The following is a 57,671-nucleotide window of genomic DNA, read 5'->3' on the forward strand; positions in this document are numbered from 1 at the left end:
GGGACCGATCCGGTACCGGTGGGTGTCGGGGTAGGAGAAGATCCGGCCGAGCAGCATCTTGTCCGGCGAGACGCTGATCCCGGGCACCAGGTTGGCCGGTTCGAAGGCGGACTGCTCGATGTGGACGAAGTAGTCCTCGGGGTTGCGGTTCAGGGTCATCGTGCCGACCTTGACCAGGGGGTAGTCGCCGTGCGGCCAGACCTTGGTGAGGTCGAAGGGGTTGAACCGGTAACCGGGCGCATCGTCGAACGGCATCACCTGCACGTACAGCGTCCAGGACGGCGGGTTGCCCCCGTCGATCGCCTGCCAGAGGTCCTCGCGGTGCAGGTCCGGGTCGGAGCCGGCCAGCCGGTCGGCATCGGCCTGGGTGAGGAACTCGACGCCCTGGTCGGTCTTGAAGTGGTACTTCACCCAGAACCGCTCGCCACCGGAGTTGATCCACATGTAGGTGTGCGAGCCGTACCCGTTCATGTGCCGGTACGACTTCGGAAGGCCGCGGTCCCCCATCAGCCAGGTGACCATGTGGGCGGACTCCGGCGAGAGCGTCCAGAAGTCCCACTGCATGTCGTGGTCGCGCAGGCCGTTGTCCGTGCGCCGCTTCTGCGAGCGGATGAAGTCCTGGAACTTGATCGTGTCGCGGACGAAGAAGACCGGCGTGTTGTTGCCGACCAGGTCGTAGTTGCCGTCCTCGGTGTAGAACTTCAGCGCGAAGCCGCGCGGGTCGCGCCAGGTGTCCGGGCTGCCCTGCTCACCGGCGACGGTCGAGAACCGGGCCAGCATCTCCGTCCGCTTGCCCGGCTGGAACAACGTCGCCTTCGTGTAGCGGCTGACGTCCTCCGTCGTCTCGAAGACGCCGTACGCCCCGGACCCCTTCGCGTGCACCACCCGCTCCGGCACCCGTTCACGGTTGAACTGGGCCATCTTCTCGATCAGGTAGTGGTCGTGGAGCAGGATCGGGCCGTCCCTCCCCACCGTGAGCGAGTTGTCGTCGCTCGGCACCGGGATCCCGGCGTTGTTGGTGGTGTACGGGACCGCTGACTCGGACATGGTGCCCTCCGTTGCGTGCTGAGGTCCCCCCGGTCGACGCTAACCCCGCCCGGCAGGGCATGCACCCTGGCCACCCCCCGGACGGACAGCGCCAGGTAGGCTGCCCCGGGGCCGAAACCGCAAACCCGGCCGGCGGGCCCCGAGCCACCCCCGCAGATCCACAAGGAGCCCCCCGGTGCCCCAGCAGCCACCCCCGCTCACCGTCGTCGGGATCGGGGCGGACGGCTGGCCCGGCCTCGCCGGCACCGCGCGGGCCTCGCTGCGGACGGCCGAGGTGGTGATCGGCGGCCCCCGGCAGCTCGACCTCCTCCCCGCGGACGAGGTCTCCGCCGAACGGGTGCCGTGGCCGACCCCGCTGCGCCCGGCCGTCCCGGGGCTGCTCGCCCGGTACGCGGACCGCCGCGTCGCCGTCCTGGCCAGCGGCGACCCGATGTTCTACGGCATCGGCCGCACCCTCGCGGAGATCGCCGGCCCCGACCGGCTGCGCGTCCTGCCGCACCCCTCCTCCGTGACGTACGCCTGTGCCCGGCTCGGCTGGCCGCTGGAGTCCACCGAGGTCGTCAGCCTGGTCGGCCGCCCCCTGGACGCCCTGCGCCTCGCCCTCAACCCCGGGCGCCGCCTGCTCGTCCTCAGCGCCGACGCCGACGGGCCCGGTGCCGTCGCCGCGCTGCTCACCGCGAGCGGCTTCGGCGCCGCCCGGCTGCGGGTGCTGGAACAGCTCGGCGGCCCCGCCGAACGGCAGCTCGACGGCCCCGCCGACGGCTGGCCGCACCCGCCCGGCGACCGGCTCAACCTGATCGCGGTCGACCTCGGCGACACCGGCCCCCGCACCCCGGTCGTCCCCGGCCTGCCCGACGGCGCGTACGAGAACGACGGCCAGCTGACCAAACGCCACGTCCGTGCCGCCACCCTGGCCACCCTCGCGCCCGTCCCCGGCGAACTGCTCTGGGACGTCGGCGGCGGCTCCGGGTCGATCGCGATCGAGTGGCTGCGCGCGCACCGCGACAACCGGGCCGTCACCGTCGAACGCGACCCCGTCCGGGCCGGGCGGATCGCCCGCAACGCCGCCGCGCTCGGTGTCCCCCGGCTGCGCGTCGTCACCGGCGCCGCACCCGCCGCGCTCGCCGGGCTGCCCGCCCCCGACGCCGTGTTCGTCGGCGGCGGGCTCACCGCGCCCGGCCTGCTGGACGCCTGCTGGACCGCGCTGGCGCCGGGCGGGCGGCTGGTCGCCAACACCGTGACCCTGGAGTCGGAGGCACTGCTCACCGAGTGGTACCGGCGGCACGGCGGCGAGCTGCTGCGGCTCGCCGTCGCCCACGCCGTCCCGGTCGGCGGCTTCACCGGCTGGCGCCAGGCCATGCCGGTCACCCAGTGGTCCGCCGCCAAGCCTGCCGCCCAGTCCCTCACCCCCCGGGAGAACGCCTCGTGACCGTCCACTTCATCGGGGCCGGCCCCGGCGCCGCCGACCTGATCACCCTGCGCGGCCAGCGGATCCTGGCCCGCGCCGAGGTCTGCCTCTACGCGGGCAGTCTGGTGCCTCGCGAGCTGCTGGACGAGTGCCCGCCGGGCGCCCGCCTGGTCGACACCGCCAACCTCAACCTCGACCAGATCGTCGAGGAGCTGGTCCGCGCCCACCGGGCCGGACAGGACGTGGCCCGCCTGCACTCCGGCGACCCGTCCGTGTTCAGCGCCGTCGCCGAGCAGATGCGCCGGCTCGACGCGGCCGGCGTCCCGTACGAGGTCGTACCCGGCGTGCCGGCCTTCGCCGCCGCGGCCGCCGCCCTCAAGCGCGAGCTGACGGTGCCGACCGTCGGCCAGACCGTCATCCTCACCCGGATCGCCAAGCGCGCCACCCCCATGCCGGAGGGCGAGGACCTCGCCACCCTCGGCCGCAGCGGCGCCCTGCTCGTCCTGCACCTGGCCGCCGGGTACGTCGACGACGTGGTGGAGCAGCTGCTGCCGCACTACGGCGCCGACTGCCCGGCCGCCGTCGTCGCGATGGCCAGCCGGCCGGACGAGCTGGTGCTGCGCGGCACCGTCGGCTCGATCGCCGGACAGCTGAAGGAGACGGGCGTGGTCCGCACCGCGGTGATCATCGTCGGCCGGACCCTCGCCGCCGAGCAGTTCCGCGACAGCCACCTCTACTCGGCGGACCGCGAGCGCCCGCACGAGCCCTGCGGGTCGTAGTGGCGCCCCACCTGCTCGTCCTCGGCGGGACGACCGAGGCGCGGACGCTCGCCGCCGCCCTGGCCGGCTCGCCGCTCAGGGTCACCAGTTCCCTCGCCGGGCGGGTCGCGGACCCGCGGCTGCCCGTCGGCGAGGTCCGGATCGGCGGTTTCGGCGGTCCGGACGGCCTCGCCGCGTGGCTGCGCGCCGAACGGGTGGACGCCGTGGTCGACGCCACCCACCCGTTCGCCGCCGTCATGTCCCGCAACGCCGCCGAGGCCGCCGCCGCGACCGGCGTGCCGCTGCTCGCACTGCGCCGCCCCGGCTGGACGCCGGTGGAGGGCGACCGCTGGCACCCGGCCGCCTCCCTCGCCGCCGCGGCGGAGCTGCTTCCCCCGCTCGGCCGGCGGATCCTGCTCACCACCGGACGGCAGGGCATCGGCGCGTTCGCCCACCTCGACGGTCTGCACTTCACGGCCCGGTCGGTCGATCCGCCCGAGCCGCCGGTGCCCGCCTCGCTCCACGTCCTGCTGGACCGCGGCCCGTTCACGCTGGAGGGCGAACGCGCGCTGCTCCGCGAGCACCGCATCGACGTCGTGGTCACCAAGGACAGCGGCGGCGCGGCCACCGCCCCCAAGCTCACGGCCGCCCGTGAACTGGCCCTGCCCGTGGTGGTCGTGGAGCGTCCGCCGCTCCCGGCCGGCGTCCCGGTCGTGGAGACCGTCGGAGCCGCGCAGGAGTGGATCGCCGGGCTCGACCCGAGGGCCTAGGCCCGCGTCCGCCCCTCGAAAACCCGGTGCCGTGGGCCGACCGCCCTGCGAGCATGATCCGATGGACGCCTACGATCGCGCCGACGCCGCGCGGACCGAACCCCTCCGCACCGCCGACGAGCGTGCCACCCTGGTCACCTTCCTGGACCACCAGCGGGCCACGTTCGTGATGAAGTGCGCCGGACTGACCACCGAACAGCTCCGCGCCCGCCCCCTCGCGCCCTCCGACCTCTCGCTGCTCGGCCTGGCCCGCCACCTCGCCGAGGTCGAGCGCGGCTGGTTCCGCAACGTCCTCGCCGACGAGGCCGTGCCCGGCTACTGGAAGCGCCCCGACGGGAGCTTCAGCGAGTTCGACGTCGAGGACGCCGATCCGGAGGAGGCCTTCGCCGTCTGGCGCGGCGAGTGCGAGCACGCCCGGCAACTCGTCGCCGCCACGGAGTCGTTGGACTTCGTCGGGCACTACCGGGGGAGCGCCGGGGCCGACGGCGACGACGCCTACTCGCTCCGCTGGATCCTCACCCACATGATCGAGGAGTACGCCCGCCACAACGGCCACGCCGACCTCCTCCGCGAACACCTCGACGGCCGCACCGGCGAGTGAACACGCCGGTGCCCGGCCCGGGATCCTCCGATCCCGGGCCGGGCACCGAACCGACGTGCCGACGGACGCGCTCCGTCAGATGTCGCGGAAGGTCTCGATCTGCGCGCCGATGGAGTTGAGGCGCTCGGCGAGGTCCTCGTAGCCGCGGTTGATGACGTAGACGTTGCGCAGCACCGAGGTGCCCTTGGCGGCGAGCATCGCCAGCAGGATGACGACCGCGGGGCGCAGGGCCGGCGGGCAGACCATCTCGGCGGCGCGCCAGCGGGTCGGGCCCTGGACGAGGACGCGGTGCGGGTCGAGCAGCTTGATGTCCGCACCGAGACGGGTGAGTTCGGTGAGGTAGATGGCGCGGTTGTCGTAGACCCAGTCGTGGATCATCGTGGTGCCGTGGGCGGCCGCGGCGATCGCGGCGAAGAACGGCACGTTGTCGATGTTGATGCCGGGGAACGGCATCGGGTGGATGGTGTCGACCGGCGCGGTCAGCTTGGACGGGCGGACGGTGAGGTCGACCAGCCGGGTACGGCCGTTGTGGGCCGGGTACTCGGCGGTGCGGTCGTAGTCGAGGCCCATGCCCTCCAGCACCGCGAGCTCGATCTCCAGGAACTCGATCGGCACCCGGCGGATGGTCAGCTCGGAGCCGGTCACGACGGCGGCGGCCAGCAGGCTCATCGCCTCCACCGGGTCCTCGGCGGGGGTGTAGTCGACGTCGCAGGTGATCTCAGGGACCCCGTGGACGGTGAGGGTGGTGGTGCCGACGCCGTCGATCCTGACGCCCAGCTTCTCCAGGAAGAAGCAGAGGTCCTGGACCATGTAGTTGGGCGAGGCGTTGCGGATGACGCTGACGCCGTCGTGGCGGGCGGCGGCGAGCAGGGCGTTCTCGGTGACCGTGTCCCCGCGCTCGGTCAGCACGATCGGCCGGTCCAGCGGAGTGCCGGGCTGGACGGAGGCGTGGTAGGCGCCGCCGGTGGTGGCGACCTCCAGGCCGAAGCGGCGCAGCGCGGTCAGGTGGGGCTGGACGGTACGGGTGCCGAGGTCGCAGCCGCCGGCGTAGGGGATGGCGAACCGGTCGGCGCGGTGCATCAGCGGTCCGAGGAACATCAGCACGCTGCGGGTGCGGCGGGCGGCCTCGACGTCCATGCCGTCGAGGTCGAGCTCGACGGGCGGGGTGAGTTCGAGGTCGCGGCCGTCGTTGGTCCAGCGGCTCTTGACGCCGATGCTGTTGAGCACTTCGAGGATGCGGTAGACCTCCTCGATGCGGGCGACGCTGCGCAGGGTGGTGCGGCCGGTGGTGAGCAGCGAGGCGCAGAGGATGGCCACGCAGGCGTTCTTGCTGCTGCGGACGTCGATCGCGCCGGAGAGCCGGGTGCCGCCGGCGACCCGCAGGTGCATCGGGCCGGCGTAGCCGAGGGAGACGATCTCGCTGTCGAGCGCTTCGCCGATGCGGGCGATCATCTCAAGGCTGACGTTCTGCTTGCCCTGTTCGATGCGGTTGACCGCGCTCTGGCTGGTGCCGAGGGCCTCGCCGAGCTGAGCCTGGGACCAACCGCGGTGCTGACGCGCGGTGCGGATGAGGGTGCCGATACGGGTGAGATAGTCGCCTGTCACCTGCCAGACCATATCTCATGACTGAGATAGCGCCAGGATCGGGCTCCCATGTGACGCTACATTTGTCCGTTTCCCTCCCCGTATGGGCGTCAGATCTTCACATCACAGCGAAGTTCTTATGACACGACCGAGACAGAAGGAGCCGTCAGCAGACCCGACGGCTCACCGACGGCGGCGCGACCCGGCTCGACCCCGGACCCGCACCGTGGAACCGGACCGCCGCTCCCGCACCGACGCGATCAGCGCGGAATTCGGGAACGCGCGCCGGTCGGTGGCCGCCGCGGGCGGGAAGTGGCCGCCGTCGTCCCGACAGGGCTCCTGCGCGAGCACCGGCAGTGGGAGGAGCGCGAGCTGATGCACCTCGTCGAGGAGCGCCGGGACGAGGGTGATCTCCACCGTCGACGGTGGCCTGCTCCTCGTCCTCGCGGTCAGGGTCGGCCACCGCTCCGAGATCTACCGCGACTGACGGGCACCCCGCCGGAGCGGGGTGCCCGGGGGTCGGACCCCGAGGGGCCGCGGCCGGGAGGTCAGGCCTCGGGGTAGCGGCGGGGGGTCCAGGTGACGTCGGGGTGGGGGGACCGGGTGACGTGCCGGGTCTGGGAGGAGCCGACGAGGAGGACGGTGCGCATGTCGACCTCGGCCGGGTCCAGGTCGGCGAGGCGTACGGTGCGGACGCGCTCGGTGGGGCCGCCGACGTCGCGGGCCATGACCACCGGGGTCTCCGGGGCCCGGTACTCCAGCAGGAGGTCGCGGGCACGGCCGACCTGGGTGGTGCGGGACTGCGAGCCGGGGTTGTAGAGCGCGAGGACGAGATCGGCCTCGGCGGCGGCCCGCAGACGACGGGCGACGACGTCCCAGGGCTTGAGGCGGTCGGAGAGGGAGACCACCGCGTAGTCGTGGCCGAGCGGGGCGCCCGCCCGGGAGGCGGCGGCGTGCGCGGCGGTCATGCCGGGGACGATCCGGACCGGCACCTCGCGGTAGGCCTCCTCGCAGGCGACCTCCAGGACGGCGGTGGCCATCGCGAAGACGCCCGGGTCGCCGGAGGAGACGACCGCGACCCGGTGGCCGCGGCGGGCCAGGTCGAGGGCGAACTCGGCGCGCTCGGACTCCACCTTGTTGTCGGAGCCGTGCCGCGCCTGACCGGGGCGCACCGGCACCCGGTCCAGGTAGGTGGTGTAGCCGACCAGGTCGGTGGCGGCCGACAGGGCGCCGCGCGCCTCGGGGGTGAGCCAGAGCGGGCCCGCCGGGCCGGTGCCGATCACGGTCACACTGCCCGGGCCCTCCAGGGCCGGCGCCGGGGGCTCCAGCGGCGCGACCCTGCTGGGCAGCACGGCGACCGCGAAGTAGGGGACGGTCTCGGCGTCGACCGAGGCCAGCGGGGCGGTCCGCTCGCCCTCCATGAAGGCGCGCTCGACGTACTGGGCGTCGTCGAGGCGGCCGGCCCGCTCCAGGGCGCGGCGCACGGCCGGGAAGGTGCGGCCGAGCTTCATGACGACGGCGGAGTCGGCGGCGGCGATCCGCGCGGTCAGCTCCTCCTCGGGCAGCGTGCCCGGGATGACGGTGAGCGTCTCGTCGGCCTCGGTGAGCGGCATGCCCAGCCGGGCGGCCGCGGCGCTGACCGACGTCACGCCGGGCACCACCTCGGTCGGGTAGCGGTCCGCGAGGCGCTTGTGCATGTGCTGGTAGGAGCCGTAGAAGAACGGGTCCCCCTCGGCCAGCACCACGACGTCGCGGCCGGCGTCCAGGTGGGCGGCCAGCCGGTCGGCGGCCTCCGTGTAGAAGTCGTCCAGGGCACCCCGGTAGCCGCCGGGGTGGTCGGTGGTCTCCACCGTGAGCGGGTAGACCAGCTTCTCCTCGATCTGACCGGCCGTCAGGTACCGCTCGGCGATGGACCGGGCGATCGAACGGCCGTGCCGCGCGCTGTGGTAGGCCACGACGTCGGCCTTGCCGATGAGTTCGGCGGCGCGGACGGTCACCAGCGACGGGTCACCGGGGCCCAGGCCGACCCCGTAGAGCCGGCCGGTCGTCACGCTGTCGTCCTGATGGTTCGTCACTCTTCTTCGCTCGCAATCGCGTTGATCGCAGCGGCGGCCATCGCGCTGCCGCCGCGCCGGCCGCGCACCACCAGGTGCTCCAGGCCGGCGGGGTGCACGGCCAGGGCCTCCTTGGACTCGGCCGCGCCGATGAATCCGACCGGCACACCGATCACCGCCGCCGGGCGCGGGGCGCCGGCCTCGATCATCTCCAGCAGGCGGAAGAGCGAGGTCGGCGCGTTGCCGACGGCGACCACCGCACCCTCCAGCCGGGGCAGCCACAGCTCCATCGCGGCGGCGCTGCGGGTGTTGCCCATCGCCCGTGCCAGCTCGGGCACGGACGGGTCGGTGAGGGTGCAGACCACCTCGTTGTCGGCGGGCAGCCGCTTGCGGGTGACGCCGCTGGCGACCATGTTGACGTCGCAGAGGATCGGCGCGCCGGCGCGCAGGGCGGCACGGGCGGAGGCGACCACGCCGGGCGAGTACACCAGGTCCTCGACCAGGTCGACCATGCCGCAGGCGTGGATCATCCGCACGGCGACCTGGGAGACGTCCGCGGGGAGCGCGGCGAGGTCGGCCTCGGCCCGGATGGTGGCAAAGGACTGGCGGTAGATGGACGCGCCGTCCTTCTCGTACTCGATCACTTGGTGGTCCTCCTGGCCGCGGCGACCGCCACGGCCGTCTCCTCGTTCGTCAGATCGTTCACCGGGTCGTTCACCGGGTCGTTCGTGGGACTGCTCGCAGGGCTGCCCGTCGCGCTGCCCGCGGGACCGCCGGGCGGTTCCGGAGCGGTGCCGGACACCCTCACCCGGTAGCCCCGCCCGGTCGCCAGCACGTCCACCCAGCGTCCCGCCGGGTGGCCGCAGCGCCGCTCGCAGCCGGACCAGTGCACCGGCAGGACGCCGGTACCGGCCGGGGCGGCCGGCGCCACGGGGCCCGCCACCGCGGGGCCCGGCACCACGACGACCGGAGCCGCCGTCGCGTCCAGCGCCCGCGCCGCGTCCGTCCGGACGTCCGCGAGCGACTTGGCGCAGCCCGGCAGCCCGGTGCAGGCCGTGGCCCGGTCCCAGGCCGAGCCCGGTTCGGTACGGTACCCGGCCGCCGTCAGGGCGGGCAGCCGGTCGGCCGGGGCACCCGGCAGGACGGCACCGCGCCACGGGGTGAGCCGGAGCTCCCCCTCGGCGGCGGCGGCCAGGACGCGCCACTGCGCGGCGGTGGCCCGGCCGAACCGGAGTCCGACGGAGAGCCCGCCGGGCAGCGCGCCGAGCGGCACCGGCAGTCCGGGCAGGTCGGGCAGCGGGACGTCGCCGGGCGGCAGCAGGCCGGGGACCTCGCGCAGGTGCCAGGCCCCTGCCCCGGAGACGCGCAGGGCCTCCAGGAAGGAACGGGCGGCGTCCAGCGCCGCCTCCACCGCCCGGGCGGCGGGGACGGCGCGCGCGGTGGCGGCCCTGCCGAGGCGCAGCAGGGCGGTCCCGTCCCGGCCTGCGATCAATGTCACATCGGCGTCCAGCGCGGCGACGTCGCCGCGGCCGTCGTCCAGCGCGAACAGGAACTTGCCGGAGAGGCCGGTCGCCCACGGGCTCGCGCAGAGGCCGGCGTCCAGCGCGCGGGCCCAGGCGTGCACGTCGACGCCGGTGCGACCGCCGTCCGACGGGCCGGGCGAGGCCACGATGTTGCGCACCCGCTCGTGGGTGTCCGAGGGCAACAGGCCGGCGGCGCGCAGCCGTTCGCCGAGTTCGCCGCCGCAGTCCGGAGCCAGTCCGCGCAGCTGGACGTTGCCGCGCGAGGTGGTCTCCAGCGCGCCGTCGCCGAGCGCCTCCGCGGCGTCGGCCAGCGCCACGGCCTGACGGACCGTCAGAAGTCCGCCCGGCAGGCGGACCCTGGCCAGGGCGCCGTCGTCGGCGGTGTGCAGACGAAGCGCCCCCGGACAGACGTCCGCACGCCCCCGGTCGGGCGCGGCGGCGCCCGGCGTGACGGCGTCGGATGTCGGTGGCATGGCGGCGAGCATACCGATGATCCGATCGGATGCCGCCGTACCGAAGGTCACAGCACCGAGCCGGACCCGGTGCCGGAAGAGCGCCTTGCCGAAGGGCACTCCCCCAGGTCAGCCACACCCCGTACGATGCTGGCGGGCGGTCCCCGCAGGCCGCCCACACGCCAGCGACGGCGCAGGGGAGGAAACCGGTGCGAGCCCGGTGCGGTCCCGCCACTGTGACCGCGGTCCACCGGAACGCCGGGAGACCGCGGGAGCCAGGAACTCCTGCCGTCCTCCACCGGCCCGGGGCGCGGACCCCGAGGAAGGCTCGAAAAGCCATGCGCCGCCGCATGCCCGCTCCCGCGGTCCGGTCCACCGTGACTCGGCCGCTCCCCCTCCCTGCCCCAGGCGGGCCGGAGGGATCCGCCGGGCTCCCGGACCCGCCGTTGACGCACGCCCTCCCTGCCCGCCGCCGGGCCGGAGGGGCCCCCGCTCCGGTGTTCCGCCGTCCTTCGCCAGTCGCTCGTCACTCGTCACATTCCACGCCGGCGTGCCCTTCGGCTCGGGGCGCCTCCGAGGCCGGGAGGGCCTTCGCATGATCCTGCTGCTGTCGACGTCCGACACCGACCTGCTCAGCGCCCGCTCCGCCGAAGGACCGGTGCGCTACCGGCTCGGCAACCCGGCCCGGCTCACGCCCGAGGACCTGCCCGCCCTGGTCGACGGCACCGACCTGGTCGTGGTCCGCCTGCTCGGCGGACGCCGTGCCTGGCAGGAGGGCCTGGACGCGCTGCTGGCCGGCCCCCGCCCCGTCGTCGTCCTGACCGGCGAACAGGCGCCCGACGCCCAGCTGATGGAGCTGTCCACCGTGCCGGCCGGCATCGCCGCCAAGGCCCACGCCTACCTGGCGCACGGCGGCGCGGCCAACCTCGCCGAGCTGGCCGCCTTCCTCTCCGACACCGTGCTGCTCACCGGCCACGGCTTCGCGCCGCCCGCCTCCGCCCCCGCCTGGGGACCGCTGGAGCGCACCGCCCGCACCGACGGCGGCCCGGTCATCGCCGTGCTCTACTACCGCGCCCACCACATGAGCGGGAACACCGCCTTCGTCGAGACGCTCTGCCGGGCGATCGAGGACCGGGGCGCGCAGGCCCGGGCGTACTACTGCGCCTCGCTGCGCGGCGCCGAGGACGACCTGCTGGCCGCCCTCGGCGAGGCCGACGCCCTCGTCACCACCGTGCTGGCCGCCGGCGGCACCCGCCCGGCCGACGCGCAGGCCGGCGGCGACGAGGAGGCCTGGGACGCCGGCGCGCTCGCCGCCCTGGACCGGCCGATCCTCCAGGCGCTCTGCCTGACCTGGTCGCGCGCCCAGTGGGAGGCCAGCGACGACGGCCTCTCGCCGCTGGACACCGCCACCCAGATCGCCGTGCCCGAGTTCGACGGCCGCCTGATCACCGTCCCGTTCTCCTTCAAGGAGCTGGACGAGGACGGCCTCACCGTCTACGCCGCCGACCCCGAGCGCGCCGCCCGGGTCGCCGGCATCGCCGTCTCCCACGCCCGCCTGCGGCACATCCCGGCCGCCGAGCGCCGGCTCGCGCTCGTCCTCTCCGCCTACCCGACCAAGCACGCCCGGGTCGGCAACGCGGTCGGCCTGGACACCCCGGCCAGCGCGGTGCGGCTGCTGACCGCGCTGCGCGAGGAGGGCATGGACCTGGGCACCGGCCTGCCCGGGCTCGACGAGTCGGCCGAGGGCCAGCACGAGGGCGACGCCCTCATCCACGCGCTGATCGCCGCCGGCGGTTACGACCAGGACTGGCTCACCGAGGACCAGCTGGCCCGCAACCCCGTCCGTATCCCGGCCGCCGACTACCGCCGCTGGTACGCGGGCCTGCCCGAGGCGCTGCGCACCCGGGTCGAGGAGCACTGGGGCCCGGCCCCCGGCGAGCTGTACGTCGACCGCTCGCAGAACCCGGACGGCGACATCGTGCTCGCCGCCGTCCGCTCCGGCAACCTGCTCGTCCTCATCCAGCCCCCGCGCGGGTTCGGCGAGAACCCGGTCGCGATCTACCACGACCCGGACCTCCCGCCGTCCCACCACTACCTGGCCGCCTACCGCTGGATCGCGGCCGAGCAGGCCGACGGCGGCTTCGGCGCCCACGCGGTGGTCCACCTCGGCAAGCACGGCAACCTGGAGTGGCTGCCCGGCAAGACCGCCGCGCTCTCCGCCGAGTGCGGCCCCGACGCCGCCCTCGGCGACCTGCCGCTGGTCTACCCCTTCCTGGTCAACGACCCGGGCGAGGGCACCCAGGCCAAGCGTCGCGCCCACGCCACCCTGGTCGACCACCTCGTCCCGCCCATGGCCCGCGCCGACTCCTACGGCGACATCGCGCGCCTGGAGCAGCTGCTCGACGAGCACGCCAACATCGCCGCGATGGACCCGGCCAAGCTGCCCGCGATCCGCGCCCAGATCTGGACGCTGATCCAGGCCGCCAAGCTCGACCACGACCTCGGCCTGGACGAGCGCCCCGAGGACGACGGCTTCGACGACTTCCTGCTGCACGTCGACGGCTGGCTCTGCGAGATCAAGGACGCCCAGATCCGGGACGGCCTGCACGTCCTGGGCCAGGCCCCGGCCGGCACCGACCGGGTCAACATCGTGCTCGCCATCCTGCGCGCCCGGCAGATCTGGGGCGGCGTCAACGCCCTGCCCGGCCTGCGCGAGGCGCTCGGCCTGGACGAGTCCGCGCTCACCCTCGGTGCCACCGACGCGGCCGAGGCCGCGGCGCGCGAGCTGGTCGAGGCGATGGAGGCCGAGGACTGGGCCCCGGAGGCGGTCGAGAAGGTCACCGCCGAGCTGCCGGAGCAGGTCCGTACGGCGGTCCGCGAGGTGCTGGACTTCGCGGCCGCCCAGGTGGTGCCGCGGCTGGCCGCCACCACCGGCGAGCTGGACGCCGTGCTGCACGCGCTGCGCGGCGGCTTCGTCCCGGCCGGGCCGTCCGGCTCGCCGCTGCGCGGGCTGGTCAACGTGCTGCCGACCGGCCGCAACTTCTACTCCGTCGACCCGAAGGCCGTACCCAGCAAGCTCGCCTGGGAGACCGGGCAGGCCCTGGCCGCCTCGCTGGTCGAGCGCTACCGGGCCGACAACGACGGCGCCTGCCCGCCGTCGGTCGGGCTCTCGCTCTGGGGCACCAGCGCGATGCGCACCGCCGGCGACGACATCGCCGAGGCCTTCGCGCTCCTCGGCGTCCGCCCCGTCTGGGACGACGCCTCGCGCCGGGTCACCGGCCTGGAGCCGATCTCCCTGGAGGAGCTGGGCCGCCCGCGCATCGACGTCACGCTGCGCATCTCCGGCTTCTTCCGGGACGCCTTCCCGCACGTGGTCGCCCTGCTGGACGACGCCGTCCGGCTCGCCGCCGCCCAGGAGGAGGCGGAGGCCGACAACTACGTCCGCGCGCACGTCCAGGCCGACCTCGCCGTCCACGGCGACGAGCGCAAGGCCACCGTCCGCGTCTTCGGCTCCCGTCCGGGGACGTACGGCGCGGGCCTGCTCCAGCTGATCGACAGCCGCGACTGGCGCACCGACGCCGACCTCGCCGAGGTGTACACGGTCTGGGGCGGCTACGCGTACGGGCGCGGGCTGGACGGGCGGCCGGCCCGCGAGGAGATGGAGACCGCGTACAAGCGGATCACCGTCGCCGCCAAGAACACCGACACCCGCGAGCACGACATCGCCGACTCGGACGACTACTTCCAGTACCACGGCGGCATGGTGGCCACCGTGCGCGCCCTCACCGGCAAGGCGCCGACCGCGTACATCGGCGACTCGACCCGGCCGGAGACGGTCCGCACCCGGACCCTCACCGAGGAGGCGGCCCGGGTGTTCCGCGCCCGGGTGGTCAACCCGCGCTGGATCGAGGCGATGCGCCGCCACGGCTACAAGGGCGCCTTCGAGATGGCGGCCACCGTCGACTACCTGTTCGGGTACGACGCCACGACCGGCGTGGTCGCGGACTGGATGTACGAGAAGCTCACCCAGGAGTACGTGCTGGACCCGGTCAACCGGGAGTTCCTGGCGGACGCCAACCCGTGGGCGCTGCACGGCATCAGCGAGCGCCTGCTGGAGGCGGCGAGCCGCGGGCTCTGGGAGAAGCCGGACCCGGAGCTGATCGAGCAGTTGCAGGCGGCGTTCCTGGAGACCGAGGGTGACCTGGAGGGCGAGGACGGCTGAGCCGCCCCGGGCGGTTCCCGCCCGTCGCCCCACCGTCCGGTGGTGTCCCCCGTGCGCCGCCCGCGATCCCACGCGGGCGGCGCACGGCGGTCGCACGCCCCTCCGGGATCGTGCGGGTCCGTACGGACCCGCACGGCCGTCCCGCGACACGCCGGACCCGTTCGGGTGATCACAGGGCTGGTGACCGGGCCGCGCCGAGCGGACAATACGGGGCATGTCGCGACGCTCCCTGCTCACCGGTCCCGCCGGTCCCGCCGGTCCCGCGGCCGTCGCCGCTCCCGGCCGCCCGGACCGGGCCGCCCGGTACCGGCCACGGCTGGCCGCGCTGGCCGCCGGGGCGGTGCCGGTGTTCGCCTTCCCGGCGCCCGGGCTGGCCACGCTGGCGTGGGTCGCGCTCGTCCCCGGGCTGCTGCTGATGCAGCGGGCACCCGGGATGCGCGAGGCGGCGGTGCGGGGGTGGTGGTTCGGCGCCGGCTTCATCCTCACCGGCATGTACTGGCTGGTGCCGTCCGTCGGGCCCGCGCTGCCGCTGCTCGCCGTGCTGTTCGGCGCGCTCCAGGCCGGGGTCGGCGCGGCGGTGTGGGGGCTGCTGCACCCGCCGCCGACCACCCGGCGGGCGCTGCTCGCACCGGTGGTCGTCGCCGCGGTCTGGCTGACCACCGAGTACGCGCGGTCCTGGCACGCCCTCGGCGGGCCGTGGGCCCTGATCGGCGCCACCCAGTGGCAGCACCCGACCGTCCTCGCGCTGGCCTCGATCGGCGGGATCTGGCTGGTCAGCGCGGCCGTGGTCGCGGTCAACACCGCCGTCCTGGTGGTGCTGACCGCCGCCGAACGGCGGCCCCGGACGGTGGCCGCCCTCGTGGTGGCCGGTCTGCTCGCCGCCGGGCCGCTGCTCTTCGCCCTGCGACCCGCGCCCGAACCGGCCGGGGCGGGCGGGGCCGGGGCGGGCGGGGCCGGTGGCGCGATCACCCTCGCCCTGGTCCAGCCCGGCATCGTCGACGAACCGCAGGCCCGCTTCGAGGCGGGTGTCCGCGCCACCGAGGCCCTCGGCGGACGGCCCGTCGACCTGGTCGTCTGGGGCGAGTCCAGCACCACCGCCGACCTCGACCGTGACCCGGCGGCGCTCGACCGGCTGCGCGGGCTGGCCGCCACGACCGGCGCCCGGGTGCTGGCCGGCGAGGACGCGCGCAAGGCCGACGGACGGATCTCCAAGGACGCGGTGCTGATCTCGCCGGACGGGATCGTCGACCGGTACCGCAAGATCCGGCTGGTGCCGTTCGGCGAGTACGTACCGCTGCGGCCGGTGCTCGGCTGGGTGGCCGGGGTCAGCCGGGCGGCCGGCGAGAACCGGGCCCCCGGCAGCGCCTTCCACCTCCTGCCGGCCGTCGACCGCGCGGGCGGCGCGCTGCCGGTCGGCGCGCTGATCTGCTTCGAGTCGGCGTTCCCCGACCTCTCCCGGACGGCCGCACGGGCGGGTGCACGGGTGCTCGTCTACCAGTCCTCGACCTCGACGTTCCAACGCACCTGGGCGCCCGAGCAGCACGTGTCGCTGGCCGCGATCCGGGCCGCCGAGACCGGCCGGCCGGCCGTCCAGGCCTCGCTCACGGGGGTGTCGGCCGCCTTCGACGCGCAGGGGCGCGAGCTCGCCCGGCTCGGCACGGACGGGACGGGCACGCTGGTCGTCCGGCTGCCGCTGACCGCGCCGTCCGCGCTCACCTGGTACGACCGGGTCGGGGACGTGGTGCCGCCGGCGGCCCTGCTGGTGACGGCGGGCGCCGCGGTCGGCGCCCTGCGCGGACGCGGTACGGGCCGGTCCGCGCAGGGCCGGCCGGCCCCGGCGGCGGACGGTCAGCCCTCGGAGCCCGCCAGGTAGATGCCGAACGCCGCGCCCTGCGGATCGCGCAGGACGGCGATCCGCGGGCCGTCCGGCACCGCGGTCGGGGCCATCAGCACGTCCGCGCCGAGGTTGCCCGCCCGGAACGCCGACACGTCCACGTCGGCGACCGCGAAGTACGGCAGCCAGTGCGGCGGCACCTGCGGGGGGAAGTTCTCGCCCATCACCAGCATGCCGCCGAAGTCGTCGCCGGCCAGGCCCCACTGGGTGTACTGCCCGGACGGGCCGACCGTCCAGCCGAACACCGCCGGGTAGAACGCCGCGGCGCCCTCCCGGTCCCGGGTGAGCAGCTCCACCCAGCCGAGCGCGCCGGGGGCGTTGAGCACCTCGGCGCCGACCAGGCGTCCCGCCTGCCAGAGCCCGAACACCGCACCGGACGGGTCCGCGACGATCGCGAACCGGCCGAAGTCGAGTGCGTCCATCGGCTGGACGACGACACTGCCGCCCGCCCCGGTGATCCGGGCGGCGGCGGCGTCGACGTCGGCCACCAGGAACGAGACGGTCCACGCGGTGGGCTGCCCCTCGCCGTACAGCGGGGAGACGGAGGCGGCGATCGCGCGGTCCAGCCTCATGAAGGTGTACCCGCCGGCCTCGGGCCGCTCGTCCGTCTCGGGCCGCCAGCCGAACAGCTCGCCGTAGAACCGTTGGGCCGCCACGGGGTCGGTGCTGCCGTGCTCCACCCAGCACGGGCCGCCGACCGCTACCTCGTCGATCTTCATCCGCGTTCCTCAGGACTGTTCGGCGGTCCGGGCGGACCGGGGTGGATCGGTGGCCGGGGACGCCGCTCAGGCGACTTCGAGGACGAGCTTCCCGCGCGCGTGGCCCGACTCGACCAGGGCGAGCGCCTCGGCGGCGCGGGCCAGCGGGTAGCGGGCGCTGATCTGCGGGTCCAGCTCGCCTGCGGCCACCAGCCCGGCCAGCGCAGCGAGCGTCTCCGGCGTGGTGGAGCGGGTGACGAACCGGCCGCCGAGTTCGGCCGCGGCGGCCGGGTCGGAGGTGGCGACCAGCCGGGAACGGTCCGCCAGCGTGGTCGCGGCGGCCCGCACGTCGTCGCCGCCGACCAGGTCGAGGATCCCGTCGACCCCGTCCGGGGCCACCGCCCGGATCCGCTCGGCGACCCCGGCGCCGTACCGGACCTGCACCGCCCCCAGGGACTCCACGTAGCCGCGGTTGGCGTCGCTCGCCGTGCCGATGACGCGGATGCCCCGGCTGCGGGCGATCTGGGCGGCCGCGCTGCCCACACCGCCGGAGACACCGAGGATCAGCAGCGTCTGCCCGGCGCCCACCCCGACGTCCCGGACCGCGTCGTCGGCCGTCGCCGCCGCCACCGGCAGGGTGGCGGCCTGGTCGAAGCCGACCTTCGCCGGTTTCGGCGCGCTCATCCGCGCGAGCAGCAGCGTCTGGGCCGCGAACGCCCCGGCCGCCGCGATCCCGAACACCTCGTCGCCGGGCGTGAAGCCGGTCACCCCGGGCCCGACCCGCTCCACCACGCCCGCCGCCTCCTGGCCCATGACGGCCGGCAGCTCCCGGTCCCGGCCGAGCAGACCCCGGCGGACCTTCCAGTCCACGGGGTTCACCCCGGCCGCCCGCACCGCGATCCCGAGCTGTCCCGGTCCCGGCTCCAGCACGGGCCGGTCCAGGAACTCCTGCTTCTCCGGCCCGCCGTAGTCGACGAACCCGAACGCCTCGGCCATCCTCGATCCACTCCTCGCTCGCCGGCCCCCGGCCGCCTCGGTGCTTCCCCGCCCAGCATGCGGGCGGGGCGTCGGGCGGGCCGGTGGTGCTGGGCCGAACGGGCGGAGGGCCGGGCCGGCGGACGGGCGCGGACGGACGGCGCCCGCCGCCCGCTGCCCGGCGGGCACCGTCAGCCGTCGTCCGTCACCGCCCCGCGCGGGCCACCGGGACCCAGATCTCCGCCTCGGCCTGCCCCGCCTCCGCGGGGAAGCGGGTGCGGAGGATGTCCGGGCCGGGCCGCGACTCGTACGGGTTGGACGGGAACCACTGGGTGTAGACGTCCCGCCACATCTCCTGCAACGCCTGCGGGAACGTCCCGGTGTTGGAGAAGACGGCCCAGGTGCCGGCCGGGACCTCGCGCACGTCCAGGTCCTCCGGCACCTCGACCTCCGTGCCGGCCACCACCGCGTGGTAGTAGTCGAGTTCGACGCCCTCCTCCCGGCTGTCCGAGAAGAACTCGGTGACCGAGACGACGCCGTCCGGCTCCTGGTCCGAGAGGGCCGCGATCCGGTCGACGGTCTCCCGGCCGAGCCCCCTGATGAACGAGGCGATGGCCGGGTTGACCCCCACGTGGACCAGCGGGACCCGGGCCCGTCTGCCGACCACCCGGAACGCCGGCTTCTCCACGATGCGGTACCGCATGCTGCTGCTCCCTTCGATGACGAGCCGGAAGGACATCCGGGGCTGCGAGACGAGCACCGCACCGCCGCGCCGCGCCTCCCCCGGGCCGACCCCGTGCATCGCACGGAACGCCCGGGCGAACGCCTCGCCGGAGGTGTAGCCGTACCGGACCGCGACATCGAGCAACGTCCGTTCGCCGGAGAGCACTTCGGCCCCGGCGAGGGTGAGCCGCCGGCGCCGGAGGTACTCCGACAGCGGCATCCCGGCCAGCGCCGAGAACAGCCGCCGGAAGTGGTACTCCGACGTCGTCGCGATCCGCGCCAGCTCCGCCACCTCGACCGGCCCGTCGAGGTGTTCCTCGATGTACTCCATGGCCTGGTTCAGCCGTTCCAGCATCCGCGCCCCGTCCTTCCCTTACTGCGTTCCACCGTAGGCAGCGCCCGCGGGCCGCACCCGACATCCTGTGCCCGCTCCGGTCGGGTCGGCCGCCGCGTCACCGCGGCCCGGGAACGGCGGCACGGCGACACGGCGACACGACGACGAACACCTCCCCGACCGGCCGCGGGGACCGGTCGGGGAGGTGCGGGTACGGCTACGGCGACGCGTCAGATCAGGCCCTGCGCCAGCATCGCGTCCGCCACCAGCTCGAAGCCGGCGATGTTGGCGCCCAGCACGTAGTCGCCGGGTCGGCCGTACGTCTCGGCCGTGGTGTGGCAGGAGTCGTGGATGTGCCGCATGATCCCGGCCAGCTGCTCCTCCGTCCGCGCGAAGGACCAGGAGTCACGCGAGGCGTTCTGCTGCATCTCCAGCGCGCTGGTGGCGACCCCGCCCGCGTTGGCCGCCTTGCCCGGGCCGAAGGCCACCCCGGCGTCCTGGAACACCCGGACCGCCTCGGGCGTGGTCGGCATGTTGGCCCCCTCGGCGACCGCCCGCACCCCGTTGCGGACCAGCGCCAGCGCGTCCGCACCGGTCAGCTCGTTCTGCGTCGCGCACGGCAGTGCCACGTCCACCGGCACGCTCCACACACCGGTGCCCTCGGCGTACCGGACGTGGCTGCCGCGCAGCTCCGCGTACTCGGTGAGCCGGCCGCGGCGGACCTCCTTGACCTCCTTGAGCAGCGCGAGGTCGATGCCCTTCTCGTCCACCACGTAGCCGGCGGAGTCCGAGACCGTGACCACCGTGGCCCCGAGCTGCTGGGCCTTCTCGACCGCGTACACGGCGACGTTCCCGGAGCCGGAGACCGCCACCCGCAGGCCGTCCAGGTCCTCGCCCCGGGCCCGCAGCATCTCGGCGGTGAACAGCACGCACCCGTAGCCGGTCGCCTCCGTGCGCGCCTGCGAACCGCCCCAGCCGATGCCCTTGCCGGTCAGCACGCCCGACTCGTAGCGGTTGGTGATCCGCTTGTACTGCCCGAACAGGTAGCCGATCTCCCGGCCGCCGACGCCGATGTCCCCGGCCGGGACGTCGGTGTGCTCGCCCAGGTGCCGGTACAGCTCGGTCATGAAGGACTGACAGAACCGCATGATCTCCGCGTCGGACCGACCCTTGGGGTCGAAGTCCGAACCGCCCTTGCCGCCGCCGATGCCCAGCCCGGTGAGCGCGTTCTTGAAGATCTGCTCGAAGCCGAGGAACTTGACGATCCCGAGGTTGACCGACGGGTGGAACCGCAGCCCGCCCTTGTACGGCCCGAGCGCGCTGTTGAACTCCACCCGGAACCCGCGGTTGACGTGGATCCGCCCCTGGTCGTCCGTCCACGGCACCCGGAACATCAGCTGCCGCTCCGGCTCCACGATCCGCTCGACGATCCGGGCGTCGACCAGCTCGGGCCTCCGCTCCAGCACCGGTCCGAGGGTCTCGACCACCTCCCGCACCGCCTGGTGGAACTCCGGCTCTCCCGGGTTCCGCCGCAGCACCTCGGCGTAGAGCGACTCGATGACAGGGTTCCCGGCGTCATGCGACGCCACGGACACAGGGGTAGCCGGCATCTCTCAGGACCTTCCGTGGTCGACAGACAGGGCGCTCCCGCTCCGGGGAAGCGCCGGCGGTCCCCCTCGCCATTGAGGGCGTCACGGTGCGACACGCACCGGTGCGGCAAGCTCGGACCGCTCACACGGGGGTCAGTCTCCCACCGTCGGCCGCATTTGTCCGCCGCCTTCCGCATTCCGGGCAACCCGGTCGACCGGTCGCAGACGCACCGGAACCACACGAAGCACCGACCCGTCCGCCCCCACCGCCGCGACCGGGCCTTCGACCGGCGCCCGGGATTCCTCCGAAAGGAATTCACCCGACCCCGGGCCGGGGGCACCGTCACCAGCGCCGACGATGTCCCGCATCGGATTTCCACGGGCACGAACGAAATCGAGTCATATTCCGCACGCACACACAGCGAGAAATGGCCGCGCACATTTCTGGACATGTAACGCCACAGCCGCCCGTGCTGCGTGGACGAACACCTTCGAAGCGCGATCCCCCCGGTTCGGCCCGGTCTTTCCGATCCGGCGCGGTGCCACCGGGCACGTTCCGCGGCGCACCGGATCATTCCGCCGAGCCCCTACGGACAGGGCCGCACCCCCGATCCTCGTTCACGCATTTCCCCATTCGGCGACCAAGGGGTCCGAGGGTCCGCCACCGGCCCGGTACCGCACGGCACCGACCGGGAGAACGGCGCCACCGGAAAGGATTCCGCCCGAGACCGAGGAAGAACTCACGCCCCGGAGGAACCCGCCCCGCTCCCGGCGAGCGGGCACGCCGGCGGCCGTGCGGGCCGGCGTCGCCGGGCGGGGCCGGGCAGGGCCGGGCGGCCGGGAACAGGCGTGGTGGGAGCGGTGTTGCGAGGCTGCGTCGCCGTGCGCCGGAGTACGCGGGGCACCCGAACCATGTTGTTCAAATTGGAACTACCTAGTACGGTCGGGATCCGATCACCACTTCTGTCACGGAGGCCCCCATGCCGCAGCACGTCCCGCCGCAGACCGGTGCCGCCACCGTGCGGTCCCGCGTCCGGATCCCGCTGACGTTCCCGGACGGGTACCGGGCCGACGCGGAGGTGTCCACCTTCCACGGGCTGGCGGACGGCGCGGAGCACCTCGCCCTGGCCCTCGGCGAGGTGCCGGCGGGCGGCACGCCGCTCGTGCGGCTGCACTCGGAGTGCCTCACCGGGGACGTGTTCGGCTCGGACCGCTGCGACTGCGGCCCGCAGTTGCGCGAGTCGGTGGAGCGGATCACGACGGCCGGCGGGTACCTGCTCTACCTGCGGCAGGAGGGCCGGGGCATCGGGCTGTACAACAAGCTCGACGCGTACGCCCTGCAGGATGCCGGCCTGGACACGTACGACGCCAACACCGCGCTCGGTCTGCCCGAGGACGGCCGCGACTACACCGCGGCCGCCCAGATGCTCGGCGCGCTGGGCGTCACCGGGATCGACCTGCTGAGCAACAACCCGGACAAGGCCGCCCAGCTGACCCGCCTGGGCGTCACGGTCCACGACCGGGTGCCCACCGGCGTCCACCTGTCCCCCTCCAACGTCCGCTACCTGCGGGCCAAGGTGGAGCGGACGGGACACTCGATCGAGCTCTCCCGCCTGGTGGGCTGAGGACCACGACGGGGCCTGGCAGCCGGGCGGGGTCGGGCCGCGCACAGTCGGCCGGCCGGGCAGGGCCGGGCCGGGCAGGACGGGACGTCCGCAGCTCGACGCCCGGAGCTGCGCCGGACGCCGCCTCAGGCGGGCGGGACCGGGCGGCCCCGCGGCTCCTCGACGATACGGCGGGCGATCTCGGCGGGGCGGACCGGGCGGCCGAAGTGCCAGCCCTGCGCCCAGTCGCAGCCGATCCGGCGCAGCCGCTCGGCGTCCCGCCGGGTCTCCACGCCCTCGGCGGTGACGGTCAGCCCGAGGGCGTGCGCCATCGAGACCAGACCGCTGACGATCCGCCAGCCGGTCGACTCGTCCTTGGCCGGGTCGTGCAGGTCCCCGACGAAGGAGCCGGCGATCTTCAGGCCGGAGACGGGCAGGTCGCGCAGGTAGGCGAGGTTCGACCAGCCGGTGCCGAAGTCGTCGACGGCGAGCGAGACGCCGAGGCCGACCAGCCCGTGCAGGGTGCGCAGCGCCTCGTCCTCCGGGCCGACCACGGTGGACTCGGTGATCTCCAGCTGGAGCCGGGCCGGGTCGAGGCCGGTGGTGTCGAGGATCCGGCCGAGGTCGGTGACCAGGGCCGCGCTGCGGGCCTGGCGGACCGCCAGGTTGACGTTGAGCTGCGGAGCGGCGTCGCCGAACCGCTTGATCCATTCGGCCGCCTGGCCGCAGGCCTGCTCCAGCACCCAGCGGCCGAGCGGCATGATCAGCCCGGTCTCCTCGGCGGTGGTGACGAACTCGTCCGGGCCGAGCACGCCGAGCTGCGGGTGGCGCCAGCGGACCAGTGCCTCGACGGCGGCCAGCCGGCCGTCGGCCAGCGCGTACAGCGGCTGGTAGTCGATGAAGAACTCGCCCCGGTCGAGGGCCGCGGGCATCCGCACCGAGACCGCGTACCGGGAGACGGCGCGGGCGTTCTCCTTGGGGTCGAAGAGGGTCCAGCGGCCCCGGCCGGCCTCCTTGGCGCGGTAGAGGGTCAGGTCGGCGGCGCGGACGGCGGCGCCGGGGGTGGTGGTGGAGACCCTCCGCTCCAGCACGCCGACGCTGGCGCCGACGGCGAGCTTGTGGTCGCCGATCAGCACCGGCCCGGCGAGCGCCTTGAGCACGGTCTTGGCGGCGGCCACCGCCTCCTGCTCGCCGCGGCTGTTCTCCAGCAGGACGACGAACTCGTCCCCGCCGAGCCGGGCGACCAGGTGGCCGAGCGGGCTGAGGGCGGCCTTCAGCCGGGCCGCGACGGCGGCGAGCAGCTGGTCGCCGGTGTCGTGGCCGAGGCTGTCGTTGACCACCTTGAAGCCGTCGAGGTCGACGTAGCAGAGGCCGAACCGGGCGCCCGGGTCCGGGTCCTCGAAGAGCTTCTCCAGCCGTTCGAAGAAGGCGGCGCGGTTGGGCAGGCCGGTCAGCGGGTCGTGGGTGGCCTGGTGGCGCAGCCGCTCCTGGAGCCGGTAGCGGTCGGTGACGTCCTCCAGCATCGCCACCTGGTACTGCGGGACGCCGTCGTCGTCCCGGATCAGCGAGACGGTCAGGTGGGTCCAGACCACCTCGCCGTCCTGCCGGTAGTACGGCTTGTCGAACTGGAAGTACTCGCGCTTGCCGCTGATCAGGTCCTCGTACGCCTCCCAGACGCCCGGGGCGTCCTCGGGGTGGACGAGGTCGCCGACGCGGCGGCCGGTCATGTCCTCCGGGCCGGCGCCGAACAGCTCCTGGAGCGCCTTGTTGACGGCCAGGATGTTGCCGTCGGTGTCGCCGATGCCGATGCCGATCGCGGCGCTCTCGAACAGCGCCCGGAACCGGGCCTCGGAGGCCCGCAGGGCCCGTTCGGCCTCCTTGCGGGCCACGTCGGCGGCGGTGCGGATGGCCTCCTGCTCGCGCAGCGTGCGCTCGCGCAGGGCGGCGGCCCAGCCGGCCGCGAACGCACCGCTGAGGGCGGGTCCGCGGCCGTCGGGGGTCGGCTGCTGCTGGAGCAGTTCCACCGCCCGGGCCAGCACCACCGGGTCGATGAAGTGCGCCTCGACCAGGTGGGCCCCGGCCTCGGCGGCCAGCTGGGGCTCGAACGGCTCCTCCAGCTGGGCGCGGTGGAGCAGCGCGGCGGTCCGGGAGACGAGCCGGCCGACCAGGCCGGGATGGACCGCCGTGCCGTGGTCACCGGAGAGCAGGCGCGCCCAGTCCGCGTGGAACCGTTCGGCGCTGCTGCTCGGCTCCGGTGCTCCGATCACGGGCGGAACCCCACGCCTGCCACTCCGGTCATCCGCTCGGGGTTGCGGCCGACGGCCTCCGGCTGCTCGGGGCGCCACTGCGGCAGGTAGACCACGCCCGGCTCGACCAGGTCGAAGCCGGTGAACATGGTGGTGATCTGTTCGTGGGTGCGCATGGTGAGCGGAGTGGGCGTCATCTTGTACAGCCGCTGGTGGTCCTCGGCCTGGTCGGGCCGGCCTTCCAGGGAGGCGTGCGAGAGGACGAGGGCGCTGCCCGGCGGGAGGGCGTCGCGGATCACCTCGATCAGCTTCCAGGGGTTGTCCTGGTCCTCGACGAAGTGCATGACCGCGACCAGCAGGACGGCCACCGGTTCCCCCGCCGCCAGCAGGTCGGTCACCTCGGGGCGGGACATCAGGTCGTCGATGTCGCGGACGTCGGCCTGGACGGCCGAGCAGCCCTCGTCGCCCTCCAGGAGCAGGCGGCTGTGCGCGACGGCGACCGGGTCGCGGTCCACGTACACCACCTGGGCCTCGGGGCGGATCGCGCGGGCGATCTCGTGGACCGCGCCGAAGGTGGGGATGCCGGAACCGATGTCCAGGAAGCGGGTGATGCCGCGTTCGGCGGTGAACTGCACGGCGCGGCGCAGGAAGGCGCGGTTGGAGCGCATGATCTGCGGCAGCTCGGGCCAGAGGGCGATCGCCTTGCGGGCCATCTCCCGGTCGACCTCGAAGTTGTGCGAGCCTCCGAGGTAGTAGTCGTAGACCCGCGCGGCGTTCGGTTTGTCCAGGTCCGTGCCTTCCGGTACCCAGTTCGGTCGCCGCATCCTCGGAACTCCTTCGCTTCGTCTTCCGGTGGACCGGCCGCCTGGAGGGGCGGCTGTGACTGATGAGACTACAAGCACAAAAGATCCTCCTCCGCACGCCGAATGCGTGCAAGCGGAGTGCCGTGGTCCTCCCGGTCGAGTTCGCGCCGGACCCGCCGGACCCGGCGAACCTGCCGAACCCGGACCGGGCCGGGACCCGCCCGGACTAGAGTGCGCCCGTGGATCTCAACCACTACCGGTTCCGCGGGACGTGGCGCCTGGCCGCACCGCCGGGCGCCGTGTACGCGGCCCTGGAGGACGTACCGGGCTACCCCCGCTGGTGGCCCGACATCCGTGACGTCCGGCAGACCGGCCCGGACAGCGGGGAGGTGCTGGTCCGCGCCCTGCTCCCGTACCGGCTGGTGATCCGGCTCACGACGACCCGACGGGACCACGGGGCCGGCGTGCTGGAGGCCGCCATGGACGCCGACCTGATCGGCTGGTCGCGCTGGACGGTCACGGCGGACGGCGCCGGCGGCTCCGAGGTCCTCTTCGAGGAGGACGCCCGCCCGGCCAGTGCCCTGCTGCGCCGCCTCGCCGTCCCCGCCCACCTGCTGTTCCGGGCCAACCACGCCGTGATGATGCACCGCGGCCGGCGCGGCCTGGCCGCCCACCTCGGGGCCGGTCCGGCGGACGGGGCCTGACGGCGAGGCACGGCGGCCGAGGTCGGCGGACGGCCGCGCACGGCGGCCGAACGGCGGCGGAACGACTGCCGAACGGCTGCTTCGGGGAGCCGCCGAAGGCCCGGCACCGGGCCTGATTCACCCTCTCGTACCCCTTCTGACCTGCGGTGAATCCTCTGCAGCAGATGTTTGTGGGGCGACTCCGCATGGTCCGTAGCAGACTGGGCAGAGTAGACCGGGCCGCAATCGTGATCCCGAGGATGGTGAGTCCGGTGATACCCGTTCGACCGACCAGCCCGCCCGACCGGCAGAGCGGCGGGCCGTCCGCCGCCGGACCCCCCGGAGGCGCACTCCGCCCCGGTGGGAGCCCCACCACGGTGACACCGCTCACCGAGTCCGAGGCGCGCGGCCACATGGCCGGCGTCTGCTTCAAGATCGGGCCGCCCCGCCTGGTCGGCGTCGAGCTGGAGTGGTTCGTCCACGACGACCGATGTCCGACCCACCCCGTCCTTCCGGAACGACTGCACGCCGCACTGAACGCACTGCCGCTCGGCGGCCCCGACGGGACCTCGCTCCCCTCCGGTTCCCGTCTCACCCTCGAACCCGGCGGCCAGGTAGAGCTCAGCTCCCCGCCCGCCGACAGCCTCACCGGCTGCGTCGCCGACACCCGGCGCGACCTCGCCGCCCTGCGGGCCGCCTTCGCGGCACAGGGCCTGCGGCTCACCGGTACCGGCACCGACCCCCTGGCCCGACCCCGCCAGATGGTGCTGGACCACCCGCGCTACGTGGCGATGGAACGGTTCTTCAATTCGGCCGGTCCCTGGGGCCGCATCATGATGACCGGCACCGCCTCCCTCCAGGTCTGCCTGGACTCCGGCGCGGAGAGCGGCCCGCACTCGCTCGACCGACGATGGCGCCTCGCCCACCGGCTCGGCCCCGTCCTGGTCGCCGCCTTCGCCAACTCTCCGCTGCTGGACGGCCGGCCCACCGGCCACCGGTCCACCCGCCAGACCGTCTGGTCCCGGATGGACCCCAGCCGCACGCTCGCCCCGTCACCGGACCACGGCGACCCGCGCGAGGCCTGGACCCGCTACGTGCTGGACGCCGAGGTCCTCTGCGTCCGCCGTCACGACGGCCTCCCGTGGACCGCGCCGGCCGGGCTGACCTTCCGCGACTGGCTGCGCGGCCGCGGCGAGCGCCCGCCCACCCTGGCCGACCTCGACTACCACCGCACCACGCTCTTCCCGCCGGTCCGCCCGCACGGCTACCTGGAGCTGCGGATGATCGACGCCCAGCCCGGCGACGGCTGGATCGTCCCCGCCGCCCTGGCCACCGCCCTGCTGGACGACCCGGTGGCCGCCGACGCCGCGCTCGCCGCGCTGGAGCCGCTGGAGTGCCCGGACGGACCGCGCCCGCCGCGCAGCGACGTCTGGCGCCGGGCCGCCACCCTGGCCGTGGCCGACCCCGAGCTGCGCCGCGCCACCCTGACCTGCTTCGCCGCCGCCGACGCCGCGCTGGGCCGGATGCCCGGGGCCGAACGGCTGCGCGCCGTCGTCGCCGAGTTCGCCGAGCGCTACCCCGCGCGCGGCCGCTGCCCGGCCGACGACCAGCTGGACGCCCTGCGCTCCGGCAGCCTACGCACTCCCCCGGAGGAGGCCGCACCATGACCGACGACGCCCGCACCGCCGCTGACGCGCACGCGGCACGGACCGTGCGCGACGCCCGCCCGGCCGGCACGCCCGCACCGGGACAGCCGACCGCTCCCTCCCCGACCCCCCTGTCGCCGGGCGCGCTGCCGACGAACGCGCTGCTGTTGGACGCTCTGCCGTTGGACTCGCTGCCGTTGGACTCGCTGCCGTTGGAGACCCTGCGCGAGACGATCGCCTCCGAGTTGCTGGCCGCCCGCGCCCGCACCGCCGCACTGACCGACTGCGTCGGGGAGCACGACCTCACCGCCCAGCACTCCCCCCTGATGTCCCCGCTGGTCTGGGACCTCGCGCACATCGGGAACCAGGAGGAGCTCTGGCTGCTGCGCAACATCGGCGGCCGCGACCCGATGCACCCCGAGATCGACCCGCTCTACGACGCGTTCGAGCACCCGCGGGCCGAGCGGCCCAGGCTGCCGCTGCTCCCGCCCGGGGAGGCCCGCGCGTACGCGCACGACGTCCGCGGCCGGGTGCTCGACCTGCTCGCCGCCAGCCCGCTGGAGGGCGCACCCCTACTGGACGCCGGTTTCGCCTTCGGCATGATCGCCCAGCACGAACAGCAGCACGACGAGACGATGCTGATCACCCATCAGCTCCGCCGGGGCGAGCCCGCCCTGGCCGCTCCCCCGCCGCCGCCCGCCCCGGCGGACGCGGCCGGGCTGCCCGCCGACGTGCTGGTCCCGGCCGGGCCGTTCACCATGGGCACCGACACCGAACCGTGGGCACTGGACAACGAACGCCCCGCCCACCGGGTCGACCTGCCCGCCTTCCGGCTGGACACCACGCCGGTCACCAACGGCGCCTACCTGCGGTTCCTGGCCGACGGCGGCTACGACGAACCGCGCTGGTGGACGCCCGAGGGCTGGGAGCACCGGCAGCAGGCCGGACTCACCGCCCCGCTGTTCTGGCGCCGGGACGGCGACCAGTGGCTGCGCCGGCGCTTCGGCGTGCTGGAGGCCGTACCGCACGACGAGCCGGTGCTGCACGTCAGCTGGTACGAGGCGGACGCCTACGCACGGTGGGCCGGGCGGCGGCTGCCGACCGAGGCCGAGTGGGAGAAGGCCGCACGGCACGACCCGGCCACCGGCCGCTCGCGCCGCCACCCCTGGGGCGACGCGTCACCGGCCCCGCAGCACGCCAACCTCGGCCAGCGGCACCTGCGCCCGGCCCCGGCCGGCAGCTACCCCGCCGGGCAGTCCCCGTACGGGGTGCGGCAGCTGATGGGCGACGTCTGGGAGTGGACGTCCAGCGACTTCCGGCCGTACCCGGGCTTCCGCGCCTGGCCGTACCGGGAGTACTCGGAGGTCTTCTTCGGGCCGGAGCACAAGGTGCTGCGCGGCGGCTGCTTCGCCGTGGCTCCGGTCGCCTGCCGGGGCACCTTCCGCAACTGGGACTACCCGATCCGGCGCCAGATCTTCGCCGGGTTCCGCACCGCCGCCGACGTGGATTCCGGCTGATGTGCCGTCACCTCGCCTACCTGGGAGAGCCGGTGGCGCCCCGGGAGCTGCTGGTGGCACCGCCGTTCGGGCTCTACCGGCAGTCCTGGGCACCGCGCGTCCAGCAGTACGGCACGGTCAACGCGGACGGCTTCGGCCTCGGCTGGTACGCGGAGGGCGACGACGTCCCGGCCCGCTACCGGCGGGCCGGGCCGGTCTGGGCGGACGCCTCCTTCGCCGATCTCGCCCGGGTCCTGCGCACCCGGGCGCTGCTGGCGGCCGTCCGCTCGGCCACCGAGGGCTGCGCGGCGGGCGAGGAGGCCGCCGCGCCGTTCGCCGCCGGACCCTGGCTGTTCAGCCACAACGGCGCCGTGGCCGGCTGGCCGGAGCGGCTGGGCGCGGTGGCGTCGCTGCTGCCGCCCGCCGAGCTGCTGGGGCTGGTGGCGCGGACCGACTCGGCACTGCTCTGGGCACTGACCCTGCACCGGTTGCGCGCGGGCGCGGGCCTGGGCGAGGCGCTGGCGGGCACCGTCGCGGACGTGACCGCCCACACGGACGGGCGGCTCAACCTGCTGCTCACCGACGGGCGGGCCGTCGCCGCGACGGCCTGGGGCGACACCCTGCACCACCGAACGGTGCCCGGCCTCGGCGTGCTGGTGGCCTCCGAGCCCTCCGACGACCACCCGGACTGGACGGCCGTCCCGGACCGGTCGCTGCTGCTGGCCGGCCCGGCCGGGGTCACCGTCACCCCTCTCGCCCGGGCCTCCTGAATCCTTCCCTCCCGAAGCCTTCTCTCCTGAAGATCTCCTCCTTTCTTCACTTCCTGAACAGAGGATCCATCTGCCATGAGCACCTTCGATCTCACCCGACTGCTGCCCGCCGACCACTTCAGCACCGCCCTGCGGTACGACGTGCAGCACGGCCTGACCTCCGAGCCCAAGTCGCTGCCGCCCAAGTGGTTCTACGACGCCCGGGGCAGCGAGCTGTTCGAGGAGATCACCCGGCTGCCCGAGTACTACCCGACCCGTGCCGAGCGGGCCATCCTGACCGCCCGGGCCGGCGAGATCGCCGCCGTCACCCGGGCCCGCACCCTGGTCGAGCTGGGTTCGGGCTCCTCCGAGAAGACCCGGCTGCTGCTGGACGCACTGCGCGACCTGGGCACGCTGGACGCGTACGTGCCGGTGGACGTCAGCGAGAGCGCGCTGGGCGCGGCCGGCGCGGCGCTCGCCACCGAGTACCCGGGGCTGGCGGTGCACGGCGTGCTGGCCGACTTCACCGCCCGGCTCGGCCTGCCGCCGGACGGCGGACCCCGCCTGGTCGCGTTCCTCGGCGGCACCCTCGGCAACCTGCTGCCCGCGGAGCGCGCCGCCTTCCTGCGCGGGCTGCGCGCCGCCCTCGACCCGGGTGACTTCCTGCTGCTCGGCACCGACCTGGTCAAGGACCCGGCGGTCCTGGTCGCCGCCTACGACGACGCGGCCGGGGTGACGGCGGAGTTCAACCGGAACGTGCTGAACGTGCTCAACCGGGAGCTGGCCGCCGACTTCGACCCGGAGGCCTTCGAGCACGTGGCGCTCTGGGACCCGGAGCGGGAGTGGATCGAGATGCGGCTGCGGTCACTGCGGGACCAGACCGTGAAGATCCCGGAGCTGGACCTGCCGGTCCACTTCGACGAGGGCGAGGAGCTGCGCACCGAGGTGTCGGCCAAGTTCCGCCGGGAGCGGGTGGCCGAGGAGCTGGCGGCGGCGGGCATGCGGCTCACCGAGTGGTGGACCGACGACGAGGGCCGGTTCGGGCTCTCGCTGGCCCGGCCCGCCTGATCGGTGGAGCCCTGCCGTCCCCTCCGATTTGATCGTTCACCTTACTAATCCAGGCCGGGGGCTACGGGCATCCCACGTACAACACTTGAACATTGAGGGGTTACGATCTCGGCTACCAAGCTCAGCGTTGAGTACCAGGAGTCAAGATCGTGAGCGTCACCCAGCAGCCCGCGGGGCCCTCGGCGGCCGAGACCGGGCCGTCGTCCGGCCGGCTCGGCTTCGTCGTCTTCATCACCGCCGCCGCGGCCCTCGGCGGCTTCCTGTTCGGCTACGACAGCTCCGTGATCAACGGGGCCGTCTCCGGGATCCAGGAGAAGTTCGGCGTCGGTGACGGCGTGACCGGGCTGATCGTCTCCTCCGCGCTGCTGGGCTCGGCGGTCGGCGCCGCGCTGGCCGGGCGGTTCGCCGACCGGTACGGCCGGATCACCGTGATGAAGGCGGGAGCGCTGCTCTTCGCGGTCAGCGCCGTCGGCTCGATGCTGCCGTTCTCCGCCTGGGACCTCGCCTTCTGGCGGGTCCTGGGCGGAGCGGCCATCGGCATCGCCTCGGTGATCGCCCCGACCTACATCGCCGAGGTCGCGCCGACGAAGTACCGCGGCCGGCTGGCCTCGTTCCAGCAGGCGGCGATCGTCCTCGGCATCGCCGTCTCCCAGCTGGTCAACTGGGTGCTGGCGGACGCGGCCGGCGGTGAGACCCGCGGCCACCTGCTCGGCCTGGAGGCCTGGCAGTGGATGCTCGGGATCTGCGTCGTGCCCGCCGCGGTCTACTTCGTGCTCGCCTCCACCATCCCCGAGTCCCCGCGCTTCCTGATCTCGGCCGGCCGCCTGGACGAGGCCCGCACCGTGCTCGCCGAGGTCGAGGGCAAGGACTCCGACACCGACGCCCGGATCGCCGAGATCCGGGGACTGATCGACACGGACCACCGTCCGCGCTTCCGCGACCTGCTCGGCGGACGGTTCGGTCTGCTGCCGATCGTCTGGGTCGGCATCGGGCTCTCGGTCTTCCAGCAGCTCGTCGGCATCAACGTGATCTTCTACTACTCGTCGATCCTCTGGCAGTCGGTGGGCATCGACCAGACCAACTCGCTGCTGATCAGCTTCATCGGATCGGTCATCAACATCCTCGGCACCGCCGTCGCGATCCTTCTGGTCGACCGGATCGGCCGCAAGCCGCTCGCGCTGATCGGCTCGGCCGGCATGGCCGTCGCACTGGGCGCCTGCGCCTGGGCGTTCTCCTCCGCCACCGGCACCGGCGACGACGTCACGCTGCCCGACCTCCAGGGCACCGTCGCGCTGATCGCCGCCAACGCCTTCGTGCTGTTCTTCGCGCTCTCCTGGGGCGTGGTGGTCTGGGTCATGCTCGGCGAGATGTTCCCCAACCGGATCCGCGCCGCCGCGCTCTCGGTGGCCGCCTCGGCGCAGTGGCTCGCCAACTGGGCCGTCACCGTCTCGTTCCCGGCGCTCTCGCGCTGGAACCTCTCCGCGACGTACCTCGCCTACGCGGTCTTCGCGGCGCTGTCGATCGTCTTCGTGGCGAAGTTCATGAAGGAGACCAAGGGCGTGCGACTGGAGGACATGGGCTGAGCCCCCGCCGAACCTCCCCGGCCCCCGCACCCTAGCGCCAAGAGCCCGGGTGCGGGGGCCGAATCGTTCACTCTCTGCGGCGCACCGGACACCTCCGGTATCCCTGGACGGCAGGAGGGATGTCCTTGATCTTCGACCGGCTTCGCACCCGCAGCGCCCGCAGACCCACCGCCGCGAACGGCGGGACCTGCCCGTACTCGCACGCCCACGTCCACGGCCACCTGGTGCCCGAGGAGGCGGCGGCTCCCGGCGGGGCGCCCCCGTCGGCCGACGCCGAGGGCCCGGAAGGACCTGAAGGCCCCGACGCCGCCTGGTCCGCGGACCAGGCGGACCCGGCCGACCCCGCGGACCCGGCCGACCCCGCGAGCCAGGCCGACCCCGCGAGCCCGGCGGACCTCGCGGACCACTTCACCGACCCCCGGCAGGCCGCCGACTTCGTCCGGCAGTTCCACCGCGAGCAGCCCGCCGCCGGGGACCCGGAGCCGCGCGTCCGCGCCGTCCTCGACGAGATCGACCGGACCGGCACCTACGAGCACACGCCCGCCGAGCTGGCCCACGGCGCCCGGCTCGCCTGGCGCAACGCCGCCCGCTGCATCGGCCGGCTGTACTGGCGCAGCCTCGTGGTCCGCGACCTGCGGCACCTGAGCTCCGCCGACGACATCGCCGCCGAGTCCTTCGAGCACCTGCGCACCGCCACCAACGGCGGGCGGATCCGCCCGGTGGTCTCGGTGTTCGCCCCCGACCGGCCCGGCCGTCCGGCGGCCCGCATCCTCAACCAGCAGCTCGTCCGGTACGCCGGCCACCCGACGGCGGACGGCGGGTGGACGGGCGACCCGGCCGGGGCCCGGCTCGCCGCCCGGGCCCGGGACCTCGGGTGGAAGTGCGGCGAGGATCGGTTCGAGGTGCTGCCGCTGCTGGTGCAGGAGCGGCCCGGCGAGCGGCCCGAGTGGTACGAACTGCCGGACGACACCACGCTCGAGGTCGACCTCGTCCACCCCGACCACGCGTGGTTCGCCGAGCTGGGCCTGCGCTGGTACGCCGTCCCGGCGATCAGTGACATGACGCTGGAGATCGGTGGTGTCCGCTACCCCACCGCCCCGTTCAACGGCTGGTACATGGGCACCGAGATCGGCGCCCGCAACCTGGCCGACGCCGACCGCTACGACATGCTCGCCACTGTCGCCGGGCGGCTCGGGCTGGACACCTCCCACGACCGCACCCTGTGGCGGGACCGCGCGCTGGTGGAGCTCAACGTGGCGGTGCTGCACTCGTTCCAGGAGGCCGGGGTGGCCATCGCCGACCACCACACCGAATCGGAGCGGTTCCTCCGGCACGTCGCGCAGGAGCGACGGCTCGGCCGGCCCACCCCGGCCGACTGGAGCTGGATCGTGCCACCGGTCTCGGGCGGGCTGACCCCCGTCTACCACCGGTACTACGACCCGGTGGACTCCTCGTTGCGGCCCGCGTTCGTGACCCGCGCGGCCTGGTGAGCACGGTCGGGTGCGGCGGAACCACCCGGACCGTCGGAACCGTCGGAACCGGCCCGGCCGTCGGAGGCGTCCGGGCGACCGGCCGCACCCGGTCCGCCCGCGGCGCCCGCAGCGCCCGCGGCGGCCACGGCGGCCGGACCACGCTCGTAGCGCAGGGCGAGCCCGTCGAGCAGCGCCTCCAGGCCGGTCTCGAAGGCGCCCTCGTCGATCGCCGTCCGGTGCTCGGCCAGCCGGTGGGCCTCGCCGAGGTGCGGGTAGTCGGCGGCGTCGTACAGCCCGGCGTCCTCGGGGAACCCGGCCGCGAACGAGGCCAGCGCCGAGCCGGTGACGAAGTACCGCATCAGCGCGCCGATCCGGGTCGCCTGCCCGCGCGGCCAGCCCGCCTCGACCAGGCACCCGAAGACGGCGTCGGCCAGTCGCAGCGCGTTCGGCCGGCGCCCGGGGCCCTGGGCGAGCACGGGGACGATGTGGGGGTGGGCGGCCAGCGCGGCGCGGTAGGAGCGGGCCCAGTCGCGCAGCGCCTCCGGCCAGGGCGCACCCGCGCCGAACATCGACAGGTCGACCTCGCCGATGACCCCGTCCACCACCGCGTCCAGCAACTCGTCCTTGGTGGCGAAGTGGTTGTAGAGGGACGGCCCGCTCACGGACAGCTCGGTGGCCAGGCGGCGGGTCGAGAGGGCGGCCAGCCCCTCCTCGTCGACCAGCCGCAGAGCGGCGGCGACGATGCGCTCGCGGCTGAGCAGCGGGGTTCGGGGGCGGGCCATCGGCGCGGTTCCTCCGGTCGGGTGGGTGTGGGGACCGATTCTGGCAGGTGCCCCTTCCCAGCGCGCCCGGTCGGGGCTACAGTCCCCTCGTAAAACTTGCAGCGCTAGTTTATCGGGGTCGCCATGAACCTGGAGCTCACCGAGGAGCAGGCCGCCGTCCGCGACCTCGCGGCCTCCTTCACCGACCGCGAGATCGCGCCGCACGCCGCCGCGTGGGACCGCGCCGAGTCCGTCGACCGCGCGATCATCGCCAGACTCGGCGCGCTCGGCTTCCTCGGCCTGACCCTCCCGGAGGAGTACGGGGGCAGCGGCGGCGACCACCTCGCCTACTGCCTGGTCCTGGAGGAACTGGGCCGCGGCGACTCCGCCGTACGCGGCATCGTCTCGGTCTCGCTCGGCCTGGTCGGCAAGTCGATCAACTCCTTCGGAACCGAGGAACAGAAGCGGCACTGGCTGCCCCGGCTCACCGCCGGCGAGGCGCTCGGCTGCTTCGCCCTCACCGAACCCGGCACCGGCTCGGACGCCGCCAACCTCACCACCCGTGCCGTCCGCGACGGCGACGACTGGCTGATCAGCGGCGCCAAGATGTTCATCACCAACGGAACCTGGGCCGACGTCGCCCTCGTCTTCGCCCGCACCGGCGGCGACGACCCCGACCGGCGGGGACACCGGGGCATCACCGCCTTCCTCGTCCCCACCGACCTGCCCGGCTTCACCCGCACCGAGATCCACGGCAAGCTCGGCCTGCGCGGCCAGACCACCGCGGAACTGGCCTTCGACGCCGTCCGGGTGCCCGACAGCGCCCGGCTCGGCGAGACCGGCAAGGGCTTCACCGTCGCCATGGCCGCGCTCGCCAAGGGACGCATGTCGGTCGCCGCCGGCTGCGTCGGCATCGCCCGGGCCTGCCTGGACGCCGCCGTCCGGTACGCGGGCGAACGCGAGCAGTTCGGTGCGCCGATCGCCTCCCACCAGCTGGTGCAGCAGTTGCTCGCCGGCATCGCCGTGGACGTCGAGGCCGCCAGGCTGCTCACCTGGAAGGTCGCCGACCACATCGACCGCGGACTGCCGTTCGCCACCGAGTCCTCCGTCGCCAAGCTCTTCGCCAGTGAGGCCGCCGTCCGGGCCGCCAACAACGCGCTCCAGGTCTTCGGGGGCTACGGGTTCATCGACGAGTACCCCGTCGGCAAGTACCTGCGCGACGCCCGGGTGATGACCCTCTACGAGGGCACCAGTCAGATCCACCAACTGCTCATCGGCCGCGCGCTCACCGGCGTCAACGCCTTCTGACCGCCCCTCCGGCCCGATCCCTCCGACCCGATCCCTCCGACCACACCTCCCGGCCTGACGACCACTCCGGCCGGCTGCCCCCTCCCTCCCGACAAGGAGCCCGACGTCGTGCGTCCTGTCTACTTCGCCGCCGCCCGCCGCACCCCCATCGGCCGGCTGCGCGGAGCGCTCGCCACGGTCCGCCCCGACGACCTCTCGGCGACCGTGCTGCGCGCCCTGCTCGCCGATCTGCCCGCCCTCGACCCGGCCCGGATCGACGACGTCTACTGGGGCGCCGCCAACCAGGCCGGCGAGGACAACCGGAACGCCGCCCGGATGGCCGTGCTGCTCGCCGGCCTGCCGGACAGCGTCCCCGGCGCCACCGTCAACCGGCTCTGCGCCTCCGGCCTGGAGGCGGTCACCATGGCCGCCCGGGCGATCGGCTCCGGCGAGGCGGACGTCGTGCTGGCCGGCGGCTGCGAGTCGATGACCCGGGCACCGTTCGTCCTCCCCCGCCCCGACGAGGCGCTGCCGCACCGGATCGAGACCTACGACACCCGGCTCGGCTGGCGGCTCACCAACCCGCGGATGCCCGAACTGCACGGTGTGCTGTCGATGGGCGAGACCGCCGAGGAGGTCGCCACCCGCTACGGCATCAGCCGTGAGCGCCAGGACGCCTTCGCGCTCCGCAGCCACCGACGAGCCGCCGCCGCCCGTAAGGACGGGCACTTCGACGCCGAGCTGATCCCGGTCGAGCGGCCGAACGGGGTGATCGTCGATGCGGACGAGTCGATCCGCGAGGACACCGGTCCGGAGAAGCTCGCCCGGCTCAAGCCCGCCTTCCGCCCCGAGGGCACGGTGACGGCGGGCAACGCCTCGCCGATGAACGACGGCGCGGCCGGGCTCGTCCTGGTCAGCGAGGAGGCGCTGCACGAGTTCGGCCTCCGGCCGCTCGGCCGGTACGTGGCCGGCGCCTCGGCCGGCGTGCACCCGGACGTCATGGGCATCGGCCCCGTGCCCGCCACCCGCAAGGCACTCGCCCGGGCCGGCTGGTCGCTCGGCGAGATCGAGGAGGCCGAGCTGAACGAGGCCTTCGCGGCCCAGGTCCTGGCCTCGGTCGACCAGTTGGGCCTCGACCCGGAGCTGGTCAACCCGACCGGCGGCGCCATCGCGCTCGGCCATCCGCTCGGCGGCTCCGGCGCCCGCATCCTCACCACCCTGCTGCACCGGATGCGCCGCACCGGCGGGCGCCGCGGGCTCGCGGCCATGTGCGTGGGCGTCGGCCAGGGGACGGCGGTCCTCGTCGAGTCGGCCTGACGGCCTGCCGCGCGGACTCGGACGACACCTGGCGCCTGACGACAGGCGGCAGACGACAGACGACGGGAAGCTGTCGGCAGCCCGTCCGCCGGCTTCCCGACCCCCTCCCGAAGAGCTACCGAAGGAACCGTTGTGACTCGTTTTGCAGGCAAGGTCGCCGTCGTCACCGGCGCGGCGCAGGGCATCGGAGCGGCCACCGCCCGGCTGCTGGCCGCGGAGGGCGCGGCGGTCGCCGTGGTCGACCTCGACGCCGGGCGGACGGCCGGCACGGTCGAGGAGATCACCGCCAAGGGCGGCACCGCCCGGGCGTACGGCTGCGACGTGGCCGACTACGACGCCGTCGAGGCGGTCTTCGCGCAGGTGGCGCAGGATCTCGGCGGCCTGCACATCCTGGTGAACAACGCCGGGATCACCCGGGACAACCTCTTCTTCAAGATGCCCAGGGCCGACTGGGACGCGGTGCTGACGGTCAACCTCACGAGTGCCTACAACTGCAGCCACGTCGCCCAGAAGTACATGGTGGCGCAGAAGTACGGCAAGATCGTCTCGCTCAGTTCGCGCTCCGCCCTCGGCAACCGCGGCCAGGCCAACTACGCCGCCGCCAAGGCCGGGATCCAGGGCCTGACCGCGACCCTGGCGATCGAGCTGGGCCCGTTCAACATCAACGTCAACGCCGTCGCCCCCGGCTACATCGCGACCCCGATGACCGCCGCCACCGCCGAGCGGGTCGGCGCCACGGCGGAGGACCACCGGACGGAGGTGGCCGCCCGGACGCCGCTCCGGCGGGTCGGGCAGCCCGAGGAGGTCGCCTCGGTGGTCGCGTTCCTGGCGAGCGAGGACGCCTCCTACGTCAGCGGGCAGACCCTGTACGTCAACGGCGGAGCGCGCTGACGGGCGCGCCCGGGCTCCGGCCCTGCGGCGGACGGCCGTCCCGGGTGGGCGCTCCCCTCACCCGGGACGGCCACGGCGTTCCCGACCGCCGCCCCCTGCGGCGTGACCGGGCGCTCAGGCGTGACCGGCGACGGCCTCTGCCAGCGGGGAGAAGAGCAGGGCCCAGTTGCCGGGCAGGTCCCTCAGCGCCGACGTGAGGACGCCGCGCACGACCGCCCACTCGTCGGGCCGGCCGCCCGCGCCGTCCTCCAGGACGGCCCGCAGACATGCGTCCAGCGCCTCGGCGACGTCGTCCTCGTCGAACCCCAGCCGTGCGCAGGCCCGCTGGACCTCCGGCGACGTGGACGCGTCGTCCCACTCGCCCGTCGCGCCCAGCAGACAGAGCAGGTGACTCCCCGGGTCGGGCAGGCCGGCGCGCAGACCCGCCGTGGTGAACTCCCGGTCCGTGTCCTCCGGCACCAGGGCCGACGTCTCGACCGCGTGGGCGACGAGCTCCGCCCAGAAGGCCTCGTCGTGCCGGCCGTCGGTCTGCCTCATGTGCTCGGCCGCGAAGGCCGCCATCGTGCCCGGGTCGTCGACCAGCGGCGAGACGACCAGGTCGCTCCGGTGGTCGAAGCCGAAGTAGTAGCGGTGGCCGTCCAGCGTGAGCGACTCGACGCCGGCCACGTGGCCGACCCGGTCGGGCAGCGGGTCCACGCGCTCGGCACGTTCCTGTTCCATGGGCAGGACCGTAGCGGTGGCCTCGGACAACACCGGCGGACGGTCCCGCCCCGGTGGCCTGCCGGCGTGGGGGGCGGCCCCCCCGCCGCGGGGGCGGGGCGCCCCGGGCGCCCCCCCCCCCCCACTCCCGTGCGGGAGGGTGGGGCAGGTGGTCTTCGGGTGCCGCGTGGCGGGGCGGGCCGGTCCGGGCCCCGCCGCGCGGCGGCTTTCGGAGCCCGTGGCACGTCCGGTTCCGAGCGGACGTGCCACGGGCGGTCAGCGGGGAGCCGGCCCGGACGGGGGCCGGCTCCGCGGGGTCCTCCCCCGCTGCCGGGCTACTTCCCCAGCGCGGCGCGCGCGTCGACGAAGGCGGCGACGGCGCGCTCGACGTCCTCGGTGGAGTGCGCGGCCGAGAGCTGCACCCGGATCCGGGCCTGGCCGTGCGGCACGACCGGGTACGAGAACCCGATCACGTACACGCCGCGCTCCAGCAGCAGCTCGGCGAGCCGGCCTGCCTCGGCCGCGTCGCCGATCATCACCGGGGCGATCGGGTGGTCGCCGGGCAGGATCTCGAAGCCGGCCTCGGTCATCTTCGACCGGAACAGCGCGGTGTTGGCCACCAGCCGCTCCCGCAGGTCGGTGGACTGCTCGACCAGGTCGAGCACCTTCAGCGAGGCGGCGGCGATGACCGGCGCGAGCGAGTTGGAGAACAGGTACGGCCGCGAGCGCTGGCGCAGCAGGGCGACGATCTCGCGGCGTGCGGCCACGTAACCGCCCGACGCTCCGCCGAGCGCCTTGCCGAGGGTGCCGGTGATGATGTCGACGCGGTCCATCACGCCGTGCAGCTCGGGGGTGCCGCGCCCGCCCGGGCCGACGAAGCCGACCGCGTGCGAGTCGTCGACCATGACCATCGCGTCGTAGCGGTCGGCCAGGTCGCAGATCTCCCGCAGCGGGGCGACGTAGCCGTCCATCGAGAACACGCCGTCGGTGACGATGAGGCGGCGGCGCGCGCCCTGGGCCTCCTTGAGCTGCTGCTCCAGGTCGGCCAGGTCACGGTTGGCGTAGCGGTGGCGGCGCGCCTTGCAGAGGCGGATGCCGTCGATGATGCTCGCGTGGTTGAGGGCGTCCGAGATGACCGCGTCGCGCTCGTCGAGCAGGGTCTCGAAGACGCCGCCGTTGGCGTCGAAGCAGGAGGAGTAGAGGATGGTGTCCTCCTGGCCGAGGAACGCGGAGAGGCGCTCCTCCAACTCCTTGTGGACGTCCTGGGTGCCGCAGATGAAGCGGACGGACGCCATGCCGTAGCCCCAGCGGTCGAGCGCGTCCTTGGCGGCGGCGATCACGTCCGGGTGGTCGGCGAGACCGAGGTAGTTGTTGGCGCAGAAGTTGAGCACCTCGCCGGGAGTGCCGCCGCCGGTGACGGTGACGGCGGCGCTCTGCGGGCTGCCGATCACCCGCTCCGGCTTGAAGAGGCCCGCCTCGCGGATCTCGTCGAGGGTGGCGGCCAGGTCGTCACGCACGTTGTCGATCACAGCAGACTCCTACACGAGTGAGCGAGGGCGAAGGGGGTCGCGGACGGTCTCGTCCGTTCCCGGGCGGGCTCGTCCGGTGGTCAGACGGTCCAGTCGAGGATGATCTTGCCGCAGCGGCCGCCGGCCGCCTCGTCGAACGCGGCCTCGAAGTCGGCGGCGGGGTACCGGCCGGTGATCACGGGGCTGAGGTCCAGCCCGCCCTCCAGCAGGACGGACATCGCGTACCAGGTCTCGAACATCTCGCGGCCGTAGATGCCCTTGATGGTGATCATCGAGGTCACGACGGAGGCCCAGTCGACCGGGAACTCCTCGGCGGGCAGGCCGAGCACGGCGATCTTCCCGCCGTGCGTCATGTTGGCGATCATCGACTGGAGCGCCTCGGGGCGGCCGGACATCTCCAGGCCGACGTCGAAGCCCTCGCGCAGGCCGAGCTTCTGCTGGCCCTCCTCGATGGTGTGCTCGGCGACGTTGAGCGCCAGCGAGACACCGACCTTGCGGGCGAGGTCGAGCCGGTAGGGCGAGACGTCGGTGATCATCACGTTGCGGGCGCCGGCGTGCTTGGCGACGGCGGCGGCCATGATGCCGATCGGACCGGCTCCGGTGATCAGCACGTCCTCGCCGACCAGCGGGAACGAGAGCGCGGTGTGGACGGCGTTGCCGAACGGGTCGAAGATCGCGGCGACGTCGAGGTCGACCGGCACCCGGTGCACCCAGACGTTGGAGGCGGGCAGCGCCACGTACTCGGCGAAGGCGCCGTCGCGGCCGACGCCCAGGCCCACGGTGTTGCGGCAGAGGTGGCGGCGGCCGGCCAGGCAGTTGCGGCACTTGCCGCAGACCAGGTGGCCCTCGCCGCTGACCAGGTCACCGACGGCGATGTCCGCGACGGCCGAGCCGATCTCGGCGACCTCGCCAACGAACTCGTGGCCGAGCACCAGCGGGGTCCTGATGGTCTGCTGCGCCCAGCCGTCCCACTTGCGGATGTGCAGGTCGGTACCGCAGATGCCGGTGCGCAGCACCTTGATGAGCACCTCACCGGGGCCGATCACCGGGGTGGGGACGTCCACCAGCCAGAGTCCGGGCTCGGCCTTCTGCTTGACGAGTGCCTTCACGGCGGTGGCTCCTGACGCACGGTGGGTGGCGGCCCGGTGTGGGCAGGCCGACGGGGCCCGGCGGGGAGTGGCGGTTCCTTGCAGGCTTCCAGGAGGTCCTGGTGTCCGCATTCCGGGCAGGCAGCAATCTGCCTGGTGAGAGGGGGTGCGGTCCATCGAGGAATTCTTAAGGGCCGCCACAGCTGGGCTAAACGATCGTGCCCGAGCTGGGGTCGGGGGCCCTCGCGGCATGCCGGTGGCCACTCGTACGGCGGAGCGCACGGGGTGGTCCTGCGGGGTCGCGGGGTGTCCCGCCGGGGTCGCGTCGGCCGGCGGTGGCGGTGGCCGGCGGCGTGGGTGCGCGCGGGCCGGGGCCGCGGGGAGGGCGGCGGCCGGCGGGATGGGGAGACGGCGCCCGTCCGCGAGCGGGACTGGGGCGTGCGGCTGAGCCTTGGGTCCGTTCGGGCCAGCGGGACGACCGCCGGCGCGCGGGCCCGCGGCGGCGCGCATACGGTGGCGATCGCTCCCCCCAGGGGCCCGTGGAGCGCTGCTCCGGGTCCGTCCGGCCCAGAGAGGCGCCTCGAAGATGACGACGAATTCCGCGGCGAATCCCCGCCCCCCGCGCCCCGCCCCCCAGCGGCGGCGCACCCGGTCGGCCCCGGCGGTGCTGGCGCTGGCCGGGCTGCTGGGCGCGGCCGGCTGCTCGGGCGGGGCGGCGTCCGATCCGCCCGCCGCGGGGGCGGTGACCGCCGTCCCGGCGGCGCTGAGCCCGTCGGCGACGGCCTCCTCCTCCGGGCCGTCGGCGTCGGCGAGCTCCGGCGGGGCGGTGGTGCCGATCACCTCGGACGTCACGGCGCGGCTGGACACGGCCGTGCAGCGGGTGCTGCGGGAGGCCTCGATCCCCGGTGTGATCGTCAGCGTGTCGTCCCCGGGCGGCAACTACCTCAAGGCCTTCGGCGTCTCCGACAAGGTCGCGGGCACGCCGATGGTGACCGGTCTCAACATGCGGATCGGCAGCGAGACGAAGACCTTCACGGTCACCGGACTGCTCAAGCTGGTCGACCAGGGCAAGGCGGGCCTGGACGACCCGATCGGCACGTACGTGTCGGACGTGCCCAACGGCGACACGATCACGCTGCGCCAGCTCGCGGCCATGCAGAGCGGCCTCTTCTCGTACACCCAGGACGAGGAGTTCGTGCAGACCCTGGAGGCCGACCCGGACCGGGTGTTCACGCCCCAGCAGCTGCTCTCCTACGCGTTCAAGCATCCGGTGAACTTCGCGCCCGGCGCCAAGTTCGAGTACTCCAACACCAATACGGTGCTGCTGGGCCTGGTGATCGAGAAGCTCGGCGGGCAGCCGCTCGGGACGTTCCTGAAGCAGCAGGTGTTCGAACCGGCGGGCCTGGGCCGGACGGTGTTCCCGGTCGGCAGCGAGTTCCCGCAGCCGCACGCCCGCGGCTACACCAACCAGACGCCGAACGGGGCGATCGCGGACGCCACCGACTGGGACCCGTCCTGGGCCTGGGCCGCGGGGGCGATCATCTCGGACCAGGCGGACCTCCAGAAGTGGGCCAAGGTGGTGGCCACCGGAACGCTGCTGACCCCGCAGACGCAGGCGCAGCGGCTGAAGCCGCAGCCCTCGACGGTGCCCGACACCTGGTACGGGCTCGGGATCTTCTACGACCACGGGTGGATCGGGCACAACGGCTCACTGCCGGGCTACCAGAGCGTGGTGGTCTACCTGCCGTCGGCGCAGACCTCGCTGGTGGTACTGCTGAACACCGACGTGTCGTTCCAGGGTCAGGAGCCGTCGACGCTGTTCGCGCAGGCCGTCACCGAGATCATCTCGCCCGCGAACGTCTACACGCTCCCGGCGGCGCCGGCCGGCTCGGGGTCCCCGTCCGCCACGTCGTCGGCGTCGTCGGCGTCCCCCTCCAAGTCCCCCTCGCCCTCGTCGGGGTCCCCGTCGTCGAAGTCGCCCTCGCCGTCCCCGAAGTCGCCCTCGTCGAACGCGAACGCCTGACCGGCGGGTCCTCCGTGCGCGGCGCCGACGGCCCGCACGGCCCCGCCCGAAGCCTGGGAATCCGGCTTCGGGCGGGGCCGTCGAGGTCCGGTCAGATGCCCAGGACCTGCGCGAGGTCGTAGGAGACCGGTTCCTCCAGCTGCTCGTAGGTACAGCTCCCGGGGGTGCGGTCGGGGCGCCAGCGGCGGAACTGGGCGGTGTGCCGGAAGCGGGTGCCCTCCATGTGGTCGTAGCGGACCTCGGCGACGCGCTCCGGGCGCAGCGGCACCCAGGAGAGGTCCTTGCCGCCGGTCCACCGGCTCTGCGCGCCGGGCAGCCGGGCGTCCGCGTGGGCGGCCTCGTCGGCCCAGGCGCCCCAGGGGTGGGCGCCGGTGTCGGCCATCCGCAACGGGGCCAGCTCCTCGACGAGTTCGCGGCGGCGGGCCATCGGGAAGGCCGCACAGACGCCGACGTGCTGGAGGCGGCCGTCGGCGTCGTGCAGACCGAGCAGGAGGGAACCGACGATCGGGCCGCTCTTGTGTTCGCGGTAGCCGGCGACGACGCAGTCCGCGGTTCGCTCGTGCTTGATCTTGTACATGGCGCGCTCGCCCGGCCGGTAGGGCTGGTCGAGGGGCTTGGCGACGACGCCGTCCAGACCGGCGCCCTCGTACCGGGCGAACCAGGTGTCGGCGAGGTCGCGGTCCGTGGAGGCGGGGGCCGTGAAGACGGGGTCGGCGGCGTCGGCGAGGGCCGCCTCCAGGGCGGTGCGGCGCGCGGCGAGGGGCTCGTCGATCAGCGACCGGTCACCGAGGGCGAGCAGGTCGAAGGCGACGAAGGAGGCGGGGGTGCGTTCGGCGAGCAGGGCGACGCGGCTGGCGGCGGGGTGGATGCGTTCGAGGAGCTCCTCGAACCGGAGCCGGCCCTCGCGGGCGATGACCACCTCGCCGTCCAGCACGCAGCGCGGGGGTGTCTCACGGCGCAGCGCCTCGACGAGCTCGGGGAAGTAGCGGGTGAGCGGCTTGCCGGTGCGGCTGCCGAGCTCGATCTCGTCGCCGTCGCGGAAGACAACGGTGCGGAAGCCGTCCCACTTGGCCTCGTACTGCATTCCGGGCGGGATCTTCGCGACCGACTTGGCGAGCATCGGCGCGACCGGCGGCATGACGGGCAGGTCCATGGTCCCGATCCTCGCGCCGAAGGCCCGCCGCCGCGCGGCGGCGGGCCCTGGACGGCGGGGCGGGGCACGCGCCGGGGCCGCCTCGGGGCGCGCCGCGGGCGGGGCGCGCTTAGCGTGAGAGGCATGGGCTCTGCCGTGGAACTGGATGTCGCCGGGCGCAGTGTCCGGCTCTCGAACCCCGACAAGGTGTACTTCCCGGAGCGTGGCTTTACCAAGCTGGACGTCGCCGAGTACTACCTGGCGGTCGCGGACGGGGCGCTGCGCGGGCTGCGGGACCGGCCGACCACGCTCCAGCGGTTCCCGGACGGGGTCGAGGGCGAGTTCTTCTACCAGAAGCGGGCGCCGAAGGGCCTGCCGGACTGGCTGCCGACCGCCCGGATCGCCTTCCCGAGCGGGCGGTCGGCCGACGAGATCTGCCCGACCGAGCCGGCCGCCGTCCTCTGGGCGGCCAATCTGGGCTGTCTGACCTTCCACCCGTGGCCGGTGCGGCGCGGGGACACCGAACACGTCGACGAGCTGCGGATCGACCTGGACCCGCAACCGGGGACGGACTTCCGGGACGCGGCGCGGGTGGCGCACGAACTGCGGGCGGTGCTGGAGGAGCACGGGTTGCGCGGCTGGCCGAAGACCTCGGGCGGGCGCGGGCTTCACGTGTACGTGCCGCTGGTGCCGGAGTGGACGTTCACGGACGGGCGGCACGCGGTGATCGCGCTGGGCCGGGAGCTGGAACGGCGGCTTCCCGGCCGGGTGACGACGGCCTGGTGGAAGGAGGAGCGCGGCGAGCGGATCTTCGTCGACTACAACCAGATGGCGCGGGACCGCACCATCGCCTCCGCCTACTCGCTGCGCGCCCGGCCGCGGGCTACGGCGTCGACACCGCTGCGCTGGGACGAGGTGGACGACGCGCTGCCGGAGGACTTCGACCTGCGGACGGTGCCCGCCCGGTTCGCCGAACTCGGCGACCTGCAGGCGGAGATGGACGAGGAGGCGTTCCGGCTGGAGAGCCTGCTGGAGCTGTACGAGCGGCAGGTGACGGACGAGGGGCTGGGTGAACTGCCGTATCCACCGGACCACCCGAAGGCGGCCGGGGAGCCGACCCGGGTCCAGCCGAGCCGGGCCCGGAAGAAGGCCGACGAGGAGCACCCGGCGTGATCGCGTAGGCTGTCGCGCCACGAAGATCACCCGGCCTCCGGCGGCTGCGCCCGCGGGTGCGGGCCGGGGTGCGGACGGGGCGGAAGGGCGTGGACGGGGTGGGCATGGACGGGGTGGGTGTGCGGGGGCTGCGGCGGATCCTGGCGGACGCGGCGGGCGGGCTGCGCCCGCCGTCGGACGGAACGGTCCCGGTGGCCGACCGGGCACACCCCCGCGTGGTCACGGCCCGTGTCCAGGCGCTCCCGGCGTTCCCGGCGCTCCGGGCCGCCGGCCGACGGCCCGTCGGCGCCGAGGTACTGCCGGTCCCGGGGCGCCCGTGAGCGCGCTCGCGGTGCTCCCGGAGGAGGTGCGGGCCCGGCTGCTCGTCCGGTTCGGACCCGGCGCGGAGGCGTGGTGCGAGGAGCTTCCGGCGCTGGTCGCCGCCCTCGCGGAACGCTGGGGCCTGACGGTGCTGGCGGCCGGCGGGGGCGGCACGGCACGGGTCTTCCGGTGCGGGCGGGCGGCGGACGGCGCCGTCGTCCGGCTCAAGCTGACGCCGGACCCCGAGGTGGCGGCGCAGGAGGCGACGGCGCTGCGGGCCTGGTCGGGCTCGCCGTGGGTGGTGCGGCTGCTGGAGTACGACGCCCCGACGGGGGCGTTGCTGCTCGCGGACGTCGCGCCCGGCACGACGCTGCGCGAGCACGGGTGGCGCCCGGCCGAGGTGGCCGGGCTGCTGGCCGGCCTGCGGTCGGCGCCGGTGGACGGGGTGGCGCTGCCGTCGCTGGCCGAACGGGTGGACTTCCTCGTCGGGCTGACGGAGCGGCGCGCTCCCGGGGTGGTCCCGGCCGGGGCCTGGGAGCCCCTGCGGGAGCTGGCGGCGACCGGCCCCCGGGGCCTGGTGCACGGGGACCTGCACCCCTCCAACGTGCTGCTCGGCCCGGCCGGGCCGGTCGCGATCGACCCTCGTCCCTGCCTGGGCGACCCCGACTTCGACCTGGTCGACTGGGCGCTGGACGGGGTCACCGACGCCGCCGCGCTGTCCTCGCGGATCGGCGAGCTGACCGCACGGATCCCGGGCACCGACCCCGGGCGGGTACTGGCCTGGTGCCGCGCGGCCGCCGTGCTGACCGCGGCCCCCCGGACGGCCGCCGACCGGCGGGACGCCGGGACGGCGTTCCTGCGGGAGCTGGGCGGGCTCTGACGGCACGGGCAACCGGCACCGGGCAACCGGGCAACCGGGCAACCGGCACGGCGGCCGATCCGGTGACCCTCGTGGTGGCGCTCGGCGGGGGACACGGCGGCACGTCCGGCTCCGCACCTCGAAGCCCGGCCCGGACCCGCCCGGCGCCCTCCGCTACCGGCCGACGAGCGCGCCGACGAAGGCCGCGAACGCCCCGACCAGCAGGACGGCCGCGGCGATCCCCAGGCCGACCCGGAGCCGCTGCGAGCGGTCCAGCGGACGCAGCAGCTGATGGACCGCGACGAACCCGGCCACCGGGAGGGCCGCCAGGGCGAGCAGCAGGATGCTCAGCCAGAACAGCACGCCGGCGGCGCCCACGAGCCGGCACTCGCCGTCGCCCGTGCAGGAGACCTCGACGCGTTCACCGGTGGCGATCTTCCAGTCGATCCACGCGTGCTCGTTCGCCTGCCCGCCGCCGTCGGGGAAGAACGTCCCCCGGCAGTCACCGGTCGTGCCCTGGGCGGGCCGGGCGGGATCGGTGCGCAGGCACCGGTCGGCGACCAGCTCGCCGCGCGTCCCGGCGACCGCGGTGGCGTAGGCCAGTCCCTCCCCCGCCGTCACCGCGCCCCAGCCGCCGAGTCCGAGCAGGGCCAGCACCGCCACGACCGGCACCAGCGCTCTGCCCGGCCCGCGTCGGATGTCCGGATCCATTCCCGCCCCCTGCCGTTCGGTCCGGCGAGCCGTTCTCACCGCCCCTCGGCTGGGACGCGGGAACGGCGCGGCCGGTTCGGCCGTGTCAGGCGCTTCCTCTACCGGTCAGCAGGCAGCAGAGGCAGGACAGCCCGAGCATCACGCCGACGCCGACGGAGGCCGGCGTGAAGAGGCGGTCGGCGAGCGGTTCGGCGACGGCCCAGACGATCAGGAAGGCACCTGCGGGCACCGCCGCCAGCCCGCCCAGCAGCACGAAGAGCCACCACGCCGTGGCCCTGAAGCCGGACTCGTGGCACTCCCCCGCTCCGCACCGCACCTGGACGGGGCCCGCGCTGTCCGTCGGGTTCTCGTTCAGGGCGTAGCGGTAGGTGGATTCACCGTCGGCCGGGTCGAACCGCCCGTCGCAGCCGCCCGGCGGGAGGTGCTCCCTCTGGTACTCGGAGAGTTCGGCCTCGGGCAGGCAGACGCCGCGCATGTACCAGCCCCGCTCACCGGTGGCGCCGACCGAGTAGCCGAGGTGCGGGACGGTGGCCGAGGCGGCCAGCCAGGCGAGCCAGAAGAGCCCCATGGCCACCGCGACCAGGGCGAGCCTTCCGAGGAAGCGGCGCGCCCGGTGCCGCGGCCCCTCGGGCCCGGCCGGCACGGCATCCCGGACCTCGGCGCTCTTCGGCTCCGCCTCGCGCGGCTCCGCACCGCGGGCACCGGTGCCGCCCGGCCCGGTGCCGTCCTCGTCGTGGACCGCCTCACCGTTCGTGGTCATCCGCCCCGCCCGTCCCGCGCCCGTCCGTACCCGCCCGTGCCGTGCCGTGCCGTGCCGTGCCGTGCCGTGCCGTGGGTCAGGACGCCGGTCGGGTGGCGGCGGTTGCGGTCAGCCGGCGAGCGCGGCGCCCTCCGGGGCGCACGAGGCGATGATCCCGACCGCTTCGGCGATCTGAGCGTCCGTCAGGTCGCCGCGGGCGGTCAGCCGCAGCCGGGAGATCCCGTCGGGGACGGAGGGCGGGCGGAAGCAGCCGACGGCGAGGCCGGCGCGGCGGCAGTCGGCGGCCCAGGCGACGGCGGCCTCGGGGCCGGGCGCGCGGACGGACACCACGGCGGCGTCCGGGCGGGAGGCGTGCAGCCCGGCGGCCGCGAGCCGGGCGGCGAGCGTGCGGGCGACCTCGCGGGCACGGTCGGCGCGGTGCGGTTCCGCGCGCAGCAGCCGCAGCGCGCCGAGGGCGGCGCCGACGGCGGCGGGGGCGAGGCCGGTGTCGAAGATGAAGGTGCGGGCCGTCTCGGTGAGGTGGCGGATCACCCGGCGGGGGCCGAGGACGGCGCCGCCCTGGGAGCCGAGCGACTTGGAGAGGGTGACGGTGGCGACCACGTCCGGGGCTCCCGCGAGATCGGCGGCGGCGAGGGCGCCGGCACCGCCGGGCCCGAGGACGCCGAGCCCGTGGGCGTCGTCGACCAGCAGCGCAGCGCCGGACGACCGTGCCGCGAGGGCGAGTTCGGGCAGCCGGGCGGCGTTGCCGTCGACCGAGAAGACGGAGTCGGTGACGACCAGGGCCCGCCGCCGGGTGCGTTCGGCGAGGACGGCGGCGACGGCGGCGGGGTCGCTGTGCGGGGCGCGGTGGACGTCGGCCCGGGCGAGCCGGCAGCCGTCGATCAGCGAGGCGTGGTTGTACGCGTCGGAGACGATGAGGGTGTCCGGGTCGGTGAGCGCGGTGAGCGCGGCCAGATTGGCGGTGTACCCGGAGGAGAACACGAGGGCGGCCTCGACACCGCAGAAGTCGGCCAGCTCGCCCTCCAGTTCGGTGTGCAGGGCGGTGGTGCCGGTGACCAGGCGGGAGCCGGTGGCACCGCCGCCCCAGCGCAGCGCGGCGTCGGCGGCGGCCCGGGTGACGGCGGGGTGCCGGGTGAGTCCGAGGTAGTCGTTGCCGGCGAGGTCGAGCACCGGGTCCTCGGCGGGCCGGCTGCGCAGCGTCCGGGTGAGCCCGGCCCGGGCGCGCTGCTCGGCCGTCTCGTCGAGCCAGTCGAAGACGGCGGCGGGGGCGACGACGGGCGCCTCGGGCGCAGAGGGGTGGACCATGGTCGGCACTCTGGCACGCCCCGCGCGCACCGGGCAATGTGCGTCTGCGCACACGCCCGGCCCTTTCCTTCGCCCTCGATTCGACGGAATTCGGGAAACGAATTCCTCGAAATTGCCCGGTGATTCCGGAATACGGTGCGGCGAGACCGGCCGGGTGGCCGGCCGGGTTCCCTTCGTGGTCCCGCCTCGGTCCTTTCGCGTTCCGGTCGCCGCCCGGCCCTCTCCCCGTAGGGTGGCGGCCACGGCCCGGCCGGGCCCGAGGTCGTTCACGGGCAGGCCCCCGGACACGCCGCCGCCCCCCTCCCCGCAGGCGGCCGGCCGCTCCTGCCGGGAGCCCGCGGGGCGCGGCCTTTGCCGGGGGCGGCGACGAGCAGGCAAGATAGCCGGGTGACCCTCCTAGATCTGATGCCGAAGCCCGCCACGCCCGACGCGCTGTACGAGACGTTCGCCGCCTGGGCGGAGGAGCGCGGGATCTCGCTGTACCCGGCGCAGGAGGAGGCGCTGATCGAGCTGGTGTCGGGGAACAACGTGATCCTGGCGACGCCGACCGGGTCGGGCAAGAGCCTGGTGGCGGCGGGTGCGCACTTCGCCGCGCTGGCGGAGGGGAAGCGGACGTTCTACACCGCGCCGATCAAGGCACTGGTGTCGGAGAAGTTCTTCGACCTGTGCAAGATGTTCGGCACCGAGCAGGTCGGCATGATGACAGGCGACGCGTCGGTGAACCCGACCGCGCCGATCATCTGTTGTACCGCGGAGGTGCTGGCACAGATCGCGCTGCGCGACGGGCGCCTGGCCGACGTCGGCCAGGTGGTCATGGACGAGTTCCACTTCTACGCGGAGCCGGACCGCGGCTGGGCCTGGCAGATCCCCCTGCTGGAGCTGCCGCAGGCGCAGTTCCTGCTGATGTCGGCGACGCTCGGCGACGTACGGCGCTTCGAGGAGGACCTGAACCGCCGGACCGGCCGCCCGACCACCGTGGTCCGCAACACGACCCGCCCGGTGCCGCTGTTCTACGAGTACCGGCGCACCCCCATGCACGACACGCTGGAGGAGCTGCTGAAGACCGGCCAGGCGCCGGTCTACGTCGTGCACTTCACGCAGAAGGAGGCGGTGGAGCGGGCGCAGTCGCTGATGAGCATCAACATGTGCTCGAAGGCGGAGAAGGACGCCATCGCCGCGCTGATCGGCAACTTCCGGTTCACCACCAAGTTCGGCCGCAACCTGTCCCGGTTCGTACGGCACGGCATCGGCGTGCACCACGCCGGCATGCTGCCGAAGTACCGGCGACTGGTCGAACGCCTCGCCCAGGCAGGCCTGTTGAAGGTCATCTGCGGGACGGACACGCTGGGCGTGGGCGTCAACGTGCCGATCCGCACGGTGCTGTTCACCGCGCTCTCCAAGTACGACGGCCAGCGGGTGCGGATGCTGCGGGCGCGGGAGTTCCACCAGATCGCCGGGCGCGCCGGGCGGGCCGGGTTCGACACGGTGGGCCAGGTGGTGGCGCAGGCCCCCGAGCACGTCATCGAGAACGACAAGGCCGTCGCCAAGGCGGGCGACGACCCGAAGAAGAAGCGCAAGATCGTCCGGAAGAAGGCGCCGGAGGGGTTCGTCGGCTGGTCCGAGGAGACCTTCGAGAAGCTGATCTCCGCCGACCCCGAGCCGCTGGTCTCGCGGTTCAAGGTGACCCACGCGATGCTGCTCTCGGTGATCGGCCGGCCGGGCAACGCCTTCGAGGCGATGCGCACGCTGCTCACCGACAACCACGAGGACCGCTCCGCCCAGCGCCGGCACATCCGCACCGCCATCGCCATCTACCGCTCGCTGCTGGAGGGCGGCGTGGTCGAGCGGCTTCCGGAACCGGACTCGGAGGGCCGGATCGTCCGGCTCACCCTGGACCTCCAGGAGAACTTCGCGCTCAACCAGCCGCTCTCGACGTTCGCGCTGGCGTCCTTCGAGCTGCTCGACCCGACCTCGCCCTCGCACGCGATGGACGTGGTGTCGGTCGTCGAGGCGACGCTCGACGACCCGCGCCAGATCCTCGCCGCGCAGCAGAACAAGGCGCGCGGGGAGGCCGTCGGCGAGATGAAGCGCGACGGCATCGAGTACGAGGAGCGGATGGAGCGGCTCCAGGAGATCACCTACCCGAAGCCGCTGGAGGAACTGCTCACCCACGCCTACGAGGTGTACCAGCGGGCGCACCCGTGGATCGGCGACCACCGGCTCCAGCCGAAGTCGGTGGTCCGCGACCTGTACGAGCGGGCGATGACCTTCTCGGACTACGTCGGCTTCTACGAGCTGGCCCGCACCGAGGGCATCGTGCTGCGGTACCTGGCGGGCGCGTACAAGGCGCTGGAGCAGACCGTCCCCGAGGACGTGAAGACCGACGACCTGAAGGACATCATCGCCTGGCTGGGCGAGCTGGTCCGCCAGGTCGACTCCAGCCTGCTGGACGAGTGGGAGCAGCTGGCCAACCCGACCGACCCGCAGTCGGCCGAGGTGGCGCTGGACGACAAGCCGGCGCCGGTGACGGCCAACGCCCGGGCGTTCCGGGTCCTGGTGCGCAACGAGATGTTCCGCCGTGTGGAACTGTGCGCGCTGGAGCACTACGACGCGCTGGCCGAGCTGGACGGCGAGTACGGCTGGGACGCGGACCGCTGGGCGGACGCCATGGACGGGTACTGGGACGAGTACGACGACCTGGGCACCGGGCCGAACGCGCGCGGGCCGAAGATGCTGCTGATCGAGGAGGCGGACTCGTCCTGGCGGGTCCGGCAGATCTTCGACGACCCGGAGGGCGACCACGACTGGGGCATCAGCGCCGAGGTCGACCTCTACGGGTCCGACGAGGAGGGCCGGGCGGTGCTGCGGATCACCTCGGTGGACCGGCTGGGCGGCTGACGGCCCGCCGGCCCCGGTGCGGGTCCGGCCCCGCTCAGGGCCGGGCCCGGCGAACAGGACGGCGGCAGCGGCATCCTGACACCGCGTCGGAAAGGGGCGGGCGGAGTGCACTCCGCCCGCCCCGTCGCATGCGGCGCTACATCCAGACGAAGGGCGCGCCGGCCGTGGCGGAGAGCGCCCGGGTCGCCTCGTCGAGCATCTGCTCGACGCTGGGGGAGCCGGTGGACGGCACCGGCAGCGGGGTGCCGGCGGAGGCGGAGGGGGTCGGCGAGGCCGCGTGGGCGTCGACCGGCCGCGAGCTGGTGACCGTCACGTAGTGGCCGACCAGCTCGACCCGCGGATCGCCGCCGGGCCGGGCCGCGCCGGCGGCCTGGGCGGGCGCCGCGGAGGCGTCGGGGAGGACGAAGGCCACCGAGCCGGGCCTGGCGCGCAGCGCCTCCGCGGCTCTGGCGGCGGAGGCGGCGTCCGCGAACCGCAGCAGGGTGACGCTGCTGAGCACCGGCTTCTCCTGGCCGGCGAAGCTGACGGCGAGGTAGCCGCGGCAGCCGCCGTCGCGCAGGAGGTCCAGGGTGCGGTCCTGGAGCACCTCGGTGCAGTTGTCGCCCCGGCGGGCGCCGGAGCGCTTGCCCTTGTAACCGCCCGCCTCGATCAACCGCTGGGCGGGGAAGTAGGCGTCGACGTCCAGGGCTTCGGGGTCGGCGACCGCGCGCGGCGCGTCCCCGACGACCGGTGGCGACTTGGTCGCGTCCTTGCTGGACGGACCGAGCCCGGGTATGAAGTCGCCGGGCGTCGGGCTGGTGATGACCCATCCTCCGGCCGCCACCACGCCGATCACCACGACCCAGCCGACGACCCGGCGGGCGGTCACTCTCCTGGCCCGGTACGCCCCGACGGGCCGTTCGGACGTCTGGCCTACCGGTCGTTCCGCCGGTCGTTCCGCGGGTGACGGGGCGTGCTCCCCCTGCGTGGTCATGGCGCCGATTGTATGCAGGTCACGCGTGGTGGAGATCACTGGGGCGGGCTCCGGCGGCCGTCGCGCGACGCCCCGACCCGGCCCCGCACCCGACGTGACCTGCACCACTACCGTGAGCTTCGACACTGTGACAACTCGCACATCCTCCCCGGGATCTTCTGGTGGGTTTCCTCTGGCGTCTCTCGCGGGCCAGGAGGCAGGATCAGGCCCATGGATCTGCTCGATACCCTCACCGCCAAGGGCCTGCGTGGGGAGACCCCCACCCGCGAGGAGGCGCTGGCCGTCCTCGCCACCACCGACGACGACCTGCTGGACGTGGTCGCGGCCGCCGGGCGGGTGCGCCGGCGGTGGTTCGGCCGCCGGGTCAAGCTCAACTACCTGGTGAACCTCAAGAGCGGGCTCTGCCCGGAGGACTGCTCGTACTGCTCGCAGCGGCTGGGCTCCAAGGCCGGGATCCTCAAGTACACCTGGCTGAAGCCGGGCCAGGCCGCCGAGGCCGCGAAGGCCGGAGTGAGCGGCGGCGCCAAGCGCGTCTGCCTGGTGGCGAGCGGGCGCGGTCCGACGGACCGAGACATCGACCGGGTCACCGACACCATCACCGCCATCAAGGACGCCGACCCCTCGGTGGAGGTGTGCGCCTGTCTGGGCCTGCTCTCCGACAACCAGGCCGAGCGGCTGAAGGCGGCCGGCGCCGACGCCTACAACCACAACCTCAACACCTCCGAGGGCACGTACGGTGCCATCACCACCACCCACACGTACGCCGACCGGGTCGACACCGTGCGGAAGGCGCACGGTGCGGGCCTGTCCGCCTGCTCGGGCCTGATCGCCGGCATGGGCGAGAGCGACGAGGACCTGGTGGACGTCGTCTTCGCGCTGCGCGAGCTGGGCTCGGACTCGGTGCCCGTGAACTTCCTGATCCCGTTCGAGGGCACCCCGCTGGCCAAGGAGTGGAACCTCACCCCGCAGCGCTGCCTGCGCATCCTGTCGATGGTCCGGTTCGTCAACCCGGACACCGAGGTGCGGATCGCCGGCGGTCGCGAGGTGCACCTGCGAACCCTGCAGCCGCTGGGCCTGCACGTCGCGAACTCCATCTTCCTGGGCGACTACCTGACCAGCGAGGGGCAGGCCGGGCAGGCCGACCTCGACATGATCCGGGACTCCGGCTTCGAGGTGGAGGGCATGGGCGAGGCCACCCTGCCCCGGCACCGGGCGGACGCCCTCGCGGGCGGCGGCTGCGGCACCGGCGCGGCCACCGGCGGAGGCTGCGGCAGCGGCGCGGCGTCCGGCACCCCGGCCGACGCCGCGGACGCCCCGTCGGGCGGGCCGTGCGGGACGGGCGGCGGCTGCGGCCCGTGCGGAGGACACGGCGGGCACGCCGGACACGGCGGGACGCTCGACGCGGAGCCCGCGGCGGCGGCCGAGGCGCCCGGGCTCGACGAGCCGGCCGAGCTCGTCGAGGTCGCCGGGCCGGCCGGTGGGAGCGGCGACGAGTCGCGCACCGACCTCGTCCGGGTCCGCCGTCGTGGCGCCGGCACCGAGCTCGCGCCCAACGCCTGATCACCCGCCGCACGGAACGGAACGGTACGGAAGTAGACCCCTCATGGCCCAGCTGTCCACGGACACCCTCCTCGCGCTCGACCGGGCGCACGTCTGGCACCCCTACGGACCGATGCCCGGCACCGCCACCCCGTACGTCGTGGAGTCGGCGTCCGGCGTCCGGCTCACGCTGGCCGCGCCGGTCGCGGGCGGCCACCGCGAACTGATCGACGGCATGTCGTCCTGGTGGGCGGCGATCCACGGGTACGGCCACCCGGTGCTGGACGAGGCGGTGCGCGGACAGCTGGGCCGGATGAGCCACGTCATGTTCGGCGGGCTCACCCACGAACCGGCCGTCCGGCTGGCCGCCACGCTGGTGGAGATCACTCCGGAACCCCTGCAGCACGTCTTCCTCGCCGACTCCGGCTCGGTGGCCGTCGAGGTCGCGATGAAGATGTGCCTGCAGTACTGGCAGTCCGTCGGCCGGCCCGAGAAGCGCCGGCTGCTCACCTGGCGCGGCGGCTACCACGGCGACACCTTCCACCCCATGTCGGTCTGCGACCCCCAGGGCGGCATGCACCACCTGTGGGGCGGGGTGCTGCCCGGCCAGCTCTTCGCGGCGCAGCCGCCGGCCGGCTTCGACGCCCCGCTCGACGACGCCTACGTGCAGGCCTTCGACGAGCTGATGGAGCGTCACGCGGGCGAGCTCGCGGCGGTGATCGTCGAGCCGGTGGTGCAGGGCGCGGGCGGGATGCGGTTCCACTCCCCCGCCTACCTGCGGATGCTGCGCGAACTCTGCGACCGGCACGGGGTGTTGCTGGTCTTCGACGAGATCGCCACCGGGTTCGGCCGCAGCGGTGCGCTGTTCGCGGCCGACCACGCGGGCGTCTCCCCGGACGTGATGTGCCTGGGCAAGGCGATGACGGGCGGCTACCTCACCATGGCGGCGGCGCTGTGCACGGCGGAGATCGCCGACGGGATCAGCCGGGGCGAGATGCCGGTGCTGGCCCACGGCCCGACGTTCATGGGCAACCCGCTGGCGGCGGCCGTCGCGAACGCCTCGATCGACCTGCTGCTCGGACAGGACTGGCAGACGGAGGTCAAACGCCTCGAAGCCGGACTGCGGGACGGCCTGGCGGACGCCGCCGGGCTGCCGGGCGTCCACGAGGTGCGGGTGCTCGGTGCGATCGGCGTCGTGCAGCTGGACCACCCGGTGGACATGGCGGCGGCGACCGAGGCCGCCGCCCGGGAGGGCGTCTGGCTGCGCCCGTTCCGGGACCTCATCTACACCATGCCGCCGTACGTGACCGGCGACGAGGACGTGGCGCGGATCGCCGCGGCCGTCACGGCGGCGGCGGTGGCGGGATGAGCGCCCGGATCGTGTTCGTGACCGGGACGGGCACCGAGGTCGGCAAGACCGTGACCACGGCCGCCGTCGCCGCGGCGGCGCTGCGGGCCGGGCTGCGGGTCGCGGTGCTGAAACCCGGGCAGACCGGCGTCGCGCCCGGGGAGGCCGGCGACGTCGAGGAGGTCGCCCGACTGGCCGGCGGTCCGCTGACGCTCCGTGAACTCAGCCGCTACCCCGAGCCGTTGGCGCCGGACACGGCGGCTCGACGGGCGGGTCTGCCGTACCTGGCGGCGGAGGACGTCGCGAAGGCGGTGGCCGAACTGGCCGACCGGCACGACCTGGTGCTGGTGGAGGGTGCCGGCGGTCTGCTGGTCCGCTACGACGGGCAGGGCCGGACCCTGGCCGACCAGGCGCAGGCGGTGCGCGGCCTCGGGCTGCCGGCCGAGGTGCTGCTGGTGGCGACGGCCGGTCTCGGCACGCTCAACACCACCGCGCTCACGGCGGAGGCACTCGCCGCGCGCGGCCTGCCGCTGCTCGGTGTGGTGGTCGGCGCCTGGCCCCGCTCGCCCGGCCTCGCCGACCGCTGCAACCTGGCCGACCTGCCCCGCGCCGCCGCCGCCCCGCTGCTCGGTGCGCTGCCCGAACGGGCCGCCGGCGCGGAGGACTTCCCCGCCGTGGCGGCCGCCTCGCTCGCCCCCGGGCTGTACGGCCGGTGGGACGCGGCCGGGTTCACCGCGGAGCACGGCGCCGGCTGAGCGCCGGCTTTGCGCCGGCCGGGCGTGGGCCGGGGCGCAGGGCTCTGGCCTCGCGCCCCGCCCGTGGCCGGCCTCCTCCCGGGGGCCCGTCACCACCGTGCGCGCGCCGGGGCGGGAACGCGATGGTATTCGCTCGAACGGGTGAGATCCCGGCACCACCCGGTCCGCTGCGCGACAGGCCTCAATACCGTTCTCCGCATGACGGATGGCCTGATGGTGGACGAGGCCCTGCGGGCCCTCGCCGCGCTCGAAGCGGCGTGGAAGGACGACGACGAGGCACTGGCCGCGCTGGCCACCCGGGGACCGGCCGAACAACCGCTCGCCGCGCTCGTCGCGGCGTA

The 57,671-nt window shown here is 74.4% G+C and carries 45 protein-coding genes, 1 pseudogene and 1 riboswitch (2 of these 47 only partly in view); of the genes and pseudogenes, 25 read left to right on the plus strand and 21 right to left on the minus strand.

What is annotated here, in order from left to right:
* Window positions 1-1,047: the 5' portion of a catalase gene (locus ACFWIC_RS01530; protein ID WP_380514835.1), read on the minus strand. It extends 414 nt beyond the left edge of the window; the window shows 1,047 of its 1,461 coding nt (coding positions 1-1,047); it begins with the start codon at window positions 1,045-1,047; its stop codon lies beyond the left edge, outside the window.
* Window positions 1,048-1,222: 175 nt separating this feature from the next.
* On the opposite strand from ACFWIC_RS01530, the gene cbiE reads away from it, so the two are divergent.
* The 4 genes from cbiE to ACFWIC_RS01550 all read left to right on the plus strand — a co-directional run bounded on the left by cbiE (window position 1,223) and on the right by ACFWIC_RS01550 (window position 4,584).
* Window positions 1,223-2,476, plus strand: coding sequence for a precorrin-6y C5,15-methyltransferase (decarboxylating) subunit CbiE (gene cbiE / locus ACFWIC_RS01535; protein ID WP_380361943.1), 1,254 nt, complete (start codon window positions 1,223-1,225; stop codon window positions 2,474-2,476).
* Window positions 2,473-3,234, plus strand: coding sequence for a precorrin-4 C(11)-methyltransferase (gene cobM, locus ACFWIC_RS01540; protein ID WP_329880357.1), 762 nt, complete (start codon window positions 2,473-2,475; stop codon window positions 3,232-3,234). Before cbiE ends, cobM begins: the two co-directional genes overlap by 4 nt.
* Complete coding sequence (locus ACFWIC_RS01545) at window positions 3,234-3,983, plus strand: cobalt-precorrin-6A reductase (RefSeq protein ID WP_329948842.1); 750 nt, start codon at window positions 3,234-3,236, stop codon at window positions 3,981-3,983. The genes cobM and ACFWIC_RS01545 overlap by 1 nt, the downstream gene beginning before the upstream one ends.
* 61 nt (window positions 3,984-4,044) lie before the next feature.
* Window positions 4,045-4,584 carry a DinB family protein gene (locus tag ACFWIC_RS01550; protein WP_329948843.1) on the plus strand — a complete coding sequence of 180 codons (540 nt, stop codon included), beginning with the start codon at window positions 4,045-4,047 and terminating at the stop codon, window positions 4,582-4,584.
* A gap of 75 nt (window positions 4,585-4,659) precedes the next feature.
* On the opposite strand, the gene ACFWIC_RS01555 is transcribed toward ACFWIC_RS01550, so the two are convergent.
* From ACFWIC_RS01555 to ACFWIC_RS01575, 5 genes are all read right to left on the minus strand, one after another.
* Window positions 4,660-6,189 carry a UDP-N-acetylglucosamine 1-carboxyvinyltransferase gene (locus tag ACFWIC_RS01555; protein ID WP_380364593.1) on the minus strand — a complete coding sequence of 510 codons (1,530 nt, stop codon included), beginning with the start codon at window positions 6,187-6,189 and terminating at the stop codon, window positions 4,660-4,662.
* A 162-nt stretch (window positions 6,190-6,351) separates the two neighbouring features.
* On the minus strand, window positions 6,352-6,585 hold the full coding sequence (locus ACFWIC_RS01560) for a hypothetical protein (protein ID WP_380514840.1): 234 nt from the start codon (window positions 6,583-6,585) through the stop codon (window positions 6,352-6,354).
* Window positions 6,586-6,716: 131 nt separating this feature from the next.
* A complete protein-coding gene (locus ACFWIC_RS01565) occupies window positions 6,717-8,243 on the minus strand; it encodes a precorrin-2 C(20)-methyltransferase (protein ID WP_380364589.1) in 1,527 nt (508 codons plus the stop codon).
* Window positions 8,240-8,866: a precorrin-8X methylmutase gene (locus ACFWIC_RS01570; RefSeq protein ID WP_329880364.1), complete on the minus strand. Its 627-nt coding sequence runs from the start codon at window positions 8,864-8,866 to the stop codon at window positions 8,240-8,242. Before ACFWIC_RS01570 ends, ACFWIC_RS01565 begins: the two co-directional genes overlap by 4 nt.
* Entirely contained in the window at window positions 8,863-10,218 is a 1,356-nt protein-coding gene (locus tag ACFWIC_RS01575) for a hypothetical protein (RefSeq protein WP_380364322.1), read from the minus strand. Before ACFWIC_RS01575 ends, ACFWIC_RS01570 begins: the two co-directional genes overlap by 4 nt.
* Window positions 10,219-10,396: 178 nt before the next feature.
* A riboswitch (cobalamin riboswitch) is annotated at window positions 10,397-10,482 on the plus strand.
* A gap of 310 nt (window positions 10,483-10,792) precedes the next feature.
* On the opposite strand from ACFWIC_RS01575, the gene cobN reads away from it, so the two are divergent.
* Window positions 10,793-14,419: a cobaltochelatase subunit CobN gene (cobN, locus tag ACFWIC_RS01580; protein ID WP_380514845.1), complete on the plus strand. Its 3,627-nt coding sequence runs from the start codon at window positions 10,793-10,795 to the stop codon at window positions 14,417-14,419.
* Between the two features lie 214 nt (window positions 14,420-14,633).
* Window positions 14,634-16,292, plus strand: a complete 1,659-nt coding sequence (gene lnt / locus ACFWIC_RS01585; protein ID WP_380353215.1) for an apolipoprotein N-acyltransferase — start codon at window positions 14,634-14,636, stop codon at window positions 16,290-16,292.
* Here lnt and ACFWIC_RS01590 read toward each other — a convergent pair.
* The 4 genes from ACFWIC_RS01590 to gdhA all read right to left on the minus strand — a co-directional run bounded on the left by ACFWIC_RS01590 (window position 16,268) and on the right by gdhA (window position 20,653).
* The gene (locus ACFWIC_RS01590; protein ID WP_380514848.1) at window positions 16,268-17,032 is read right to left on the minus strand and encodes a VOC family protein; all 765 of its coding nucleotides are present in this window, start codon (window positions 17,030-17,032) and stop codon (window positions 16,268-16,270) included. The two genes, lnt and ACFWIC_RS01590, sit on opposite strands and share 25 nt — an antisense overlap.
* A gap of 66 nt (window positions 17,033-17,098) precedes the next feature.
* On the minus strand, window positions 17,099-18,007 hold the full coding sequence (locus tag ACFWIC_RS01595) for an NADP-dependent oxidoreductase (protein ID WP_329948848.1): 909 nt from the start codon (window positions 18,005-18,007) through the stop codon (window positions 17,099-17,101).
* Window positions 18,008-18,191: 184 nt separating this feature from the next.
* Window positions 18,192-19,064 carry a GyrI-like domain-containing protein gene (locus tag ACFWIC_RS01600; RefSeq protein WP_380514852.1) on the minus strand — a complete coding sequence of 291 codons (873 nt, stop codon included), beginning with the start codon at window positions 19,062-19,064 and terminating at the stop codon, window positions 18,192-18,194.
* A 209-nt stretch (window positions 19,065-19,273) separates the two neighbouring features.
* Window positions 19,274-20,653 (minus strand): NADP-specific glutamate dehydrogenase, encoded by a 1,380-nt coding sequence (gene gdhA, locus ACFWIC_RS01605; protein ID WP_329880376.1) that lies wholly within the window; start codon window positions 20,651-20,653, stop codon window positions 19,274-19,276.
* 959 nt (window positions 20,654-21,612) lie between these two features.
* On the opposite strand from gdhA, the gene ribA reads away from it, so the two are divergent.
* A complete protein-coding gene (gene ribA, locus ACFWIC_RS01610; protein ID WP_355404571.1) occupies window positions 21,613-22,257 on the plus strand; it encodes a GTP cyclohydrolase II in 645 nt (214 codons plus the stop codon).
* A 125-nt stretch (window positions 22,258-22,382) separates the two neighbouring features.
* Here the strand turns inward: ribA and ACFWIC_RS01615 are convergent, their stop codons facing one another.
* Window positions 22,383-24,503, minus strand: coding sequence for a putative bifunctional diguanylate cyclase/phosphodiesterase (locus ACFWIC_RS01615; RefSeq protein WP_380514855.1), 2,121 nt, complete (start codon window positions 24,501-24,503; stop codon window positions 22,383-22,385).
* Window positions 24,500-25,306, minus strand: coding sequence for an SAM-dependent methyltransferase (locus ACFWIC_RS01620; RefSeq protein ID WP_329880389.1), 807 nt, complete (start codon window positions 25,304-25,306; stop codon window positions 24,500-24,502). Before ACFWIC_RS01620 ends, ACFWIC_RS01615 begins: the two co-directional genes overlap by 4 nt.
* Window positions 25,307-25,524: 218 nt before the next feature.
* Between ACFWIC_RS01620 and ACFWIC_RS01625 the strand changes: the two genes are divergently transcribed.
* The 7 genes from ACFWIC_RS01625 to ACFWIC_RS01655 all read left to right on the plus strand — a co-directional run bounded on the left by ACFWIC_RS01625 (window position 25,525) and on the right by ACFWIC_RS01655 (window position 34,000).
* Window positions 25,525-25,989 (plus strand): SRPBCC family protein, encoded by a 465-nt coding sequence (locus ACFWIC_RS01625; RefSeq protein ID WP_329948854.1) that lies wholly within the window; start codon window positions 25,525-25,527, stop codon window positions 25,987-25,989.
* A 356-nt stretch (window positions 25,990-26,345) separates the two neighbouring features.
* Window positions 26,346-27,635, plus strand: a complete 1,290-nt coding sequence (gene egtA / locus ACFWIC_RS01630; protein WP_329948855.1) for an ergothioneine biosynthesis glutamate--cysteine ligase EgtA — start codon at window positions 26,346-26,348, stop codon at window positions 27,633-27,635.
* Window positions 27,632-29,131 (plus strand): ergothioneine biosynthesis protein EgtB, encoded by a 1,500-nt coding sequence (gene egtB / locus ACFWIC_RS01635; RefSeq protein WP_380514860.1) that lies wholly within the window; start codon window positions 27,632-27,634, stop codon window positions 29,129-29,131. The genes egtA and egtB overlap by 4 nt, the downstream gene beginning before the upstream one ends.
* A complete protein-coding gene (gene egtC, locus ACFWIC_RS01640; RefSeq protein WP_380514863.1) occupies window positions 29,131-29,880 on the plus strand; it encodes an ergothioneine biosynthesis protein EgtC in 750 nt (249 codons plus the stop codon). The genes egtB and egtC overlap by 1 nt, the downstream gene beginning before the upstream one ends.
* Before the next feature lie 75 nt (window positions 29,881-29,955).
* Complete coding sequence (egtD, locus tag ACFWIC_RS01645; RefSeq protein ID WP_329948858.1) at window positions 29,956-30,927, plus strand: L-histidine N(alpha)-methyltransferase; 972 nt, start codon at window positions 29,956-29,958, stop codon at window positions 30,925-30,927.
* Window positions 30,928-31,073: 146 nt separating this feature from the next.
* Complete coding sequence (locus ACFWIC_RS01650) at window positions 31,074-32,510, plus strand: sugar porter family MFS transporter (protein WP_380353366.1); 1,437 nt, start codon at window positions 31,074-31,076, stop codon at window positions 32,508-32,510.
* A 119-nt stretch (window positions 32,511-32,629) separates the two neighbouring features.
* On the plus strand, window positions 32,630-34,000 hold the full coding sequence (locus ACFWIC_RS01655) for a nitric oxide synthase oxygenase (protein ID WP_380514866.1): 1,371 nt from the start codon (window positions 32,630-32,632) through the stop codon (window positions 33,998-34,000).
* Between the two features lie 140 nt (window positions 34,001-34,140).
* On the opposite strand, the pseudogene ACFWIC_RS01660 reads toward ACFWIC_RS01655, so the two are convergent.
* Window positions 34,141-34,764: pseudogene (locus ACFWIC_RS01660) on the minus strand (TetR/AcrR family transcriptional regulator); the annotation flags it as partial.
* 123 nt (window positions 34,765-34,887) lie between these two features.
* Between ACFWIC_RS01660 and ACFWIC_RS01665 the strand changes: the two are divergent.
* The 3 genes from ACFWIC_RS01665 to fabG all read left to right on the plus strand — a co-directional run bounded on the left by ACFWIC_RS01665 (window position 34,888) and on the right by fabG (window position 38,238).
* On the plus strand, window positions 34,888-36,051 hold the full coding sequence (locus tag ACFWIC_RS01665; RefSeq protein WP_329880403.1) for an acyl-CoA dehydrogenase family protein: 1,164 nt from the start codon (window positions 34,888-34,890) through the stop codon (window positions 36,049-36,051).
* A gap of 108 nt (window positions 36,052-36,159) precedes the next feature.
* The gene (locus ACFWIC_RS01670) at window positions 36,160-37,347 is read left to right on the plus strand and encodes a thiolase family protein (RefSeq protein ID WP_380514869.1); all 1,188 of its coding nucleotides are present in this window, start codon (window positions 36,160-36,162) and stop codon (window positions 37,345-37,347) included.
* 132 nt (window positions 37,348-37,479) lie between these two features.
* Window positions 37,480-38,238, plus strand: a complete 759-nt coding sequence (gene fabG / locus ACFWIC_RS01675) for a 3-oxoacyl-ACP reductase FabG (RefSeq protein WP_380514872.1) — start codon at window positions 37,480-37,482, stop codon at window positions 38,236-38,238.
* Window positions 38,239-38,352: 114 nt separating this feature from the next.
* On the opposite strand, the gene ACFWIC_RS01680 is transcribed toward fabG, so the two are convergent.
* From ACFWIC_RS01680 to tdh, 3 genes are all read right to left on the minus strand, one after another.
* Complete coding sequence (locus ACFWIC_RS01680) at window positions 38,353-38,958, minus strand: hypothetical protein (protein WP_380514875.1); 606 nt, start codon at window positions 38,956-38,958, stop codon at window positions 38,353-38,355.
* Between the two features lie 314 nt (window positions 38,959-39,272).
* A complete protein-coding gene (locus ACFWIC_RS01685; protein ID WP_355401129.1) occupies window positions 39,273-40,466 on the minus strand; it encodes a glycine C-acetyltransferase in 1,194 nt (397 codons plus the stop codon).
* An 80-nt stretch (window positions 40,467-40,546) separates the two neighbouring features.
* Window positions 40,547-41,575: an L-threonine 3-dehydrogenase gene (gene tdh, locus ACFWIC_RS01690; protein WP_329952907.1), complete on the minus strand. Its 1,029-nt coding sequence runs from the start codon at window positions 41,573-41,575 to the stop codon at window positions 40,547-40,549.
* Window positions 41,576-42,140: 565 nt separating this feature from the next.
* Here tdh and ACFWIC_RS01695 point away from each other — a divergent pair.
* Complete coding sequence (locus tag ACFWIC_RS01695) at window positions 42,141-43,577, plus strand: serine hydrolase domain-containing protein (RefSeq protein ID WP_380514879.1); 1,437 nt, start codon at window positions 42,141-42,143, stop codon at window positions 43,575-43,577.
* A gap of 91 nt (window positions 43,578-43,668) precedes the next feature.
* Here the strand turns inward: ACFWIC_RS01695 and ACFWIC_RS01700 are convergent, their stop codons facing one another.
* Window positions 43,669-44,730, minus strand: a complete 1,062-nt coding sequence (locus ACFWIC_RS01700; protein ID WP_380514882.1) for an ATP-dependent DNA ligase — start codon at window positions 44,728-44,730, stop codon at window positions 43,669-43,671.
* Between the two features lie 135 nt (window positions 44,731-44,865).
* Here ACFWIC_RS01700 and ligD point away from each other — a divergent pair, with 135 nt between their 5' ends.
* On the plus strand, window positions 44,866-45,882 hold the full coding sequence (ligD, locus tag ACFWIC_RS01705; RefSeq protein ID WP_329884150.1) for a non-homologous end-joining DNA ligase: 1,017 nt from the start codon (window positions 44,866-44,868) through the stop codon (window positions 45,880-45,882).
* A gap of 316 nt (window positions 45,883-46,198) precedes the next feature.
* Window positions 46,199-47,062, plus strand: a complete 864-nt coding sequence (locus tag ACFWIC_RS01710) for an aminoglycoside phosphotransferase family protein (RefSeq protein ID WP_380514885.1) — start codon at window positions 46,199-46,201, stop codon at window positions 47,060-47,062.
* 153 nt (window positions 47,063-47,215) lie between these two features.
* Here the strand turns inward: ACFWIC_RS01710 and ACFWIC_RS01715 are convergent, their stop codons facing one another.
* The 3 genes from ACFWIC_RS01715 to ACFWIC_RS01725 all read right to left on the minus strand — a co-directional run bounded on the left by ACFWIC_RS01715 (window position 47,216) and on the right by ACFWIC_RS01725 (window position 49,817).
* The gene (locus ACFWIC_RS01715; protein WP_329884082.1) at window positions 47,216-47,752 is read right to left on the minus strand and encodes a hypothetical protein; all 537 of its coding nucleotides are present in this window, start codon (window positions 47,750-47,752) and stop codon (window positions 47,216-47,218) included.
* An 85-nt stretch (window positions 47,753-47,837) separates the two neighbouring features.
* Complete coding sequence (locus ACFWIC_RS01720) at window positions 47,838-48,512, minus strand: hypothetical protein (RefSeq protein ID WP_380514888.1); 675 nt, start codon at window positions 48,510-48,512, stop codon at window positions 47,838-47,840.
* 108 nt (window positions 48,513-48,620) lie between these two features.
* A complete protein-coding gene (locus tag ACFWIC_RS01725; protein ID WP_380514891.1) occupies window positions 48,621-49,817 on the minus strand; it encodes an 8-amino-7-oxononanoate synthase in 1,197 nt (398 codons plus the stop codon).
* Between the two features lie 405 nt (window positions 49,818-50,222).
* Here ACFWIC_RS01725 and ACFWIC_RS01730 point away from each other — a divergent pair, with 405 nt between their 5' ends.
* Complete coding sequence (locus ACFWIC_RS01730; RefSeq protein ID WP_380360834.1) at window positions 50,223-52,715, plus strand: DEAD/DEAH box helicase; 2,493 nt, start codon at window positions 50,223-50,225, stop codon at window positions 52,713-52,715.
* 136 nt (window positions 52,716-52,851) lie between these two features.
* Here the strand turns inward: ACFWIC_RS01730 and ACFWIC_RS01735 are convergent, their stop codons facing one another.
* Window positions 52,852-53,688, minus strand: coding sequence for a hypothetical protein (locus tag ACFWIC_RS01735; RefSeq protein ID WP_380514894.1), 837 nt, complete (start codon window positions 53,686-53,688; stop codon window positions 52,852-52,854).
* A gap of 210 nt (window positions 53,689-53,898) precedes the next feature.
* On the opposite strand from ACFWIC_RS01735, the gene bioB reads away from it, so the two are divergent.
* The 4 genes from bioB to ACFWIC_RS01755 form a co-directional block, all read left to right on the plus strand.
* Window positions 53,899-55,248: a biotin synthase BioB gene (bioB, locus tag ACFWIC_RS01740; RefSeq protein ID WP_380514897.1), complete on the plus strand. Its 1,350-nt coding sequence runs from the start codon at window positions 53,899-53,901 to the stop codon at window positions 55,246-55,248.
* A gap of 43 nt (window positions 55,249-55,291) precedes the next feature.
* Complete coding sequence (locus ACFWIC_RS01745) at window positions 55,292-56,596, plus strand: adenosylmethionine--8-amino-7-oxononanoate transaminase (protein ID WP_380514900.1); 1,305 nt, start codon at window positions 55,292-55,294, stop codon at window positions 56,594-56,596.
* Window positions 56,593-57,330 carry a dethiobiotin synthase gene (bioD, locus tag ACFWIC_RS01750; RefSeq protein WP_355401149.1) on the plus strand — a complete coding sequence of 246 codons (738 nt, stop codon included), beginning with the start codon at window positions 56,593-56,595 and terminating at the stop codon, window positions 57,328-57,330. The genes ACFWIC_RS01745 and bioD overlap by 4 nt, the downstream gene beginning before the upstream one ends.
* Window positions 57,331-57,528: 198 nt before the next feature.
* On the plus strand, window positions 57,529-57,671 hold the 5' portion of the coding sequence (locus ACFWIC_RS01755) for a hypothetical protein (protein WP_329884096.1). The gene runs 301 nt beyond the window's last position; 143 of the gene's 444 nt are visible here — the first part of the coding sequence; the start codon lies at window positions 57,529-57,531; its stop codon lies beyond the right edge, outside the window.

Source organism: Kitasatospora sp. NPDC127035 (genome assembly GCF_042726075.1).
GTDB lineage: Bacteria > Actinomycetota > Actinomycetes > Streptomycetales > Streptomycetaceae > Kitasatospora.

What these genes read in the sequence shown, in the direction of transcription:
- lnt (WP_380353215.1), top strand. Translation starts at nt 14,634, where the DNA reads ATGTCGCGACGCTCCCTGCTCACCGGTCCCGCCGGTCCCGCCGGTCCC.
- ACFWIC_RS01680 (WP_380514875.1), bottom strand. Translation starts at nt 38,958, where the DNA reads ATGGAACAGGAACGTGCCGAGCGCGTGGACCCGCTGCCCGACCGGGTC.
- cobN (WP_380514845.1), top strand. Translation starts at nt 10,793, where the DNA reads ATGATCCTGCTGCTGTCGACGTCCGACACCGACCTGCTCAGCGCCCGC.
- ACFWIC_RS01735 (WP_380514894.1), bottom strand. Translation starts at nt 53,688, where the DNA reads ATGACCACGCAGGGGGAGCACGCCCCGTCACCCGCGGAACGACCGGCG.
- ACFWIC_RS01575 (WP_380364322.1), bottom strand. Translation starts at nt 10,218, where the DNA reads ATGCCACCGACATCCGACGCCGTCACGCCGGGCGCCGCCGCGCCCGAC.
- ACFWIC_RS01700 (WP_380514882.1), bottom strand. Translation starts at nt 44,730, where the DNA reads ATGGACCTGCCCGTCATGCCGCCGGTCGCGCCGATGCTCGCCAAGTCG.
- bioD (WP_355401149.1), top strand. Translation starts at nt 56,593, where the DNA reads ATGAGCGCCCGGATCGTGTTCGTGACCGGGACGGGCACCGAGGTCGGC.
- ACFWIC_RS01600 (WP_380514852.1), bottom strand. Translation starts at nt 19,064, where the DNA reads ATGCTGGAACGGCTGAACCAGGCCATGGAGTACATCGAGGAACACCTC.
- ACFWIC_RS01595 (WP_329948848.1), bottom strand. Translation starts at nt 18,007, where the DNA reads ATGGCCGAGGCGTTCGGGTTCGTCGACTACGGCGGGCCGGAGAAGCAG.
- ACFWIC_RS01745 (WP_380514900.1), top strand. Translation starts at nt 55,292, where the DNA reads ATGGCCCAGCTGTCCACGGACACCCTCCTCGCGCTCGACCGGGCGCAC.
- ACFWIC_RS01655 (WP_380514866.1), top strand. Translation starts at nt 32,630, where the DNA reads ATGTCCTTGATCTTCGACCGGCTTCGCACCCGCAGCGCCCGCAGACCC.
- ACFWIC_RS01550 (WP_329948843.1), top strand. Translation starts at nt 4,045, where the DNA reads ATGGACGCCTACGATCGCGCCGACGCCGCGCGGACCGAACCCCTCCGC.
- gdhA (WP_329880376.1), bottom strand. Translation starts at nt 20,653, where the DNA reads ATGCCGGCTACCCCTGTGTCCGTGGCGTCGCATGACGCCGGGAACCCT.
- ACFWIC_RS01730 (WP_380360834.1), top strand. Translation starts at nt 50,223, where the DNA reads ATGCCGAAGCCCGCCACGCCCGACGCGCTGTACGAGACGTTCGCCGCC.
- ACFWIC_RS01665 (WP_329880403.1), top strand. Translation starts at nt 34,888, where the DNA reads ATGAACCTGGAGCTCACCGAGGAGCAGGCCGCCGTCCGCGACCTCGCG.
- bioB (WP_380514897.1), top strand. Translation starts at nt 53,899, where the DNA reads ATGGATCTGCTCGATACCCTCACCGCCAAGGGCCTGCGTGGGGAGACC.
- egtC (WP_380514863.1), top strand. Translation starts at nt 29,131, where the DNA reads ATGTGCCGTCACCTCGCCTACCTGGGAGAGCCGGTGGCGCCCCGGGAG.
- ribA (WP_355404571.1), top strand. Translation starts at nt 21,613, where the DNA reads ATGCCGCAGCACGTCCCGCCGCAGACCGGTGCCGCCACCGTGCGGTCC.
- ACFWIC_RS01715 (WP_329884082.1), bottom strand. Translation starts at nt 47,752, where the DNA reads ATGGATCCGGACATCCGACGCGGGCCGGGCAGAGCGCTGGTGCCGGTC.
- ACFWIC_RS01725 (WP_380514891.1), bottom strand. Translation starts at nt 49,817, where the DNA reads ATGGTCCACCCCTCTGCGCCCGAGGCGCCCGTCGTCGCCCCCGCCGCC.
- egtB (WP_380514860.1), top strand. Translation starts at nt 27,632, where the DNA reads ATGACCGACGACGCCCGCACCGCCGCTGACGCGCACGCGGCACGGACC.
- ACFWIC_RS01695 (WP_380514879.1), top strand. Translation starts at nt 42,141, where the DNA reads ATGACGACGAATTCCGCGGCGAATCCCCGCCCCCCGCGCCCCGCCCCC.
- egtD (WP_329948858.1), top strand. Translation starts at nt 29,956, where the DNA reads ATGAGCACCTTCGATCTCACCCGACTGCTGCCCGCCGACCACTTCAGC.
- ACFWIC_RS01590 (WP_380514848.1), bottom strand. Translation starts at nt 17,032, where the DNA reads ATGAAGATCGACGAGGTAGCGGTCGGCGGCCCGTGCTGGGTGGAGCAC.
- ACFWIC_RS01720 (WP_380514888.1), bottom strand. Translation starts at nt 48,512, where the DNA reads ATGACCACGAACGGTGAGGCGGTCCACGACGAGGACGGCACCGGGCCG.
- ACFWIC_RS01620 (WP_329880389.1), bottom strand. Translation starts at nt 25,306, where the DNA reads ATGCGGCGACCGAACTGGGTACCGGAAGGCACGGACCTGGACAAACCG.